The organism is Streptomyces sp. NPDC054757, assembly GCF_053612185.1.
Genome location: NZ_JBSHBW010000025.1, coordinates 57,672 through 110,863 on the forward strand (window position 1 = coordinate 57,672; position 53,192 = coordinate 110,863).

Below are 53,192 nucleotides of genomic sequence, written 5' to 3' on the forward strand. Positions count from 1 at the left end.
CTGCTGCGGCCGCGCCCGCGGCCACGACGGCAACCGCGGCGCCCCCCACCGCCCCCGTTCCGACGCCCACGACAGGCCACCCGTCTGCCACCCCACCGGCGCCCGCCACTCCACAGACGCCCGCTACGCACCGCTCGTCCGCCACCCCACAGACGCCCGCCACCCGCCGCTCGTCCGCCACCCCACCAACCACCGCCGACCTGCCCGCCACCACGCCAATGCCCACCACCACTCCCCTCCCCGCCACCACGGCCGCCGCCACCCCGATGTCCACCGCTTCCCTACCCGCGCCCACGGCCACCCCCGTGCAGATGCCCACCCACATGGCCACCTCCACCACGCGCGCCACCGATCCGGGTCCCATCTCCGCCTCGGCCTCCGCCGGAGAGACAACCGGGGAGGCAACCGCATGACGCACCCCTCATCGGCCCCCGTGCCCCAAGCCACACCCGCACCCGTACTGGCAGTCGGCCCTCCGCACGCAACGGGGCCGGGACCCACACCCCTACCGACACCGGCCCCGCCGCCCGCGTCCGCACCAGGGACCCCACCCGTACCGACGCAGGACCCGACGTCGCCACCCGTACCGACGCACAGCCCGCCGCCGCCATCCGTACCGGCGCACAGCCCGACATCGCCGCCCGTAGCGCCGGCCTCCGTGCCCATACGGGTGCTTCTCGCGGACGACGAGCACCTCATCCGGGGAGCGCTCGCGGCGTTGCTCGGGCTGGAGGACGATCTTGTGGTCGTGGCCGAAGCCGCTTCCGGCCCCGAAGCGCTCGCCATGGCACGGGCGCACCGGCCGGATGTGGCGGTGCTCGACCTGCAGATGCCCGGCACCGATGGTGTGAGCGTGGCCACATCCCTGCGGAGGGCACTCCCCGAGTGCCGCTGCATGATCGTCACCAGCCATGGGCGGCCCGGCCATCTCAAGAGGGCGCTCTCCGCCGGGGTGAAGGGGTTCGTTCCGAAGACCGTTTCCGCGCAGCGGCTGGCGGAGATCATCCGGACGGTGCGGGCCGGAGGGCGTTATGTGGACCCGGAGTTGGCCGCTGACGCGATCTCCGCGGGAGACTCACCCCTCACGGCCCGCGAGGTGGAGGTACTGGAACTGGCAGCGGACGGCGCACCGATCGCAGAGATCGCCGAGCGTGCCTCACTCTCGCAGGGAACGGTGCGCAACTATCTGTCGTCGGCGGCGTCCAAGCTGGGAGCGGAGAACCGTCATACCGCGGTGCGTCTCGCACGGGAGCGAGGTTGGGTATAGTGGTGCCAGCGCTACGGCGCATGCGGACGTAGCTCAGTTGGTAGAGCGCAACCTTGCCAAGGTTGAGGTCGCCAGTTCGAACCTGGTCGTCCGCTCAGCAGCAGGACAGAGAAGCCCCCGGTCGGAATTCCGACCGGGGGCTTCTTCATGCGCGGCCCTCCGCGCCGCCGCGCGGAGGGCCGCGATCCGAACGGGAACCCTTCCGGCTACGACCAGGGAGTGCCGGTCAGCAGTTCGTAGGCCTCCACATACTTCGCGCGGGTCGCGTCCACGATCTCCTGCGGGAGGGCGGGCGGCGGCAGTTCTCCCTTCCGGTCCCAGCCGGATGCGTCCGAGGTGAGCCAGTCGCGCACGAACTGCTTGTCGTACGAGGGCTGTGCGTGGCCCGGCTCCCAGTCGGCCGCGGGCCAGAAGCGGGACGAGTCCGGGGTCAGCACCTCGTCGGCGATGACGAGTTGGTCGCCGTCGTAACCGAACTCGAACTTCGTGTCGGCGAGGATGATGCCCCGCTCGCGCGCGATGCCCTGGGCCCGCTCGTACACATCGAGGGTCGCGCGCCGCAGATCGGCGGCGGTCTCCGCGCCGGTCCGGTGGGCGACTTCCTCGTAACTCACGTTCTCGTCGTGGTCACCGACGGCCGCCTTGGTGGCCGGCGTGAAGATCGGCGCGGGGAGTTCGGATCCGTCGGTCAGTCCCTCCGGAAGCGCGAGACCGCAGACCGTGCGGTGCGCCTGGTACTCCAGCAGCCCGGACCCGGTCAGATAGCCACGGGCCACACACTCCACCGGGACCATCCGCAGCGACTTGCAGACCAGGGTGCGGCCCTCCCAGCCGGCGGGGGCGCCGGCCGGCAGGTCGGTGGAGATGACATGGTGCGGCACGAGATCGGCGAGCTTGTCGAACCACCAGAGCGACAGCTGGGTGAGCACCCGGCCCTTGTCGGGGATCTCGGTGGGCAGCACCCAGTCGTACGCGGACAAACGGTCGCTGGCGACCATCACGAGGTCGCCCGCCTCGTTCTGGTACAGATCGCGCACCTTGCCGGTGTGCAGGTGTACCAGGCCCGGCACCTGAAGCGGCTCGGGCTTTTCTACGAATCCGGACACGGTTCCTCCCCGTGGTTCTGTCCAAGCGGTGGGGTCGGAGTCGATTCTCCCGTATGCGCCGCGTGCGGGCCCCTCCAGGGTCGGCCGGGGGTCGGCATGCCGCCCGGCACTGTTCGTGGCGGGCGGCACGGCGGGACCTCCACGGCGGATCGCGCGACGGATCAGTCGCGCTTGCAGATACGGTCGAGCAGGTTGGCTGTCGCCCGCTGGATGCGCGTATCGACATGGCCGGGGCGGTCCAGCGCGGGTGACCAGGCGAAGGTGCCCGAGGCGAAGACGAGCGCGCCGGACGGGGCCCGGTACAGGGACGTCTCCTGGTGCCGCACGATCCCCTCGCCGTCCTCGTACGGCGAGTGGGCGAGCAGGATCCGGCTCTCGTGCTGCGGAAGCGCGGTGCGCGGGAAATAGCGGTCGGCCTCGCCCGCGACCAGACCGTCGAGTTCATCGCCCTCGCCCGCACCGGTCGCGTCCCAGAGCCAGTGCTCGGCGTTGCGGACGACGAGCGGGCTCGGCTCGGGGACCCGCCCCGCGTACTGGATGCCGAGGAGCTGCTGTTCGGGCCGGTCGATCTCGCGCCACAGTGTGGGCTTCCCGGGTCCGCGGCGTTTGAGGCAGGTGAGGAGGCGGTCCGGGACACCGGAGGGGGACGGGCCGAGGTCGACCTGCCAGTACATGGTGTTGGCCGAGAGGAAGACGAGGGAGGTGCCGTGTTCACGGGCGGCCTCCGTCGTACGCCGCATGGGCACCGACCAGTACTCGTCATGGCCGGGGAAGACCAGTCCGCGGTAGCGGGTGGGGTCGATGCGCCCGGCGTGCAGATCGCGGGCGTCGGCATAGGCGAGGTCGTATCCGTAGCGCTCGGCCCAGCGGATGAAGTCGTAGGCGTGCCCGACGTGCAGGGGCAGGCCCGCGCCCGCGTAGGGCCGGTCAAAGGAGACCGTGGTGGCGGCGTCCTCCTCACCGAGGAGCCGGCCCATGCCGTCCCAGGCGTGGTACAGGCTGGCGCCGGTGTGTCCGTCCTCCGGGTAGAGGTTGTAGGCCTGCCAGGTCACGTCGGGGAGCAGGAGAAGCAGATCCGCGGGGTGGCTGTCCCGGACGGTGAAGGGGATGTGCGAGCGGTAGCCGTCGACGGTGGTCAGCACCGCGACATAGGCGCCGATCGACCAGTACGAAGGAATCTGCAGCCGCCAGGAGAGCCACCAGTGGTGGCAGGAGACCGTGCGGTCGGCGGTGAGCGGGGGCGGCTGGACGATCCCGGAGAGGCGCGGGCTGGTGGTGATCTTCGCCGCGCCGTCGCCGCCGTAGTGACCGATGCGGTAGATGTCGACGGAGAACTGCTGGGGCGGGTCGACCGTGACATGGAAGTCGATGGCCTCACCCGGGGCGGCCGCGCCGTTGGAGGCGAACCCCTTGATCTGCTTCTTCACGTCGTCGGCGGTACGCGGGCCGCCGGAGCGGTGATGGGGCGCGTCCGGCGCGTACCAAGGCACGACATGGCCGTTGTCGTCGACGTAGTGCTCGCTCGCGCGGAGCCAGGGCAGCGGGCCCTGCCCGAACGGGTCCGAGACGGCGTGCGCAAGGGCTCCCGACTCCCAGCGCCGGATCTGCTCCGCCCCCATGCGGCTCCCCTTCCCTCGGCCGCTCAGGCACAACAGTGATGCACCGACTGTCAGCGACCGGCACCAGCACATCACATATGGCACTCACTCCGTTACTGTTCGTCGCGAATTGGCGAGGACAGTACCGAATTCGTGGAATGATCCGGGAGGTTCTGGCTCCGGTTGCCCCATCACCGTTTTGGTTTCCCCGCAACGGGGCGCCCCGCCCTGCACCGCCGCCACCCGGCCCGGGAAGGCCGCGGCGTTCCCCGGACAGGGCCACCAGTCGGACACCGAGGCCACCCGCCGGGCTCTCCGCTCCCGGGGCAAGGCGGTCGCGCCACAGACCAGCCGTACCGGCTTCTCCGCTCAGACCAGCCGTACCGGCTTCTCCGCGCGTACCCCCACCGCTGTCAGCCACCCCCGCAGCGGCTCCCCGTCCCCGTCCTCCACCAGGCTCATCACATGCCCGCCCAGGTCCGCCCTGCGCTCGCCGCCCACCAGCAGTGCGGGGCCGTCCAGCCAGTCGAGGCCGGGGGCCGCTCCGGCCGTGTCCACCGCTGCGCAGCAGATCATCGCGGTGACGTGATCCGCGAGCAGATCGCGCCCGGTGCGGGGTGGCTGGAGCGGGAAGAGCGGGATCGCCCCGGTGTCCCAGAGCTCCTCGCCCTCCAGGCCGCCGCCCGGTACGGGGACCGGTGCCGCGGCCTCCTCGCGGGCGACCTCGGCGGTGACGGCGGCCGCCAGCGACTCCGTGTCGTCGGCCGCGATGTGGTCCAGGACGCGGGCCAGCGTCGGATCGCCCGGCTCGTCGGGGCCTGCCCCCGCTTCGGCCGTGCTGCGCACGCCCAGCCGGTCGAGGACGCGGTGCAGCCTGGCCGCTTCCGTACGCCATTTACGGTCGACGACCTCTTCCGGGTACTGCTGCCAGTCCACCGGGGACCAGTCGGGTCCGGTATCGGCCGGGCCGCCGTGGAAGAGCCTGGCGGCGAGGAGGGAGGTGGCGGCGTCGACCGCGCCCGGTTCCTCCAGGAGGTCGCAGGCGGGGCGCTCGCCCAGCCGGGAGGTGAAGCCCTCGGCCAGACGGTCCCTCCGCGACAGCTCGGTGAGTGCCGAGACCACCCCGGCGTCGAGCCTGGACGGCCAGCGGCCCATCCGCCAGGCGGGCAGCGCGACCCGGGTCAGCAGCCGGTCCCAGCCCGCGTAGGCCAGCCCCACCTGCTCCTGGGCGACGATCCGCAGCGCGTAATCCACAGCCTGTGCACGGTCCGACGCGGCGGCCGCGACCCCCCGCTCCATCTCGGCCACATGGCCACGGCAACTGCGCAGCAGCAGCCTGGCGGTCCAGCCGACGAAGCCGTACGCCATACGACGCACCGGGCCGAGCCCGGCCCGGGACGAGACGGCGACCGCCGCATCGAGGCCCCGTACGAACCGGCGCGACGCCGCGATGTCGGGATGTGCGGAGGGGCCCGTACCGGCGATGACCGGCGCGAGAAGGGCCCGCAGCTCGGCCACCCGCATCCACCACAGGAAGGGCGAGCCGATCACCAGCACGGGGGCGTCCGCCACGCGCGGGGAACGGGACCGTATTCTGCGGAACACGCTCAGCCGCCCGCCGGTTCCGGATCCGGATCCGGAACCGGAACCGGATATGGACCGGGTGGCGGGGTGCGAACGGTCCTCGAGCCAGCTGTCGCAGTCCGGGGTCAGCGCTATCGCCGACGGGACCGGCACTTCGAGCCGGTCCGCCAGATCCCGCACCATCCGGTGCAGGTCGGGCGCCGAGGTCTCGGTGAGCGCCACCGTCGGGCTGACGGCGGGCCCGGCCCCGGCGATCACGGCCCCCACGGCGGCGGCCATGCCCAGCACCACCAGCGCGAACCCCGTCACCACCCAGCGCGCCACATCCCAACTTCCGCCGCTGAGACGGCCCATGGCCCCACCGGCCAGCAGCACGACCGCGACAGCGGCCGGCAGCAACGCCACGGCCAAGGCCCTGCCCCGGACCGCCAGAACGGCCAGTGCATGGGCGCGCGCGCCCTGCGCACCCCGCTTGGTACGCGGATCAACCCGCGCATCGCTCGTACGGTTCTCGGACACGGCTGGACGTCACCCCCTCTGCCCCTGCGACGGCTTTGCTCACTCCCCCACTGTGGCACCCGCCACTGACATCGCAATGCCGGTGGGCCAAGTGCCGGAACGCCTGCGCCGCAGACTAGTTGGGGTCCCGGCGGGCGTCATCCGGATGGGCGAGCCGTCACTCGATGGAATGGCTTTGGGTAAAGGTGCTGACGGAAAACCGTCAGATGGCTGCGGCCTTCGCCGCGATGTCCGTACGATGCTGCGCCCCGTCGAGCCGCACCCTGTCCAGCGCGATGTACGCCCGTGCACGGGCCTCGCCCAGATCCGCGCCGGTCGCGGTCACCGAGAGCACCCGGCCGCCCGCGCTCACCACCGCGTCGCCGTCCTGCCTGGTCCCGGCGTGCAGAACGTACGCGTGGGGCGCATCCTGGGCCGCCACCTCGTCGAGGCCGCCGATGGGGTCACCGGTGCGGGGGGTGTCCGGGTAGTTGTGCGAGGCGATGACGACGGTCACGGCGGCCTCGTCGCGCCAGTTCAGCGGCGGGACCGTGTCGAGGGTGCCGTTGGCCGCGTTCAGCAGGACACCGGCCAGCGGGGTCTTCAGCCGGGCCAGCACCACCTGGGTCTCGGGGTCCCCGAACCGGGCGTTGAACTCGATGACCCGTACGCCGCGAGAGGTGATCGCGAGGCCCGCGTACAGCAGCCCCGCGAAGGGCGTGCCCCGGCGGCGCAGTTCGTCGACGGTCGGCTGGAGCACCGTCTGCATGACCTCGTCGACCAGCTTGGGATCGGCCCACGGGAGCGGGGAGTACGCGCCCATGCCACCGGTGTTGGGCCCCTCGTCGCCGTCGAGGGCGCGCTTGAAGTCCTGTGCCGGCTGGAGCGGGAGGACCGTCACCCCGTCCGAGATCGCGAAGAGCGAGACCTCCGGGCCGTCGAGGAACTCCTCGATGACCACCCGGCCGCACGCCAGCGCATGGGCGCGGGCCGCCGCGATGTCGTCGGTCACCACGACGCCCTTGCCCGCGGCGAGGCCGTCGTCCTTCACCACGTACGGGGCACCGAAGGCGTCGAGCGCGGCATCGATCTGCTCCGGGGTGGTGCAGACGTAGGCGCGGGCGGTGGGGACGTTCGCCCCCGCCATCACGTCCTTGGCGAAGGCCTTGGAACCCTCCAGCTGCGCCGCTTCCCGGCTCGGCCCGAAGCACGGGATGCCCGTCTCCCGTACCGCGTCGGCGACCCCGGCGACCAGCGGCGCCTCGGGGCCGACGACGACGAGCCCGGCACCGAGCCGGGTCGCGAGCCGGGCGACGTCGGCGCCGTCCAGCGCGTCCACGGCGTGCAGCTCGGCCACTTCCGCGATGCCCGCGTTACCGGGGGCGCAGTGCAGGGAGGTGACCTCGGGGTCGAGGGAAAGAGAGCGGCACAGGGCGTGTTCGCGGGCGCCGCCGCCGATGACAAGGACCTTCACGGTACGAAGCCTAGCCCGCGCACCGGTACCGACCCGGGCCGGGCCTTGTACGGGCGACCCAAAGCGGCGGGCGGGGTCTTCGTAGGTTCCTCCACCTACCCGGCCGGGTGTCGCTTTGGTGGCCCGGGTGGTGGGGGTGGTGCACGTGGTGTGCGGCCGGCTGCCCGCGCATGGCCGCCCGGTGCCGGCTCTCATCCGGATGATCCAGATGATCCGAACAGTCCGATGGCTCGGCTGATCCGGTTCGGCTGATCCGGTCCGGCTACTCGTTCGTGTACTCCTCCACCACGGTCGCCCCCAGTTCGCGCACGATCAGATCGTGGCCCGAGAGCGCCGAGTCGACCAGATCGGGGTCGTCGTCCTCCGGGGTGTCGTCCTCCAGCGAGACGGGTGGCGGTCCGTCCGGCACCGGCGGCGGCTCGGGCTCCCGGAAGGCTTGTGGCCGCTGGCGCTGCGGCGGCTCCGGAGCGGGCGGCTGCTGAACCGGTCCGGGCGCGCCCCCACCGCCTCCGCCCTGGGATGCCCCGCCCTGGGGCGCCGGCCGCTGAGGCGCCGGCGAGGACCCGCCGGGGCCGGGGTGACCGCTGCCGCCGGGGGGCTGCGTACCGCCGGAGGGGTCGACGATCGCGTCGACCCTCCACTGGACGTGGAACTGGTCCGCGAGGACCTGCTTCAGTACGTCCTCGCTGCCGCTGGAGGCGAAGTTGTCCCGGGCACCCGCATTGGGGAAGCCGAGCTGGAGGGTGGTCCCGTCGAAGCCGGCGACCTGGGCGTTCTGGCTGAGCAGGATCCAGGTGAAGCGGCGCCGGTTCTTGACGGCCTCAAGGATCTCGGGCCACATGTTCCGCACCTGGGCCGCGCCTTGGGCCATACCGGGCGCGGGCCCGGCGGGCGGCGCGGACGACGGGCCTCCGGGCGCGGCCGGAGGGGCCGCCTGCCCGGGCTGCCCCTGCCCCTGCCCCGGAGCGGCAGCGGACGGCCAGCTTCCGGCCGGGCGCTGCGGCTGGGGCTGGGCCGCGGCCGCACCCGGCCAGGCGCCGGGCTGCCGGGCGGCCGGGGCGGGGGCGGGCGGCTGCGCGGAAGCACCGGGCGGCGGAGCCGGTGCCGCCTGCGCGGCTGCGGCGGGAGGCCCAGCCGGAGCAGAAGCGCCTGCCGGACCGGCGGAACCGGCACCGGCGCCCTGTCCCGCACCGGCCCCCGTGTCCGTACCTGCGGCCTCCCCCCGAGCCGCAGCACGAGCAGCGGCCGGCCCCATGCCGGGCGCCACCGTCATACCGGGCCCGGCAGCCCCAGCGGCCCCACCCGGCCCGCCGGGCCCAGCAGGCCCGGCAGGTCCGCCGAACCCCGCAGGTCCAGCAGATCCACCAGGACCAGGAGGAGATCCAGCAGCCGGGCCGGGCGGGGCGGCCATCGTGGGATGTGCCTCGGCGCCCGGTACGTACCCCATGGCCGGCCCCTGCCCACCCGGCACGAAGGCGCCGCCGCGCTCCAGACGGTCCAGCCGGGCCTGCAGGGAGCGCTCGTCGTCGAAGGCGGCCGGGAGCAGCACCCGCGCACAGATCAGTTCGAGCTGGAGCCGCGGGGAAGTGGCGCCGCGCATCTCGGTGAGCCCGGTGTTGACCAGGTCCGCCGCGCGGCTCAGCTCCGCGGCGCCGAAGACGGAGGCCTGTGCCTGCATCCGCGCGACGACGTCCGCCGGGGCGTCGATCAGCCCCTTCTCCCCCGCGTCCGGCACGGCGGCCAGGATCACCAGGTCGCGCAGCCGCTCCAGGAGGTCGGCGACGAACCGGCGCGGGTCGTTGCCTCGCTCGATGACCTGGTCGACCAGCTCGAAGGCGGCGGCGCCGTCCGACGAGGCGAACGCGTCGATGACGGAGTCGAGGAGCGTGCCGTCCGTATAACCGAGCAGGGCGGTGGCCATGGCATACGTCACACCCTCTTCGCCCGCGCCCGCCAGCAGCTGGTCCATGACGGACATGGAGTCCCGGACGGACCCCGCCCCGGCCCGCACGACGAGGGGCAGCACGCCCTCCGCGACCTGGGCGCCCTCCTGCCCGCACACCTCGCCGAGGTAGTCGCGCAGGGTGCTGGGCGGCACCAGCCGGAAGGGGTAGTGGTGCGTACGCGACCGGATGGTGCCGATGACCTTCTCGGGTTCGGTAGTCGCGAAGATGAACTTGAGGTGCTCCGGGGGCTCTTCGACCACCTTCAGCAGGGCGTTGAACCCCGCCGACGTGACCATGTGCGCCTCGTCGATGATGTAGATCTTGTAACGACTGCTGGCCGGCCCGAAGAACGCCTTCTCGCGCAGATCACGGGCGTCGTCCACACCACCGTGCGAAGCGGCGTCGATCTCGATGACATCGATCGACCCCGGCCCGTTGCGCGCGAGGTCCCGGCAGGACTGGCACTCACCGCACGGTGTGGGTGTGGGCCCCTGCTCACAGTTCAGACAGCGGGCCAGGATCCGCGCGCTGGTGGTCTTCCCGCAGCCGCGCGGCCCGCTGAACAGATACGCGTGGTTGACCCGGTTGTTCCGCAGGGCCTGCTGCAACGGGGCAGTGACATGCTCCTGCCCGATGACCTCGGCGAACGATTCGGGACGGTAGCGGCGGTACAGCGCAAGGGACGACACATCTACGAGGTTATCGGGGCCCACCGACAACCCACGCCCCCGAACGCCCGGGGCATCCAGGGACCCAGGTCCCGGGAACACATCCCGGGAACACAAAGGGCCCCCCACGCACCCGCCAGAGCCAACCTACCCTTGCTGCCTTCCGGCCCTGGGGGAGTTCAGTCAGATAGCGCCACGTGAGGGGCTGACCCACACCCTAGCCGATCCCCCGGGTCGGAATCGAGTTCGCTAGCACTCCTCAACGTCTTGTATTGTTTGCCGCGGAGGATTCGCCTAGTGGCCTAGGGCGCACGCTTGGAAAGCGTGTTGGGGGCAACCCCTCACGAGTTCGAATCTCGTATCCTCCGCAGCTGGAAGGCCCGGACCGCGTATGCCGTCCGGGCCTTCTGCTTTGGCAGTCTCGTCCACAGTCTCAACGGGGCTCTTCGGGACCTTCCTCCGCCGCCCCGCCTTCGCTCTTCGCCCCGCTTCTCTCGGTGCAGTGTCAGCAGCCGAACGAGTTCGTCAGGGGCCCCGTTGACGCAGCGGCCGTCGCGCGACTTCGTGTTCGCCGTGTCCTCGTTCTTCCTGACGCGCTGCTTGCAGTAGCCGAGCTTGCGCCCGCACTCGCCCCCGCAGCCGTGCAGGTACTTGGGACGGAGCCGGTCCTCACGAACCCGCAGGACGCCCTCCGTGAGATCCTCGTCCGCCCGCCGCAGGAGACCCCTCTCCTGGAGAAAGTGCTTCAAAAGGCGGGATGACTCCGGGCTGCCCGAGGTGCCGTACCTGCGGGTCGCCAACGTCCAGCGCGCCCGCCTTGACCTATCCCGAGTCACGAAGATCCGTATCGCTGAACGAACCGGCCGAGCTCCGGCTCCAGGACGGAGACCTGCTCATGAACGAGGGCGGTGCCCGGGACAAGCTTGGGCGCGGCTGGATCTGGGCGAGCCGAATCAAGGACTGCATCCACCAGAACCACTTCTTTCGGGCCCGGATCCAGGAACACGCCACGCACCCCAAGCTCTACGGCTGGTACGTCAACTCGGCCGCCCGTTCCTGGTTCGAAGCCAGCGGCAAGCAGAGGGTGAACCTGGCCTCCATCAGCATCTCCAAGGCCAAGATGCTTCCAGTGCCCGTCCCGCCTGCAGACCCGGACGACCAGGAAGCTTTCGTCACCCTCGGACATCGTGTGTTGACGCGTTTCGCCAGCCTCGCCACTGCCTGCGAGCGTGACCTTGACATCGGCCCGATCGAGGCCGACGACAAGGACACGCTGGAAGCCAGGCCCCTGTCGGAGCTGATGCTCGCACTCTCGGCCGACTTTGGCGGAGCCCTGACCGAACTCGAACACCTGGCAGTGGACGTGGAGCTACCGCCCTTGCTCCGGGGCGAGGCGTAGAAAGATGCGGACCCGACCGGATGTGAATTCGGTCGGTTCCGCATCATTTTCACAGGGAAGCGTCAATCACGCCGCCACGTCCCCCTACTTTCTCGGGCCGTAGACAGCGAGGTCTGCAAGTCGGCCCCAGGGCCCCGCCCAAGTGAGCGTCGATACTGGTTCAGACCGTGCATAGGGCACTGGAGTCCACCTGCCCTGCCGCTCACGGTTGGGGGAGCCAGTGGCACAGTGAGCGCATGCAGCCGCCTGCCTGGGCGGGGAACGTGGATACTCCGCTGTCCGCGCCCGACGCCTTCGACGTCCCCGTGTTCCTCCGCCGTAGCTCCCCGCTGGCCCCCGCGCCGCGGCCCACTCCTGTGCAGGTGGGCTTGGCCCACCAACCCTGGCCCCAGGGCACCGGCATCCCTGCGGACGGCGCGTATCTCGTCGGCACCACGTGGCGTGCACTCCTGGATGCCACGATCGCGGTGGGGCGGGACATCGGCTCCTGGATCACCGCTACGCCCCGTCTCGCACGCCACGAGATCAGGGCACGCCGATACCCCCTCTCCGCTTATCTCGTGCGGGCCGGGCGCGAGATCGTGCCCAGCGTCGTCTACACCCATGGAACCGAGAGCTCGACTCGTACCGCATTCGGCTACCACGTCGGCATGACGATGGCCCAGTGGGCCTGCCAGACGATGGGGCTCGGCTCCACCACACACGCCGAGAGCGCGATCCCACCAGGCGCAGCGCCCGGCTGGGACATAGCGCCTAGTCTGCCGGACCTGTTCGGCACGCACCCGGCCACAACAGAACTCTGGCTAGTCGAGGCGAAGGGGAGCCGCCGGCTCGGCCTGGGGCCCAGGATCAAGGGAGCGCAGCAGCTGGACGTCGGCGCCCTCGTCCCTGTCACGCACCAGAAGGTGCTGTGCGGGACCAGTTTGGAGCGGCGCCTGTTCATGATGATCGACGTGGAGGGCGCCCCGCCGCCCGGGGACCCCGACAACATCTCCGACGAGGAAACGCTGCAGGACGACGAGGCTCTCCTGGAGCTCGCTCGGTCGCGCATGCTGACGTATCTTGCGCTGTCGTCGTTGCCCCGTGACGGATTGCGCGTCACGGCAGTCGGCAGGCACGAGGAGGGGGCAGCAACAACGCGAAGGGATCCGATCCGGCTATTGGAGAGCGACCGGCCCACGGCCGAACTACGCCGCCGCGTAGCCGCGGATTCCGAGGACGCGGATATCAGGGAGCAGAACGGCCTGGACATGCTGACGGGACGGGTTCCGGGCACGGATCTCATGCTCGGGATGTCCAGGCGTCTGTTCGGCGCGTGCCGCGAGCTGGCCTACGCGGAGCGTCGCGTCATCGCACGGGTCCGAGAAGAACGGCCCGTGTACATGATGGAGCTGCCCCGTGAGGTTCAGCGTCCGGAAGACACAATGGCGCGGCGGCGCGAACGAGAGATGAGCGATCGAGCGCGCGAGGAAAGGGCCGCTGCGGCGCAGGATTACGTGCGTAGGGTTCGAGCGGAACAGCGGGACGATCAGCTGCGCTCTGTTCGCGCTGGTTTCACGAGCGGGGACAGCGGCTCCTGGATGCACCTCGTCGATCTGACTCCGCGTCTCGCGCTCCCCAGCGAGGAGGGTTTTCTGGAGGCAGCGACGTCAGACACCTACCTCGCGGTCGAGGAGGAGACGCTCGACCTGGATATCGAGGTCGAATAGCAATGGCCGGCCAGGTCTGGTGGGCCGACCACCAGCAGCGGTCCGGGCGGATGCACAAGCCACTCGAACGACCACCTCAGCATGGAGATTGATGCGCCCAGATCAGGCGCGTTCATCTGGTTGCATTCACCGGCCTACACCCTCGTTCAGAGCCCCTGCCCGAACCCACCGAGCCGCTGGTCAGGACGCTACCGTACGCCTCGGAACCCCCGGACGAACCGTTGGAAAGCGTGTTGGGGGCAACCCCTCACGAGTTCGAATCTAGTATCCTCCGCACTGGCCCAGCAGGGCAACCGAAGGGCCCCACCGTTCGCGGTGGGGCCCTTCGGCGTACCAGGGGTGGGGCCGGGCTCAGGCCAGGGTGAACTTCTGGGCGGCCGAGCCGTTGCAGTCGTAGATCTGGAGGCGGGTGCCGTTGGCGGTGGCGCCGGACGGGGAGTCGATGCAGCGGCCTGTGGTCGGGTTGGAGATCGAACCGTCGGCGTTGGCGGTCCAGTTCTGGTAGCCGGCGCCGTTGCAGGTGGCCAGTTGGAGCTTGGTGCCGTTGGCGTTGACGCCGCCTGCGATGTCCAGGCACTTGCCGAGAGTCTGCAGCGTCTGGCCGCTCCAGGTCCACTTCTGGTCGAGCGAGGTCGCCTGCTGGCAGTCCCAGAGCTGGACCGCGGTGCCGTCGCCGCCGGTGTCGTCGCCCGCCACGTCCACGCACTTGCCGCCGGGACCGTAGACCGGGGTGCCGATGGCGAACTTCTGGGCGGCAGCGCCGTTGCAGTCCCAGATCTGGAGGCGGGTGCCGTTGGCCGTGGCGCCGGACGGGGAGTCGATGCAGCGGCCGCTGGCCGGGTTCTTCAGGGAGCCGTCGCTCTGGCGCACCCAGTTCTGGTAGCCGCCGCTGTTGCAGGTGGCCAGTTGGAGCTTGGTGCCGCCGGCGCTGTTGCCGCCGGCGATGTCCAGGCACTTGCCGAGGGTCTGCAGCGTCTGGCCGCTCCAGGTCCAGTGCTGGTCCTTCGCCGCCGCCTGGCAGTCCCAGAGCTGGACCGCGGTGCCGTCACCGCCGGTGTCGTCACCCGCCACGTCCACGCACTTGCCGCCAGGGCCGGTGATCGTCCGGCCGGTCACCGAACCGTCACCGCCCCCGGGCGCCTTGTTGTAGACCGCCACCGAGTCGATCACCAGCTTGCCGCCGGAGACCGTGGCGGCGTTCGGGCCGCCGCCGAACGCGGCCGGGAAGCCACCGCCGATCGCCAGGTCGTAGATGATGAAGAAGGGGTGATCGATCGCGTCGGCCCAGGTGGTCGCATCGACCTGGTTCGCCTTGACGGTGAAGAAGTTGGCCCCGTCGAGATAGAACCTGACCTGCTCCGGCGAGACCGAGCGGTCGATCTCCACCGCGTAGTCGTGGAAGCCGGTCTGGCAGCCCGCACAGGCGCGCTCGCCGGAGCCGATGCCCGTCGACTCGTTGCACGGGCCGCCCGGGTTCACGCCACAGTGGATGGTGCTGAAATCGGAGCTGCGGCCGTTGATGTCCTCCATGATGTCGACCTCACCGGACTTCGGCCAGGTCACGCCGGAGCGCAGCGTCGAGCCGAGCATCCAGAACGCCGGCCAGTAGCCCGCGCCGTTGGCGGTGGTGACGTTGGGCTGCTGGAGGACCGACTCCATGCGTACGACGCCGCCGGCCGGGGCGCCGAACGTCGCCGACTGGGTCTCCACGCGTCCGGACGTCCAGCCGCTCGCGGGGTCGGAACCGGCGTGCTGGGCCTGGAGCACCAGATGGCTCTGGCCGTCGTGGTAGACGTTGGACGTACTGCTGGTCATGGTCTCGATCTCACCGGTGCCGAAGGTGCTGCCCGGACCGGTGTCGTACTTCCACTGGCTCTGGTCGATGCCGGTGCCCGATGCACCGTTGAAGTCATCGCTCCAGGTGAGGGTGAATCCCGGCGGCGCCGGTGGCACCGCCGCCGCTGCATGCGGCGAACCGACGAGGGTGGCCGCCACCGTGACGGCGACCACCGGGAACAACTGGAGCGTTCTCTTCCAGCCGCCGCGCCACCGTCTTGCCCGACTCAAGCGCATTCGTCCGACCTCCAGGGGAGAGGGGAGGCGGTGGGCGCGCTTTCGCCCGCTTCGACACCGCCTCTGACGGGCATCACCGGGGCGCGGCGCCGGCGTGTACCGGCCCGCCCTGGCAGGGGCAGGCGTGACAGGGGCGGGCGCCCAGGGATGTCATGCCCACAGCGTGTCGAGGGGGCAGGTGTTCGGCAAGACGGCCGACGTCCATCTTTCGGTACGGCCGTGGGGGGCGCAGGGCGGTCCCTGCGGAGGGGGCGGCCGTCGCGGTACGAGGCTGGGGCGACGTCGTTACGGGGGTGGTGGCCTTCGGGCCGCTTGCCATGATCCGGCACCACCTATCCTCGCCGGGTGAGAACCACCAGTCGCAGCCGCACTCGTCAGCCCGGGAACCGGCTCGGGAACACGCTGCGCAGCTGGGCTCTGCTGCCCTCCGGCGACGGAGGTGCGGCGCAGGGCCTCGCGGCGCGGCCCGTACCGCGCTCGCCCCGTCTGTCCGCGCGCGCCATGGATCTGGTGCTGACGGCGGTCGCGCTGCTGTTCGCGGTGTGGATCAGCGCCCAGAACCCCTCCATGGGACCGGCCGCTCCCTGGGTGAATCTGCTGCTCGCCGCGGTGAGCGCGCTGCCGCTGCTCGTACGGCGCCGGGCGCCCGAACTGGTCGTCGCCGTCGGGCTGATCGCCAAGGTCCTCCAGGTCTCGGCCTTCACGACGCCGTTCGCCTACTACGCGGAGGGCGCCTGTCGCGGCCCGCACAGCCGCCGGGTCGTCTGGGCGTCGGCCGGTGTCGGGCTGGTGGCCCTCGCGCCCTGGCACGCGGCAGCGTGGTCCAGTGTCCAGACTCTGGTGACCTGGTTCGCGGTGAACTTCGTCTTCTCCTGCCTGGTGCCGCTGCTGCTGGGGCTCTACGTGGGGCAGAGGCGTGCCGTGGTCGCCGGTCTCGTCGAACGGGCGGAGCGCGCCGAGCGGGAACAGCGGCTCGTCGCCGAGGCCGCGCGGGAACAGGAGCGCCGGCGCATCGCCGGGGAGATGCACGACGTGGTCTCCCACCAGGTGAGCCTGATCGTCGTACACGCCAACGCGCTCAGCGCTGTCGCCCACGACCCGGAGGTGACGGGCGAGACCGCGCAGATCATCCAGACGGCCGGGCGGCGCGCGCTCACCGAACTCCGCGAAATGCTGGGGCTGCTCAGAAGCGGTACGGCCGACTCCCCGGCCACCGGAGCCGGGGAGCCGCCCGGATCCGCGGGAAGCGAAGCCGCGGAGGGTGAACCGAGGCCCGCGGCACACGACTTCGCCGCGTCGGCGGAGCGGCGGCCCGCCCCCGGCGCGGCCGTCGACAGGATCGCCGAGCTGGCCGAGGGCTCCCGGAGCGCCGGGCTGCCCGTCACCGTGCTCGTCGAGGGTGCGCCGCAGCCGCTGGCGGAGCCGGTCGAGCGTGCCGCGCACCGGGTCGTACAGGAGGCGCTGACCAATGTGCACAAGCACGCCCCGGGCGCCACGACGCGGATTCACCTGGCCTTCGACCCGCGGACCGTACGGGTACGGATCGTCAACGGCCCGCCCGAAAGGCACGCCGAGCCGGCTGCCGACGGTGAGCCACTGCTGCCCAGCGGGGGACACGGGCTGATCGGCCTGATGGAGCGGGTCCGGCTGGCCGGAGGCACCATGGGGTCCGGGCCCACCGGCGACGGCGGCTTCCGGCTCGACGCCGCGCTGCCCACCTCGGTGCCCGGAGCGTCCACAACCGGAGCATCCGCGGCCGGAACTTCCGCAACTGGAGCGTCCGCGGCGGGAGCTTCCGAAACTGGAGCGTCCGCGGCCGGAGCCTGACTCTGCTGGAAACCCGCTCCCCCGGAACTCCGCTCTGCCGGAATCCCGCTCCGCCGGAAACCCGGTCTCCTGAAACCCCGCTCTGCCGGGGCCTGATGCTGCCGCGGAGTCAGGCGTTCAGATCAGTCCGGCGTCGTGGGTGATGAGCGCCACCTGGGTGCGGTTGGCCGCGTCGAGCTTGGTCATGATCCGGCTGAGATGGACCTTGACCGTGGACTGGCTCACGGACAGGTCGGCGGCGATACGGGAGTTGCTGTGGCCCTGAGCGACGGCCACGGCGACCTCGTGCTCGCGGGGGGTCAGCTCCGCCATCCGCGATCGCGCTTGCGAGGCGCCCGCACCCGTGGCGAAGACAGCCAGCAGCCTGGTGGTGATGCGCGGTGAGAGCATCGCGTCGCCGCGTGCGAGGACCCGTACGGCGTCGGCCAGTTCGCGCGGCGAGATGTCCTTGAGCAGGAACCCCGCCGCGCCGTGCCGGAGTGCGGCGTAGACGTATTCGTCGACGTCGAAGGTGGTGAGCACCGCGACCGCCGGTGGACCGGGCAGTGCGTTGAGCTGCCGGGCGACCTCCAGGCCGCCGACACGGGGCATCTGGATGTCGGTGAGCACCACGTCCGGGCGGTGCGTGGTCACCAGGTCCACTGCCACCGAGCCGTCATCGCCCTCGGCGACCACCTCGATGTCCGGCTCGGCGTGGAGGATCATCCGGATGCCCTTGCGCACCAACTTCTCGTCGTCGAGGAGGACTACCTTGACGGTCACTCACGCCACCACCTCGTCCGCGTACGGTCAACATCGCCTGCCCGCCTGCCCGCCTGCACACGGTATCCGCCGTCGCCGGTACTCCCCGTACGCAGTGGTCTGGCTGCCTCCCCCACGGATCACGCGTACCCGTGTCCCCCGTCGGGCCGTTGCCGCCCCGCGGTCGTCCCGCAGCACGCCCCGGCGGGCGTGCCGTACGACTTTCGGGCAAGTCCACCCGGGCGGAGAGGGGGACGCGCCGAAGGCGCCGGCCGGGACAGGCTGGACGGAGTCGGTCCGGCCGGGTCCGACGCGGAGGTTCGGACCCTGAAGCCGGGCGGACCCCGAGAAGCACCCAAGAGGGCTTCCAAGAGGGCTTCAACGCGACGCAGGAGGACAGATGACCAAGCGCGGCAGGGCGGCACTGTGTGCGGTGGCGGGGGCGATCGCGCTCACCATGGCAGCGGCACCGTCGGCTTCAGCGATCATCGGGGGACACGATGCCACCTCGCCGTACCCGTTCATGGTGAGCATCCAGAAGGACGGCCATCACTACTGCGGAGCCTCCCTGATCAAACGGGACTGGATCGTAACCGCCGGGCACTGCACGGTGAACGTCAAGCCCCAGCAGCTCACCGTACGGGTCGGCGACCACGACCGGAGGAAGGGTGCCACGGCGAAGGTCGTCAAGGTCATCGCGCACCCGGAGTTCTCCTACGAGCCGTTCCGCAACGACGTGGCCGTCATGAAGCTGGACCACCCGGTGGACGCGAAGCCCATCAAGCTGGCCGCGAAGTCCGGTCCGGCGGGCACCAGGACCCGGATCCTCGGCTGGGGGATGACCTGCGAGGACGGCAGCGAGTGCCCGAACCCCCCGATCACGCTGCAGGAACTGGACACCGAGATCGTCCCCGGTGACCGGTGCAGCGAGAACTACAACACGGCCAACGAGCTGTGCACCGACAGCCCCACCAAGAACGCGCAGGCGTGCATCCTCGACTCCGGCGGGCCGCAGATCAAGGGCCGTCCCGGGCGGTGGGAACTGATCGGGGCGACCAGCCGCGACGGTGACGCCGATCCGGAGTGCGCCACCGGCCCCGGCATCTACACCGACCTGACGGCCCACCGCGCCTGGATCGAGCGGGCCACCGCGAAGTGACCGGCGGCAACCCGGTACGCGTGGAGGCTGGTTGCGTCGGCACCCGTCCCGCACCGTCCGCACCGCCCGCCGCACAGCCCGAGAGCGATTCCGCAGGCTGACGGCCCCGACCGGGGCGGTACGCAGAAGCCCCCCGCTCGACCCTGAGTTCCCGTGGGTTCTGACGGTCGTGGCGGGGGCCTTCTCCTGTGTGCGGGCGGTAGATGCTCAGCCGGTCCTGCCTGGTTCCGACTGCCCGTCAGTGCGCGGGGACGGGGGCCGCCCGTCAGTGCGCGGGGGCGAGGGCCGCCCGTCAGTGCGTGGGGACGGGGGCAGCCCGTCAGTGCGCGGGGGCGAGGGCCGGTGCGGGCCAGGCGTCGACCACGATCCGGTGCTGCTTCGGGCTCGCCGCGGCCGCGCTGCCCGCGTAGTTCCGGTCGACCTGTGCCGCCTCCGCCGCGTTCGGCTTGGCATTGGTGCACGACGTACCGGGGCCGTGGCCGGACATCAGCTCCGAGCACGGCCCGCTGTAGTCGTCCGGCAGCCCCAGGATGTGCCCGGTCTCGTGCGCCGCGATGCGGGTCATGTCGTACCCCTCGTCCACGGCTTCCTGGCCCAGTTGCACCTGGCCCTTCCTGCCGCCCGGGACGATCGGCCCGAGCGTCGTCTGGGGCCAGCCGCTGGTCGCCACGTAGACGAAGTTGGCCGAACCGGGCGAGGCCGCCGGCTGAAGGCGTACATGGTGTTCAGCCGCGTTCCAGTTCTGCGCGCCTTGCTTGATCGCGCCCGCCCACTGTCCCGCTCCACTGGCGTCGTAGGTGAGAGTGACCACCGCAGCGGTCGCCTTCGGCGCCGGGTGCGCCGAAGCGGCACCGGTTGTCACGCCCAGCATGGCCGGGATCAGTGCCGCCACGGCGGCCATTCGCTTGATCACGAGACTCGTTCCCCTCGCCGGCGTCTGTTGTCTGTGAGCCACCAGGGCACCACGTCATGGCTGAGTGCCACAAGTACGCGATTTATGAGGGGAGTTGGATGGGGAGATTTGCGCGGATCGGTTCAGCTCCCGGTCAGCTCCCGGACGCGGTGAACGGCAGGGACGCGTACCGCCGGACGTAGTTGCCGTCCGCGAAGGTGCCCGCTGCCGCGTCGGCCTCGAAGTCCGGGAAGCGGGCGAGGAGTTCCTCCAGTGCCGTACGCGAGACCAGACGGGCAGCAGAGGCCCCCAGGCAGTGGTGCGGGCCGTGGGTGAAGGCGAGGTGCTGGGGGCCTTCGCGGGTGAGGTCCGGGTGGGGAGCGGTGGGCCCGAAGGCGCGCGGGTCGCGGTTGGCTGCGGCGTAGAGGAGGAGGACCTTGCGGCCGGCGGGGACGGTGCGGCCGTGGAGGGTGGTGTCCTCGGTGACGGTGCGGGCGAGGCACTGGACCGGGGAGGTCAGCCGGAGGAACTCCTCGACGGCGGAGGGCAGCAGGGCCGGGGTGTCCAGGAGGGCGCGGCGCAGGCCCGGCTGGGCGGTGAGGAGTTCGGCGGCGCCGCCGAGCAGGCCGGTGGTGGTGTCGTTGCCGCCGGCGACCATGGTGAAGGCGAAGCCGAGGATACGTAACAGGGTGCTGTCGTCGTCGGAAGGCAGCAGGCCGACCAGGTCCGAGACGGTGTCGTCGGCGGGTTCGGTGCGGCGGCGTTCGATCAGCTCGGTGAAGTAGCCGAAGAGGCTGGTGACGGCTTCGGCGGCGGCGAGCGGGTCGCCCAGCGCGTTGGCCTCGACGATGGCGTGGGTCCAGCCGTCGAAGTGGGCGCGGTCGGCTTCGGGGACGCCGAGGTAGCGGCCGACGACGTAGCTGGGCAGCGGTTTGAAGAGTTCGGCGACGATGTCGCAGTTGCCGCCGAGATCGGCGATGCGGTCCAGTCGCGCCCGGACGAAGGCCCGGACGTGCGGTTCGATGGCGGCGACCCGGCGCGGGGTGTATCCGCGGGTGATCAGCCGGCGGAACGCGGTGTGCTCGGGCGGGTCCAGCATCACCATCGGGGCGGCGTCGGTGATGCCGAGGCGTTCGCGCTCGCCGTAGGTGAGGGTCAGGCCGTCGGCGGAGGAGTAGCGGTCGGTGTCGCGGGCGGCGGCGAGCACGTCCGCGTAGCGGGAGAGCACCCAGTAGTCCCCGTCGGCGACGTGGTGGAGGGGGTGCGCGTCGCGCAGCGCCGCGTACATCTCCCATGGGGCGCGCCAGCTCTCGCCCGTGCAGGGGGTGAACGGGGCGGACGGAGCGGACCGGGCGGACGGAGCGGACGAAGGCTGAGGGGATGCGGTCATGCCCGGGAGGGTGGGGGCGGGGCCCGCAGGAGTCAATGGAGCTTGCGGGGATGTGACTTGGGCGGCATGCCAGACCGGCGGCACGCCCGCCCCGGCCGTGCCGGACCCAGGCAGGCCAGGCCAGGTCCGGCAAAGCCCGGCCAGACCCAGACCCGGGCCCAGACCCGCCCAGGCCCGGCCAGGCCCGGCCAGGCCCGGACTGGCTTCGCCAGATCAGAACGTGGGGCGGACCGCCCCGACCGGCTCGCCGTGGCCGAGTACCGGCGCGGTGGCGAGTGACCGAAGCGTCTCGTCGGCGTCGACGTCCACGCCGAGGCGGCGCAGCGCGGCGACCATCACCACAGGCCGGGAGCGCTGGGAACCGTCGGCGATCTTGAGTGACACGGCGGACCCGTCGGGCAGGCCGAGCGCGTACACGCCCTCAGCGCCGTCCTTGACGACGGAGCCCGGCAGGGCGCCCATGAGCCGTGTCACGTCGCGTCCGGTGCCGCCGACATAGCGCGGGTGGGTGTTCATCGCACGGGCCACCCGGTGTTCAGGACTGCCCTCCGGCGCCGAGGCCAGGCGGCCGAACGCCCGCGCGAGACCCCGCAGGCTGATGGCGAAGAGCGGCGCGCCGCAGCCGTCGATCCCGGTGGCGGCGACCCGTTCGCCCGCCAGTTCCTCCAGCGTCTCGCGCAGCACCACCTGGAGGGGGTGCTGCGGGTCGAGGTACGAGGCGGTGTCCCAGCCGTTCACCACGCAGGTCGCCAGCATCGCGGCGTGCTTGCCCGAGCAGTTCATCGTCAGCGGCGAGGGCTGCCCGCCGCCCGCCAGGTACGCGCGCAGCGCGCCCTCGCCGATGGGCAGGGCGGCCGTGCAGCGCAGCGCGTCCGTACCGAGCCCGGCCGAAGCGAGTATCGCCCGCACGCCCTCCAGGTGTATGTGCTCGCCGGAGTGGCTGGCGCAGCCGAGGGCCAGGAGTTCGCCGTCGAGGCCGAGCCCGGCGCGGAGCATGCCGAGCGCCTGGAGGGGTTTGTTGGAAGAGCGCGGAAACATCGGGGCATCGACGTCCCCGATCCGCAGGACCTCCGAACCGTCAGGGCCGGTCACGAGGACCGTCCCATGGTGCACGGACTCCAGGAAATCCCCACGCCAGACCTCGGCCACCACGGTGTGCATCAGCTACGTCCGCCTCTCCGGTTCGAGTCAACAGTTCGAGTCAACTGTCGACAGTTATCACTTGGCGGCCAACCTGTCGAACCCTTCGAGCGGAGAAAAGGATTTCGCCGAGGACCCTTGACACCTGCGGAAATGTGGCTGTCAACTGGCAACTGTCAACACCTTGGCGGTCCAGAGGAGGCGTTCCCGTGGGTGAGACTCTGCAACGCGGCCTCGCCGTCCAGATCGCCGAGGTGCTGCGCGAACGGCTGCTCACCGGTCATCTGCGGCCCGGGACCCGGATCAACGAGGTGGTCCTCGCACGGGAGCTCGGCACCAGCCGGGGTCCCTTGCGCGAGGCGGTGCGGCAACTCGTGAGCGAGGGGCTGCTCGTACACAACCCCAACCGCGGGGCCACGGTGTTCACGGCCGGACCCGACGACGTACGGGCCCTGTTCGAACTCCGTACGGCGCTGGAGACGGCTTCCGCACGGCTCGCCGCGGAACGCCGCGACGAGAAGGACGTCGCGGCGCTGCGCTCGGCCTGCGCACGGGCACGGAAGACCATCCAGGGCGGCCGGCGCTTCGTGCACCGGCTGGACCTGGAGTTCCACCGGACACTGACGGACACCGCACGAAGTCCCCGCATCGCCGAGCAGTTGTGGCGGGTGCAGCAGCAGATCATCCTGCTGCGCAGTCCGCTGGACGTCCCGGCGGCCCACACGGCCGACTCCCTGGACGCCCATGAGGAGATCACCGCCGCCGTGGCGGACGGTGACGGTGAGCGCGCCGCGGCGCTCATGGATCTCCATATCGGCCGGGTGCGGTCCCACATGGCAAGCGCCCCGGCCGTCGACTGACCCCTGACGGGACAAGTCCCGTCGCGGTGCGGTGCGGTGCGACGCAGTGCCGTGCGTCGCAGTGCGTGCGTCGCAGTGCGTGCGTCGCAGTGCCGTGCGTCGCAGTGCTGTGCGGTCCATCGCCGCGCGGTCCATCGCCGCGCGGTCCGTCGCCGCGCGGTCCGCGCTCCGCGGTACGTCACCGTGCCGTGGGTCCGTGCCCTGGCTCGCCCCACCACGCCCCCGACGCCCTCGACGCCCCCGACGCCCCCGACGCCCTCAGGCAGCCGACCCCGTACCCCTCCTCCCACACCCATTCCCCCCTCCGAACCATCCGGCCCCGCCGGTCCACTGGAGTACCCGAAATGACCGAACCCTCTGCCGCGGTGGCGCCTCCGCGCGAGCGCCGTACCCCCGGACTGCTCGTCGCCGCACTGCCCGTGGTGCTGATGCTGGCCCTCATGATCGGTGGCACTCTCTGGCTGGACCTCGACCCCGTGGTCCTTCTCGTCGCTTCCTGCGCCGTCACCGGCGTCATCGCCCGGTGGCTCGGTGTCACCTGGGACGAGATGCTCACCGGCATACGGTCGAAGATCGACGCAGCGATGCCGGCGCTGCTGATCCTGATCTCCATCGGCATGCTCATCGGCACCTGGACCCTGAGCGGGACCATCCCCATGATCGTCGACTGGGGCCTGAAGGCCATCCAGCCGTCCTGGATCGTGGTGCTGGCGTTCCTGATCACGATGGTCGTCTCGACCGTGACCGGCACCTCCTGGGGCTCCGTCGGCACGGTCGGCGTCGCCCTGATCGGAGTGGCCGGCGGGCTCGGCGTGTCCCTGCCCATGACGGCGGGCGCCATCATCTCGGGCGCCTATTTCGGCGACAAGATGTCCCCGATGTCGGACACCACCAACCTGGCTCCCGCCGTGGCCGGTTCGACCCTCTTCGAGCACATCCGGCACCTCCTCTGGACGACCGGCCCGGCCGCGGTGCTCTCCTGCCTCCTGTACCTCGTCCTCGGCCGCACCCAGCACGCCGACGGCCATGCCGCCCAGCGCACCGAGGCCCTGCAGACCGTGCTGGAGCACGGGTTCCACTTCAACCTGCTGCTCCTGCTCCCGGCCGCGGTGATCCTGGTGGGCGCCATCATGAAGAAGCCGCCGCTGCCGACGATCATCATCTCCTCGGTCGTCGCGTGCGTCCTGGGCGCCGTCTTCCAGGGCTTCTCCGTCCAGCAGATCGGCTCCTCCGCCTCGACCGGCTTCACGGTGTCGATGCTGAGCGGCCACGGCGGCATCGACCCGCAGCACCTGTCAGCGGCGGCGGGCACCCTCCTCAACCGCGGCGGCATGTCGTCGATGGCGTCGACCATGCTCATCGGGCTCGCCGGGTTCGCCTTCGCGGGCATCCTGACGGAGACCGGCTGCCTGGACGTCCTGATGCACCGGCTGCTCGCCAAGGTGCGCAGGACGGGCGGGATCATCCTCGCCACCTCGCTGTCCTCGGTGGGCGCCGCGCTCGCGATGGGGGTCTCGTACCTGACCATCATCGTGCCGGGGCAGGCGTTCCGCGCCGTCTACCCCGAGCGCGGGCTCGCCCCCAAGAACCTGTCGCGCACCCTGGAGGACTCCGGCACGGTCCTCGTGCCGCTGGTGCCGTGGACCGAGGCCGCCACCTATATGTCCACGACCCTGGGCGTCGCGACCATGGCATACGCGCCCTATGCGTTCCTCAACTACTTCGGCGTGGTCATCGCCGTGATCTGCGGATACACCGGCATCGGCATCGCCCGCCAGGAACCGGTGCCCAGGGCGGCCGGGGAACCGGTGCCGGCCACCGTATGAGGGGGTGGCCGGTCCGGCGCCGGGGCAACGGTCCTGCTGTGGACCGCCGCTCCGGCGCCGGGTCGGTCCGGCTTCGCGTCGTCGGTCCGGCTTCGGGGCATCGGTCCGGCTTCGCGTCGGTCCGGCTTCGGGGCATCGCTGCGCAGGGCCCGTTACGGTGCGGCTGTGACCGGTTCTCCGCTGCGGCCCCTCCTCTTCCTGGACGTCGACGGACCACTCATCCCCTTCGGGGCGACGCGGGACGAGTACCCCGACGGCTACCCGACGTATCTGCGGCCCGACGCCGGCGCCAACCCGCTGCTGGCCAGGGTCGATCCCGCGCTCGGGGAGCGGCTGACGGCGCTGCCGTGCGAGCTGGTGTGGGCCACCACCTGGGAGAACGCGGCCAACGAATATCTCGCTCCACTCCTCGGTCTGCCACCACTCCCCGTGGTCTCCTGGCCGGAACCGGCCGCCGATGACTGGCGCCGCGGCCTCCACTGGAAGACCCGTGCCCTGGTCGACTGGTCCGGCGGCCGGCCCTTCGCCTGGCTCGACGACGAGATCACCGAGAACGACCGGGCCTGGGTGGAGGCACACCACCCGGCACGGACTCTCCTCCGCCACATCGACCCTCGCCACGGCCTCACGGACGCGGACTTCACCGCTCTCGACGCGTGGCTGCGGGCGGACGGGGCGGGCTAGGCCGTTTCGTTTGGATCACTGGTCGGCTCATGGCTGGGGAGACTTGACACGGGCTGGGAGCCGTGTACACCGTTCCCCGGCTCACCCGAACCCGCCAGGGCTAGGGGACCCAGCACCCGTTTTGACGTGAGGATATACATGAGTCATCTCGCCGATCGTGCCGCCATCCACGATCTCAACACTCGTTACGCGGTTGCTTTCGACGGCTTCCGGCTGGATGAGTCCTCCAACTGCTGGGCCGAGGATGGCGTCCTCGACGAACGTGAGACCGGCTTCGGCCGGTTCCAAGGGCGCGACGCGGTACGCGATTTCTTCCGCGATTCACTCTTCGCCCATGCCCGCCACGTCATCCACGTCATGTTCAACCACCTGGTGACGGACATCGAGGGAGACCGCGCGGCGGGGAGCGTCTCCTGTCTCGTGGAAGTGGTGAAGAACGACGGCGGCTATGTTCGCTCCCACGTCAGGTACGAGGACGAATACGTTCGCGTGGACGGGCAGTGGAAGTTTGGCAGCCGCGTCATCAAACCGTCCTTCCCGGGCGCCCCGTCATGAGCCCTACGCAGTTTCATCCGGATCACCTTGCGGACCAGAGGAAGATGCCTGCGACGTAGAGTCCGGCCAGATAGACGGCCGTGCCATCAGCGCGGTGAACACCCGCTCCCAGGTGCCATCGGCGGTCCACATCCGCAGTCGGTTGTAGACGCCTCGCCGGTTGCCGTACTTCTCCGGCAGATGCACCCACTGCGCGCCGGTCTGGAACTTCCAGGCGATCGCGTCAATCATCTGCCGGTGATCCCGCCACTGGCCGCCCCGCTTCGCCGTGCGGTCCGGCAACAGCGGCTCAATCCGGGCCCACTGGGCGTCAGTCAACGGCACAACCAGACCAACGGTCCGATGATCTAAACGAAACGGCCTAGTTCTCGTTGCCCGCTTCCGTACGCCTTGGAGCATGGGCCCGCGGGGCGTGGCCCCGTACACCGCGAGCCGTGGCCCGTACGCCGTGAGCCGTACCCCGTACGCTGATCCACCAGGGATTACGGGACAGCCCTTAGCATCGCCCGGCATGGACTGGCTTGAGCGCACCGCGAAGTTGAGGCTGTGGACCAGGAGCGGTGCCCGCGCTCCGCACAAGCCGCTGCTCTTCCTCTACGCGCTCGGCCATTTCCAGCAGGACGCCGAGGGCGAGCTGCGCTACAGCGCGGTCGAGGACGATCTCAAGGGGCTGCTGACCGAGTACGGGCCGCCCACCAGGACGTCTCCCGCCTATCCCTTCCACCACCTCGTGAGCGACGGGGTGTGGGAGGTACGGTCCGATCGCGGGTCGGGCAGTCCCGGCACCGGGGTGCGGGAGTTGCGGGCGGCGGGGGCCGCGGGGCGACTGGCACCGGAGCTGCGGGCCGCTCTGCGACGGGATCCGTCGCTGCTCGGACGCATGGCGCGGGTGCTGCTCGACCTCAACTTCCCGCCCTCGCTCCACACCGAACTCTGTGAAGCGGTCGGCCTGGAGCTGGAACCGGCGGAGATCGGGCAGCTCACCCCTGAACAACCCGCCACCACAGGGCTTTTGCCCGAAGACCTGCCGGCCGAAGACCTGCCGGCCGGACAGCCTCCGGCCGGACAGCTTCCGGCCGGGCCGCGACAGCGGGACCGACGCATGCGGGAGCTGGTACTCACGGCGTACGAGTACCAGTGCGCCTTCTGCGGTTACGACGGCAGGATCGGCACCGTGCCGGTAGGGCTTGAGGCCGCGCATGTGCGCTGGTGGGCGTTTGACGGCCCCGACGACGTCGACAACGGGCTGTGTCTCTGCTCGCTGCACCACAAGCTCTTCGACAAGGGCGTCCTCGGCATCGGCGACGACCACCGCATCCTGGTCTCACAGCGCTTCGTCGGCCGCAGCGAGACCGCTCGCCACCACGTCATCGCCCTCGCGGGCCGCCCGCTCACCGGACCGCAACCGGGCGCCCGGCCGGTGGCGGCGGCCCATCGCTCCTGGCACACCGCCCAGGTCTTCCACGGCAGTCCACGCCCGGCCGCCGCCGGTTGAAAGCCGGGCCGGATGACGGTGCCGGGCGCGGGGGACCGGACCCCCACCCCTCACGCCCCAGCACTCCCCGTATCCGTATCCACCGCGAACTCCTCCGGATCCACCGCGAACTCCTCCGGCCTGCCCTTCTTCGGCAGCAGCAACGTGATCGCCAGAAACGCCACCAGCAGGCACCCCTGGACCAGGAGGGCGTGGTGGAAACCGGTCGTGAAGTCGCCCGACGTGACCCGGGCGAAGAAGACCGAGCCGAACACGGCCACCCCGATCGAGCCCCCGATCGACTGCACCGCCGACAGCACACCGGACGCCGAACCGATCTCGTCGTCGTCGACCGCGGCGAGGATGAAGCTGAACAGCGCGGCGATGACCAGACCGGCGCCGATGCCGCAGACGACCACGCCTGGCGCGATGTCCCAGAGGGAGAACGTGCCGCCGATGCCGTCGAGTTCGTACCAGAGCAGCGCCGCGCCGCCCAGCTGTACGAGCGGGCCGATCTGCAGGACCGCACGGCCGATCCGGTCGGCGAGTACGGCTCCGCTGACCGCGCCGCCGATCGCCGTACCCAGCGCCAGCGGCAGGTTGCCGAGACCGGCCTCCCCGGCAGTGAAGCGCTGGCCGATCTGGAGGAAGAGGGTCAGCACCAGCTGCACCCCGATCAGTCCCCCGAAGAACAGCGCGATCCCGGCGAGGCCGACCGTGTAGGCGGGCTTGCGCAGCAGGGCCGGGGCGATGAGCGGCTCGCGTCCCTGCGCCGCCGTATGCCGCTGCTGTACGGCGAAGAGCGCGAAGCCGGCCACCGAAGCGGCCATGCACAGCCAGGTCCACAGGGGCCAGCCCGCGTCCTGGCCCTGGTTCAGGGGCAGGACGAGCAGAGCGCAGGAGAGGGCGACCAGAGCCGCGCCCGTACGGTCGACGAGCACGGCGGGGTCGCCCGGTTTCCTGGGGACGAACCTGGCGGCGACGGCCAGGGCGGCGAGGCCGATCGGCACGTTCACCAGGAACACCAGCCGCCAGCCGAGGCCGAAGAAGTCACCCTGGATGAGGCCACCGCCGAGCACCGGGCCGACGATGCCGCCGAGTCCGAGCACAGGGCCGAAGACGCCGAAGACCTTGGTGAGTTCGGACCCGGTGAAGTTCTCGCGCAGCAGGCCGAGCCCCTGGGGGAGCAGCATCGCCCCGGCCGCCCCCTGGATCAGCCGGAAGGTGATCAGGGTGCCGATGCCCGGCGCGGTCGCGCAGAGCAGTGAGGCGGCGGTGAACGAGCCCAGGCCGATCAGGAACATCCGGCGCCGCCCGTACCGGTCGCCGAGCCGGCCCCCGAGCACCAGCCCCGCCCCCAGCGTGAGCGCGTAGCCGCCGATCACCCACTGGAGGCCCACGGACGTGGCCCCGAGCGATCTCTCCAGGGCGGGTCCGGCCACGTTGACGATCGACGCGTCCAGCAGATCCATGATCTCCGCGATGAGCATCACCACCAGGATCAGCCACCGCCACCGGTAGGGAACCGGCGGCGGCCCGGGTGGTTGCGTCCCCACCGAAGCCGCCGGCGGGGACGACCGGGGCTTCAGGGACTGCTGGGACGACCGGGACTGCGGGTGCGATGGGGGCGACGATCGGTCCGCCGGACTGGCGCTCATTTTTACCTCATACTCTTGGTTACCAATTTTATTAGCAATATCAAGAGTATCCTGATCCCCATGGACGTCACATCGCCCGCCCCCACCGCCCCAGAAGCCGGGCAGCCCACCACCGGCTCAGCAGCCGGGGCCGGGGCCGGATCCGGGGGTGCCATCCGTGAACAGCTGCGGCTCCTGACGCTGAACCAGCAGCGCTTCGAGCGGCATCTGAGCCGACGGCTCCAGGTGGATCCGGCCGGACTCGCGGTGATGGACCACCTCGTCCACACCGGTCCGACCACCCCCACCGACCTCGCCCGTCGCCTGGAGGCGTCGACAGCCGCGACGACCCTCGTGATCGACCGACTCGCGGCCGGGGGGCATGTCACCCGGCAGCCCCACCCCACCGACCGCCGCAAGGTGATCATCACGCCCGCCGAACACTGGGAGGCGACGGCCTACGAGCACGTCGCCCCGCTCGTCCACGGCGTCACCGCCGCAGCCGAAGCGCTGGCCCCCGAGGAACAGGCCGTCGTGGCGGCCTTCCTGAGGCGGATCGTCGGTGTCTACGACGAGGCCATCACACCCTGATCGCCCCCTGGCCCACCGCACCCCGTACCCCACCGCGCTCGCACCCGCGCCCTCGTCCTCGCCCGGCGGAAGGAAGCGTCCGATGACCCCCTTCGAAGACTTTCGCGGCCTGCACCTCCCCAGCGCCGCAGGCCCACTTGTCCTGCCCAACGCCTGGGACCACGCTTCGGCGGCCGCCCTCGCGGAGGCCGGATTCCGTGCCATCGGTACGACGAGCCTCGGGGTCGCGGCAGCGGCGGGAAAGCCGGACGCGACCGGCGGCACACGCGCGGAGACCGTACAGCTCGCGCGCGGGCTCGTCCGGATGGATGCCCTGATCAGCGTGGACATCGAAGGCGGGTTCAGCAGCGATCCGGGCGAAGTGGCCCGGCTTGCGGCCGAGTTGGCGGACGCGGGCGTGGTGGGCGTCAACATCGAGGACGGGCGGAGCGACGGCAGCCTCGCCGATCTGGACCGACAGTGCGAGGTGATCCGTGCGGTGAAGGACGCCGTACCCGACCTCTTCCTGAACGCCCGCACCGACACCCACTGGCTCCCGGGGCACACGGAGCAGACCGCACGCCGGGCGGACGCCTACCAGCACGCGGGCGCCGACGGGCTGTTCGTCCCCGGGCTCCAGGACGGACCCGAGATCACCGCCCTGATCCGGGATCTCGCCGTCCCGCTCAACATCCTGGTGTCGCCGGCCGGGCCGTCCGTCGGGGAGCTCGCCGCGCTGGGAGTGCGCCGGATCAGCTGCGGCTCCCTGCTGTTCCGCGCCGCCCTGCACGCGGCGGTCAGCACAGCCAGAGCGGTGGCGGAAAGCTCGGCGCTCCCCGCGGGGGACTCCGGCATCCCCTCGTACGCGCAGGCGCAGTCGCTCTCCGACCGGTTCGGCACCACCGGCAGCTGAACCGCGACGCCTACGGCCCCACCCCGACGCGACACCTGCGGCCCCACCCCAACCGGCCCCACCGCAAGGGCAACCGACACCCGCTCCCGGCCGCCTCCTCCCCTCCCTCCCTTCAAAAGGGGGTGCTGGCACCACCCTCAGGAGGCCAGGCCACACCATGTCGCCGGGGACGCGGATCCGGAATCGTCAGGGTCATCAGGACGGCACGTCCTCACCGCGATGATCCGAGGCCCACGATGAGCAGCAGCACTCTCCCGCACCCGTCCCCGACCGTGACCCCGACCCCGACCCCGGCCATGTCCACGCCCCCGGCCCCGCCCGGCACCGGATTCTGGCGGGCGCCCTTCGCCGCCAGGACGTTCCGGGAGATCGGATACGTCTTCAGCTCGCTGCCGGTCGCCGTCGCCGGGTTCGTTTTCGTCGTCACGATGTTCTCGCTGAGCGCGGGCCTGGCAGTGACAGTCGTCGGACTTCCAGCGGCGGCGGCCCTGCTGGCCGGGGCACGTGCGCTCGGAACCGCCGAACGCGGGCGGGCACGGCGGCTGCTCGGTCTGGATGTCCCCGCGCCCGCACCCGTACCCGCGGCACGGAACTCCGGCCGGTGGCCCGCCCTGCTGGCCCGGCTGACCGATGCCGCCGGGTGGCGGGCGATGCTGTTCCAGCTGCTGATGTTCCCCTGGCGGGTGGCGAGTTTCGTACTCTCGCTGACCTTCCTGGTCACCGGCTGGGCCGTCGCGCTCTACCCGGCTTACCACTGGGTCTTCCCGCGCTACGTGGGCTGGCCCGGCTATCAGGTGTACGACTACACGTCGCACGGCGCTCACCATCAGTACTACCTCACATCGCCGCTCCAGATAGGCGCGTTCTCACTGCTCGGCCTGGTGATCGTCTTCCTCACCCCGAAGCTCGTGCACGCCCTGACGAACGTCGACCGCGGAGCGGTCCGCACCCTGCTCGGCTCATGACGGCCCCCGCCGGACGCACCACCCGGCCGCACACCGGGCGGGCCGCTGTCCGGTCAGGCATCCCCCGGGTACCAGCGCAGTTCCACCGTGTTCCCATCCGGATCGCGCACGTACACCGACTGGGCGCTTCCCCGCGCCCCGAAACGCTCACCGGGGCCGTCCACCACGGTGAATCCGTCCAACTCGCCCGAATCAATGGACTGTTGCCAGTCGAGTGGTTCGACGACCAGGCAGATGTGATCGACATTGGCACGGCCGGCCGTTCCCGCAGCGCTCTCCGGTGTACGGACGATATCGATGATCGTCCCAGCACTGACCCGTACCGAAGGAAATGGCGCATCGCCCGCCCGCCACTCCTCCACCCGGACCGGTTCGAGGCCGAGTGAACCGCAGTAGAAGCCCAACGAGCGCTCGATGTCGGCGACGTTGAGGACAAGGTGGTCAAAGCCGATCACTCGCACGGGAACTCCCTCTCGCGACATCTCATCGGATCTCATCGAATCTCACGGATCCTCAAGGAACCCCAGAGAATCCAACGGGATCTCACACACTCCAACTCACCCGGCACGCACCCCATTCCACGCAATATTCCACTCAATATAATGCGCACCAGCGCACCAGCCAGGTGGGCCGTCGATCGCGCCCACATGCGCCACCCACCCGCACGCCGCCCAGGAGGCCCTCAGTCCAGGCCCTGTTGAGCGGACACCCCCGCCCCCCACCCACCCCACCGCACGGTCCACCGCACGATGACTGGATATACTCCGCCCGGCACATATATGCAGGCAAGGTACGCGGTTCGGCCTCCATTCCCCCGAGCCCCCGAATCCCTGGCGTGCGGCGAGAAATCCGTAAATCCCAGGACACACGCACAGGAAGCCCCAACCGGCCATTCCGGATACGCCGGCCAGTCGGAATTACCTGCACCGACGTGATGGCAGCGGACACGACCGAATTAAAAGACCGCTGTTTCGATATCGAGAGAAGGCGGGCTCTTTCCCGCTCTCGTATGCTGACCGAGTCATGTCATCAGAGAGTTTTCTCCGGGCGCGCAGACCGGAGCAGAAGCAACAGCGGCGCGAGACCATTCTCGCGGCCGCTCGTCGTCTTGCACTGGAACACGGGGTACGGCGGGTAACGCTGGGCAGCGTCGCCGAGGCCGTGGGGCTCGCCAAATCCAATGTCATCCGGTACTTCGGCACCCGCGAAGAGATCTTCCTGGTGCTCGCGGCCGAGGACTGGCAGGAGTGGCGCGGCGAGGTCGCCGCACGGCTGGAAGCCGGCGAGGAGGCCATCGGCGCGCTCGCCGAGAGCCTCGCCGAACGGCCGCTCTTCTGCGATCTGCTCAGCCAGACCGCGACGATCCTGGAGCACAACATCTCGCTCGAAGCGGCCCGCGCCTACAAGCACACCGTGCTCGCCGCCGTCTCCTCGCTCAGCGCCCTGGTCGCGCGGGCCCGCCCCGGGCTGACCGAGCGCGAGTGCACCGACCTGGTCTCGACCGCCGGGGTGCTCGCCGGCACGCTCTACCCGATGGCCACCCCGCCGCCCGTACTGGCCGAGCTGTACGCCATGGAGCCCCAGCTCGCAGCCGTCCGGCCCACACTGCTCCCGACACTGCGGCGCACCCTGTCCGCCCTGGCCGCCGGCCTGCCCGCAGTGCGCTGAGGCCATCGACCGGTCCGCCCTCGGCGCGCCGGGAGGGTGGCATCCGCCGGTCCGCCCGCTGCACCCGAACGCCACACGGGTGTTCGCCGGGCGCGGTCGCGCGGGAAGGATCCCGGGTGACCACGACAGACGACAGCACCGGACCCCGGAGCACTGGCACCAGGGCGGCCAGAGCCCTGACGACATCGACGGCGGCGGCCGTACTCGCCGCCACTCTGGGCCTCGCCTCCACGGCGGCGCCCGCCTCGGCGGCCCCGCAGTCGATGCGCCCGGATCCGGTGGGCCCGAATCCGGTGCGCCCGCAAGCAGCGCACCCACACCTGATGCGCCCGCAGGCAGTGCGCCCGGATCCGGCCCAGCAGGCCGAACAGCTCTCCCGGGAGCTCGTACGGGCGTCGACCGCGCGGGGCGCCTACCGCCAGCTGCGGAAGTTCCAGGCGATCGCCGACGCACACCACTCCACCCGGGCCGCCGGAACGCCCGGCCACGAGGCATCGGCCCGCTACGTCCACGACACCCTGGAGCGAGCCGGCTACCGGGTCTCGTACGAGCCCTTCCCCATCACCTACATCGAGACCCGGGCCGAGCGGCTGGCCGTCGTCACACCCACCCCGCGCGATCTGGCGGTCTCGGCGCTCTCGTACACCAAGTCCACGCCGGTGGGCGGAATCACGGCCGAACTCGCCGTCGTACCGGTGGACGCCACCACGGGGTGCGAGCCTGCCGACTACGCGGCGGGAGCCTTCACCGGGAAGATTGCCCTGATCCGCCGCGGCGGCTGCACATTCGCCCAGAAACAGCGCACGGCGGCCGGGGCGGGCGCGGTGGCCGCGCTCATCTCCAACAACACCGGGGGCGCTCTGGCAGGCACCCTGGATTCCCCCGCGGGCGTGAAGATCCCCACCGGCGGGATCTCGCAGGCGGACGGCACGGCGCTGGCCGCGGAAACGGCCCGAGCCGGCGCCAAGGCCCCCGCCACCAGCCCCGTCGCCGCCCCCAGCCCCAAAGGCATGACCGTCTCGCTGGAGATCCGGCAGCTACAGGAGCGGCGCACCACCCGTAACGTCATCGCCGAGACCAGGGGCGGCGACCCGGCGCACACCGTCATGCTCGGCGCCCACCTGGACTCCGTAGCGGCGGGACCGGGCATCAACGACGACGGTTCGGGCTCGGCCGGCCTCATCGAGGTCGCCCAGCGACTCGCCCGGCTCCCCCAACAGCCCGCGAACAGAGTCCGGTTCGCCTGGTGGTCGGCGGAGGAGCTGGGGCTGCGCGGCTCCGATGCGTACGTCAAGCACCTCACCGCCCCACAGCGGAAGCAGCTGGCCCTCTATCTGAACTTCGACATGATCGCCTCACCCAACTACGCCGAGCTGGTCTACGACGGCGACAATTCCGACACCAAGTCAGAGACCGAGCCAGAGACCGAGCCAGACCCCGAAGGCACCGCCCCCGGCGTCGCACCCGGACCCGGCCCCGGCCCCGGTCCCGCAGGTTCCACCCCGACGGGCTCCGCCGCGGCAGGCTCCGCCCGGCTGGAGAAGGGAATCACCGACTTCCTGGACCGCCGCCATGTGCCGCACGAGGGGACGGTCTTCGACGGCCGCTCCGACTACGGCCCGTTCATCGCCGCGGGCATCCCGTCGGGCGGCACCTTCACCGGAGCGGAGGAGATCAAGACCGCCGCGCAGGCGAAGAAGTTCGGCGGGAGGGCGGGGGTCGCGCTCGACGCCTGCTATCACCTGGCGTGCGACACCCTGAAGAACATCGACATGAAGGCGTTCAGCGTCAACATCGCGGTCATGGCCGACGCCGTCGGGCGATACGCCTCCGACGTACGCCCTCTCAAAGCGGGCACCGGCAGCCAAGCCCCCTGAAGGGATGCCGGATCGGCGCCCCTGTCCGAATTTCTGGCCACAGGGTCACCGGAGGGAGTGGTTCCGATTCTGGTTCACTCCCGGTTCACTGCCGATTTGTCAGGGCATAGGCCCTTTGATGCACTCCGTATCCGCCGTTCCGTGGCTGCGCCCAGTGGCGCATCCCCGGTAGGCTTTCCGTGTGATCTTCAAGCGCATCGGAAGCGGACGCCCGTACCCCGACCACGGCAGGGAATCCACCCGCCAGTGGGCGGATGTAGCGCCGCGCCCGGTCCGGCTGGACCAGCTCGTGACCACCAAGGGCCAGCTGGACCTCGAAACGCTGCTCGCGGAGGACTCCACGTTCTACGGGGACCTCTTCGCCCACGTCGTGAAGTGGCAGGGCGACCTTTATCTGGAGGACGGACTGCACCGGGCCGTGCGTGCCGCGCTCCAGCAGCGGCAGGTCCTGCACGCCCGCGTCCTCGACATGGGCTGACAGCTCACCCTCATCGGCCGACAGCTCACCGCCCCGGCCCGACCCGGGGTGACCTTGATCCGGCACAGCCGTGATCCGGGACGGTTGATCCGAGACGGGGCTTGGTCCGGCACGGCCTTGATCCGGCACGGGCTTGTCCGGAACCACCGGTATCCACCCTGGCCAAAGCCGCTCGCTGGTCCTTTCGGGGCCATTTTGCCTCATCCGGCGGTCATCAGATGATCGTTAAGTTCGCATAGCTGCCAGGCCGCACTACGCTGCGTTCATGAGCATGCTCACACCCCCCGGCATGGGCGGAAAGTACCGCATCACGGGCGACAAGTACCCCCGGATGCACCGCCCCCGGCGCCGTGGCCGACTCGTCCTGGGGATCGTCGCCGCTGTCGTCGCCCTCGGCTTGGTCGGCTGGGGATCGCTGCAGCTCATTCATCTCTTCACGGGCGATTCCCAGAAGTCGTCGGCCGCCGGGCAGCAGCACGACTGCAAAGCCAGGGCCGCGGCCTCGCCCGCCTCGTCCCGGCAGGCGAAGGCGCTGCCGGAGCCCGCGAAGATCAAGGTCAACGTCTACAACGCGACCCCGCGCAGCGGACTCGCCAAGTCCACCGCCGACGAGCTGAAGAAGCGCGGCTTCACCATCGGCAAGGTGGGCAACGCCCCCGCGGCCTTCGACAAGAAGGTCCCGGGCACCGCACTTCTGCTGGGCTCGGCCAGGACCCCGGTCGCCTCGTTCTCCGTACTCGGTACGCAGGTCAAGGGCGCCACCCAGAAGACGGACACCCGGAAGACCGGCGACGTCGACCTGATCATCGGCTCCGGCTTCAAGGCCCTGGACACGAAACAGGACGCCGCCAAGGCGCTGGCCACCCTGGCCCACCCCAAGGCGACGCCCGGCGGAAAGTGCTGACGCCCCGGAACAGAGTGCCGACTTTCCGGGAGACAGACGACTGACGCCCCGGAACGACCTCCCCGAACAGGTCGGGGCCAGTCAGGGCGGGGCCAGTCAGGGCGGGGCTACTCCGCCGATCCGTACATCCGGTCGCCCGCGTCGCCGAGCCCCGGCACGATGTAGCCCTGCTCGTTGAGCCGGTCGTCGACCGCCGCCGTGACCACCGTGACCGGCGTGCCCGCCAGCTCACGCTCCATGACCTCGACACCCTCGGGCGCGGCGAGCAGCACCACGGCCGTGACATCGTCGGCGCCGCGCTCGATCAGCTCGCGGATCGCGGCGACCAGCGTGCCGCCGGTGGCCAGCATGGGGTCCAGGACGTACACCTGACGCCCCGAGAGGTCGTCCGGCATCCGCGAGGCGTAGGTGGACGCCTTCAGCGTCTCCTCGTTGCGGACCATGCCCAGGAAGCCCACTTCGGCGGACGGCAGCAGCCGCACCATCCCTTCGAGCATGCCGAGCCCCGCGCGCAGGATCGGCACGACCAGGGGGCGCGGATACGACAGCTTCACGCCGGTGGTCGCCGTCACCGGGGTGTCGATGTCGACCTGCTCGGTGCGCACGTCGCGCGTGGCCTCGTACGCGAGCAGGGTGACGAGCTCGTCGGCGAGGCGCCGGAAGGTGGCGGAGTCGGTGCGCTTGTCGCGCAACGTGGTGAGTTTGTGCGCCACCAGCGGGTGGTCGACGACATGGATACGCATACGACAACCGTAACCGGGCCCCCGGGCCTGCCCGCGCTGGCATCAACCCGCCGGTCGGCGGGAAGGCGGACGGGTACGGAGGTGGTGCGGTCCATGCCCGAGTCCGAGCCAGCGAACCCGGCCCGCGACAAGGCCGGCGAGAACGAACGGCAGAACGCGCGGGAGAACGAGCGACAGAGCGCGCAGGGGACGGCGCACGCGCCCGCGTACAAGCCCCCGTACGAGCCGGGAGACGGAAGCGGGCCCGGCGGAGCGGGTGCGGCCGACGCACCGGAGAGCGCCGCCGACCGCCGGCGGCGCCGGGCGCAGTTTCTCCGTGAGCTGAACGAGGCGAAGGAGCTGCGCGACCGTGTGCAGCCCAGGCGCGCCAAGGTCGCCAGGCTCCGACAGGCCATGCGTATGCGTACGTTCCGCTGGTAGCGGCGTACCAAGGTTTTACCGGCCGCCGGAAGCAACACGCAGACCTGAGCCCGAAGACCTCTCGCGAACGCCATGTTTCTGCCACGATTCCCACTGGGCGGCGGACAGCCCGCCTTTTCGACAGACACCCCTAAGACCAGTGGGAGAGTCACGGTGTACTTCGCCGCACTGCTCGCGCGCACCGAAGACGGGTGGGAAGCGAGCGACACGGAGCTGGACGATGTGGAAACCCTCAGCGATCTGACCGATCTCGCCCGGGATGCCTCCGGGGACGAGGACACCGTCCTCGTCTTCATCGAACAGGAGGGCGCCTGGTTCGGCGTCGTCCGGGTCGACGGCGAGGACGATCCACGGATCTACGTCTCCGACGCCGCAGCCGCAAGCCGTTCCTCGTACGGGGAGATCCTCCTCACCGACGAGCTGATGGGCCGGGACCCGCAGGACCCGGACGCCCTGGAAGAACTTGTCGACCTCGACGGTACGGAGGACGGTGAGCTGGAGGAGGACGGGGACGACCCGGACGACGAGAGCGAAGCCGTACCGCCGGGACCGCTCGGGGACATCTTGATCCTCGCCGACCTCGGCATGACGGAGAAGGAGCTCCTGACACTCGGCACCGACGCACTGGCCGACATCGCCGACGCACTGGGCGCCGCCGAAGTCCTGGAAACCGTCCGCTGACCCACCCCTACCTCGCCGGCCCACCCTCGCTTACCTACCGCAGGTGCCCGACGGCCGGACAGACGGCTGAGCAGCCGGCCGGACACAGGACAGGACAGCCGGCCGGACAGACCACGGCCGTCACACCGTCATCGGGCACACCATCGAACAGACGAGCAGATGACCGATCCCCTCCGCGATCCCTGGGCCGCGCCGATGCGGCAGGCCCTGGCCGAGGCCGCACAGGCGGCGAAGGCCGGCGATGTGCCGGTCGGCGCCGTCGTGCTGGCCCCGGACGGCACACCACTCGCAGCGGGCCACAACGAACGCGAGGCCGGCGGCGACCCGACGGCACACGCCGAGATCCTGGCGGTCCGCCGGGCCGCGGCGTCGCTCGGCACCTGGCGCCTGACCGGCTGCACGCTGGTCGTCACGCTGGAGCCATGCACGATGTGCGCGGGCGCGATCGTCCAGTCGCGGGTGGACCGGGTCGTCTTCGGCGCACTCGACGAGAAGGCGGGAGCGGCGGGCTCGCTGTGGGACGTCGTACGCGACCGCCGCCTCAACCACCGCCCCGAAGTGCTGATCGGGGTGCTCGCGGACGAGTGCGCGGACCAGCTGACGTCCTTCTTCCGGGACCGCTGACGGCCCCTCGGGCCCTCTTCCCGAAGGCCGATTTCTGACCACGGCCGACCTTGGGCTAAGCTCTCTCTCGGTAGCGTGTCCGAGCGGCCGAAGGAGCTCGCCTCGAAAGCGAGTGTGGGGAAACTCACCGTGGGTTCAAATCCCACCGCTACCGCCACAGGAACCGCCCTTGCTCTGCAGAAGCAGACCAAGGGCGGTTTTTTTGGCCTCCCTTGGCGGCGGGTGAGGGGTGCGAGGACATGGATGTGTACGAGGCGGTGGACAGCCGCCGGGCTGTGCGGGCGTTCAGCGACGAGCCGGTCTCCCGGGAACTGCTCGAACGGGTCCTGGCCGCGGCGGCCCGTGCTCCGTCGAGCGGGAACCTCCAGCCGTGGCAGCTGTATGTCGTGACGGGCGAGCCCCTGGCCGAGCTCAAGAGGCTGGTGACGGCGCGGGCACGGGCGGGAGATCCGGGTGACGAGCGGGAGTATCCGATGTACCCGGCCAAGCTGGCCCCGCCGTATCTGGACCGTTTCTCCGCCGCGGCCGCCCAGCGGTACGAGGCGTTGGGGATCGAGCGCGACGACCCCGACCGGCCCAGGAAGATCGCTGTCCTGAACTCGGAGGGGTTCGGGGCGCCGGTTGTGCTGTTCTGCTGTCTCGACCGGTCGATGGGGCCCGGACAGTGGGCCGACGCGGGGATGTATCTGCAGACGGTCATGCTGTTGTTGCGGACCGAAGGGGTGCACAGCTGCCCCCAGGTGATGTGGACCATGTACCGCAGGACAGTCGGCCGGGCGATCGGAGCCGACGACCGGCTCGTGCTGCTCTGCGGTGTCTCGGTGGGGTACGAGAAGGAAGGGGTGCCGCCGCTGCGTACGGGGAGGGCGGACCTGACGGAAACGGTGAGCTTCATCGGGGGGTGACCGGAGGAGGGCCGGGCCCTTCCGCCCAACGAGACCCACTCGCACACCATCGCCCAGGGCAGCAGCATCCCGGCCGGTCAGTCGGCGACGGTCGTCTCCGTGGACCCGGTCGGCTCGGGAAAGTAACCCCGGTCGGCCCGGCCCGTCGCCCATGCGCCACCACCCGGCCGAACGGCGCCGACGCAGACCCCCGCCCCCGGCAGCACGCCAGGGCCTGCGGGTGCCCGGTGGCCGCCGCGGTGGCCAACGCCGCTCCGCCTTCCAGCCCTTGATCCCCCGGCGCTCCCTCCGGTTAGACTCTCGCGACTGCTCAGGGACCTCAGGGGAAGCAGGGCCGAACGGTGCCAGTGAAGAAGATCATTCTCTACATAGCAGTCGTCTTTGTGCTGTACACGATCATCACGTCACCGGCCAGATCGGCCGACCTCGTACAGGTAGGGTTCGAAGGAGTCTCCAACGCCGCGAAAAGCGTCGGTCAGTTCATGACCGAACTGGTGAGCTGAGCCCGTACATCCGTTCCGTAGGGAGTGCCCCTTGATCCGCCACCTGGTCCTCTTCAAGCTCAACGAGGGCGTCTCGCGCGACGAGCCCCGGGTCGCGGCCGGCGCGAAGGCGTTCGCGGAGCTCGGCGGGCAGATCCCGGAGACGGAGTTCTGGGAGTGCGCCTGGAACATCAGCGACCGGCCCATCGCCTACGACTTCGCCATCAACTCGGCCGTCCAGGACGCGGACGCGCTGAAGCGGTACATCGAGCACCCGGCCCACCAGGCGGCCGTCGGGCAGTGGAGCGAATTCGCCACCTGGGTGATCGCCGACTACCCCTTCTGAGGCGGCCCCCGGCCCACCCCTGCCGCCTGCCTCGCCCGCGCCCCCCATCCCCATTCCTGCCGGACCCCCGCCCGAGCTCAACGGACGCACAGCCCCCCTCATCGCAGCGGGGGTTTTTTTATGTTTACGGCTGTTTGAAACCACTTTCATAGCCAACACGTCGCTATGGGGTACTTGCACACAGTGCACATGTCTTGTGATGCTATGACCGCTTTTGACTGATGAGTTGACCAAAAAGTCGTCCAAAAAGGGGTGGCGTGACCGTGCCGGCCAGTACTGCGCCTGAAGTACCGCCCCAGACCGCCCTGCCCCAGAACAACCAGACCCCGGCCTCCCGGCCGCCGGGCGGCCGGGAGGCCGACCAGACCGCCGGCCAGGACGACGCGAACGGTCCGGAGCTGGACACCGCCGGCCGGAGCGGTCCGCCCCCGGTCGAGGAGACCCCGCCGCCCAAGTCCCGGGGCGCGGACACCCGCGCTCTGACCCAGGTGCTGTTCGCGCAGCTCAAAGAGGTCCAGCCGGGCAGCGCCGAGCACACCAGGGTGCGTTCGGCGCTGATCGAGGCCAATCTGCCGCTGGTCAGATACGCCGCTGCCCGCTTCCGCAGCCGCAACGAGCCGATGGAGGACGTGGTCCAGGTCGGCACCATCGGCCTGATCAACGCCATCGACCGGTTCGACCCGGAGCGCGGGGTGCAGTTCCCGACCTTCGCGATGCCGACCGTGGTCGGCGAGATCAAACGTTACTTCCGAGACAACGTACGGACCGTCCACGTCCCCCGGCGGCTCCATGAACTCTGGGTCCAGGTCACCGGGGCCACCGAGGACCTCACGACGATGCACGGCCGGTCCCCCACGACGGCGGAGATCGCCGAGCGGCTGCGCATCAGCGAGGACGACGTCCTGGCCTGCATCGAGGCGGGCCGCTCCTACCACGCGCAGTCGCTGGAGGCCGCCCAGGAGGGCGACGGGCTGCCGGGGCTGCTCGACCGGCTCGGTTACGAGGACCCGGCACTGGCCGGCGTCGAACACCGCGATCTGGTCCGGCATCTGCTCGTCCAGCTGCCCGAGCGGGAGCAGCGGATCCTGATGCTGCGCTACTACAGCAATCTGACGCAGTCGCAGATCAGCCAGGAGCTGGGCGTCTCCCAGATGCATGTCTCACGGCTGCTGGCCAGAAGCTTCGCGCGGCTGCGATCCGCAAACCGGATCGAGGCGTAACCGGTACGGGTGATCCGTATCCGCAGCAGAAATGCCCCACACCCCCTCTTTCCAGCGCACATTTGTCGACTTGGCGCTACAGCGTGTTGCCGACATGTGACATTCTGCTGGAACCGCGTTTGCCGCAGTCCACCCTCCGGTATTCAGGTGGAGGCTGCGTTCCTCCGACGGGAGCGTCCGCCGCGACCGTCCGCGACCTCAAGGGGGTGGCATGTCCGCAGAACAGGGCAGCTCGAAGGTGCTCACGAAAGACGCACCGGAGACACTCAGCAGCTCCGCATTGCCGAGCTCTGGCGCCATCGACACCCGCACTCTGTCCCGCTCCCTCTTCCTGCGGCTCGCCGTGCTGGCCTCCCAGGAACCGGACAGCCCGGAGCGCACCTACGTACGGGACACACTGATCGAGCTCAACCTGCCGCTGGTGCGTTACGCGGCGGCCAGGTTCCGCAGCCGGAACGAGCCGATGGAGGACATCATCCAGGTCGGCACCATCGGCCTGATCAAGGCGATCGACCGGTTCGACTGCGAACGGGGCGTGGAATTCCCGACGTTCGCGATGCCGACCATCGTCGGCGAGATCAAGCGCTTCTTCCGCGACACCTCCTGGTCGGTGCGGGTGCCGCGCCGCCTCCAGGAGCTGAGGCTCGCCCTGACCAAGGCCAGTGACGAGCTGGCCCAGCGGCTCGACCGGTCCCCGACCGTCCCCGAACTCGCCCTGGCACTGGGCGTTTCGGAGGAGGACGTGGTCGACGGACTCGCGGTGGGCAACGCGTACACCGCGTCCTCGCTCGACTCGCCCTCCCCCGAGGACGACGGCGGCGAGGGGTCCCTCGCGGACCGTCTCGGCTACGACGACACGGCGCTCGAAGGCGTCGAGTACCGGGAGTCCCTCAAGCCGCTGCTGGCCAAACTGCCGCCGCGTGAGCGGCAGATCATCATGCTGAGGTTCTTCGCGAACATGACGCAGTCACAGATCGGCGAGGAGGTCGGCATCTCCCAGATGCATGTGTCCCGGCTGCTGACGCGGACGCTGGCCCAGCTGCGGGAGGGGCTGATCGGGGAGTAGCCGGAAGCCGGCGGGAACAGGCAGGACCATGACCGCCCCCGGGCGCCTCCGGTTCTTCCCCGCCCCGCCGGGTTCCTAATTGACGACCCGTCAGACACACTGGCGCGATGCGACGCCAGCACGCGGCCATCGCCGCCACCACAACGGCCCTCTGCCTGGGCGGCCTGGTGGCCGCTTTCGCGGGCGGCACCGCACACCATGGCTACGCCGCGGTCGGCGCCGCGGGCGCCGGGCAGGCGCCCACCACACCCGTACCCCCCTCGGGAAAGGTCACCCTGACGCCCCTGGACGGCTCCGGGGCGACTTCGGGGCATGATGAGGGCGGGTCACCTGACGCCGCGTCCCAGGAGGGCGCACAGAGCCCCTCGGCGCCCGGCGGGGCCAACTCCGTACATCAGTCGCCGCATACGGCCGGTACGGACACCCAGGGCGGCACAGGAGCGTCCGGCGGCAGCGGGCCGTCGGGCGGCGCGCGGACCCCGGGCGGCTCCGCCCCTTCCGGCACCACCGGCGGCAGCACCTCCACCCCGCCCGAGTCCGGCGGCGGCGCTTCGCACACACCCGGCGGAACCGGTGGCGGTGGAAACAGCGGCGGAACCGGCAGCACCTCGCCCGCCCCTCCGGCAGGGCCCGCGGTACTCAAGGTCGGCGCCCCTGACCGGGCCACGACGGACAAGCGCTGGTGCGAGAAAGTGACCGTGCGCTTCAGCAACACCGGTGGCTCACCGGTCGCTTCGGGCACGGTCACTTTCTCGACGCACATCATCGGCGGGCTCGGAGTGGACTGGGCGACCCGGACCTCGGCCCAGCCGCTGCCGGGGCCGATCGCCGCCGGTGCGGCCAGGTCGAAGACGTACACCGTGTGCGTGGACGACTGGCGGGTGCCGCTGGGGATGCACATAGAGACCCGGAAGGTCTCCGTCAGCTGGAAGTGACCGCGGGCGGCACGGAGTCCGTACGCGCCCGGGCCGGCGGAAAACGCGGAAACCGCGCAGAAAGCAGAAAACGCAGAAAAAGGGGAGCGGGACGGCGGGCCGGGACGGTCAGCCCAGCGCGAGGAACGCGACGGCGGCCAGCACCACGATCACGACGATGACCCCGACGATCACGCCGACCCTCGGGCCCGACTGCTGCTGCGGAACGGCCGCGGGGCGGGACGCGCCCTGCGGTGCGCCCTCGTCGACGAAGGCGCGGAACATCTGGGTGCTGCCCGCGGGGTCGTTGGTGCCCTCGGGGCCTTGGGGCGCTTGGGGGTTGTGTGCCATGAGGCAGGACCCTAGCGAACCCTGCGGTCCCGCCCAACCCCCGGGCGGAGGGCGACACCTTTCGAACACCCTTCCGTCACCGCATTGACCTTACACATGCAAACATTTTGGCTTCCCTTTACCCTTCCTTGCTCCATTTAATTTGCCTGCAGCAACCAACGGCTTTAAAGTTGCCTGAAGCAACAACATAGAGTGCTCACAGACAGCCCACAGGGAGGTGCCCGTGGCAGCGCAGAGTCAGTACGAAGAACTGGCCAGGCAGCTGACCGCCTTCGGCGCCGTCAAACGCGGTCTCTCCCGCATCCTCCCGCCGGAGTGCCCGACCGGATCAGCCGCCGTGCTGTCCCTTCTGGACCGGCACGGCGAGATGCGGATGAGCAGACTCGCCGAACTGCTCGCCGTGGACATGTCGGTCACCAGCCGGCATGTGGCCCACGTCGCGGAGCGTGGCTGGATCGAGCGGTCCCCGGACCCCGCCGACAAGCGCTCCCGCATCCTGCGGCTCACCCCCGCAGGCGACGACATGCTCGGCGTGCTCGCCGAGCGCCACATCGAATCGCTCGCTCGCACGCTCAGCGACTGGTCCGACGACGAAGTCGGACAGCTCAACTCGCTGCTGGAACGGCTGCGTGCCAGCTTCGGCGACTGCCGGGTCTGGACCGGACAGCACTCGGGACACCACTCCGAGCAGCACGCGGAGCAGCTCGCCGGACAGCGGTCCGGGGAGCCCTCCGGGGAGCGCGAGCAGACCCGTACATCCGCATAGACCCGCACCACCGCATCACCGCATCAACCCGCAGAGATCAGCACAGACCGCGTGGATCCGCGCAGACCCGCGTATCGACCGCGTCAGTAGAGACAAGGAATTCCATGGCTACGACCACACCGGCCGGTGTGCGGGGCGGCCACGCCAAGCACGGGGGCCATCCCGCCCCCGACAGCGGCGCCCCGATGACACACCGGCAGATCATGGAGGCCCTCTCGGGCCTGCTGCTCGGTATGTTCGTCGCGATCCTTTCGTCGACGATCGTCACCAACGCGCTGCCGAAGATCGTCTCCGATCTGCACGGCAGCCAGTCCTCGTACACCTGGGTCGTCACCGCGTCCCTGCTGGCCATGACGGCGACCACCCCGCTCTGGGGCAAGCTCTCCGACCTGTTCAGCAAGAAACTGCTCGTCCAGATAGCCCTGGTCATCTACGTCCTGGGCTCGGCCGCCGCCGGTCTCTCGCAGAACTCGTCGACGCTGATCATCTTCCGGGTCGTCCAGGGCATCGGCGTCGGCGGTCTCTCCGCCCTCGCGCAGATCGTGATGGCCGCGATGATCTCCCCGCGCGAGCGGGGCCGGTACAGCGGCTACCTCGGTGCGACCTTCGCAGTCGCGACCGTCGCGGGACCGCTGCTCGGCGGTGTCATCACGGACACCAGCTGGCTCGGCTGGCGCTGGTGCTTCTACGTCGGGGTGCCCTTCGCGATCATCGCGCTGATCGTTCTGCAGAAGACCCTGAAGCTCCCGGTCATCAAGCGCGAGGTCAAGGTCGACTGGAGCGGCGCGTTCTTCATCGCCGCCGCCGTCTCCCTGCTGATGGTCTGGATCACCTTCGCCGGTGACAAGTACGACTGGATGTCCTGGCAGACGGGCGCCATGGTCGGCGGTTCCGTCGTCCTGGGGCTGCTCTTCGTCCTCGTCGAGTCCAAGGCGAGCGAGCCGATCATCCCGCTGCGGCTCTTCCGCAACCCGACGATCACCCTCGCCTCCATCGGCTCGCTGTTCGTCGGTGTCGCGATGTTCTCCGGCACCGTCTTCTTCAGCCAGTACTTCCAGCTGGCGCGCGGCAAGTCGCCGACGATGTCCGGTGTGATGACGATCCCGATGATCGGTGGTCTGTTCATCTCGTCGACCATCTCGGGACAGTTCATCACCCGGACAGGCAAGTGGAAGATCTGGCTGGTCAGCGGTGGTGTGCTGGTGACCGCCGGGCTCGGCCTGCTCTCCACCATCCGGTACGACACGACGTACTGGCACGTGGCGATCTTCATGGCCCTGATGGGTCTCGGCATCGGCATGATGATGCAGAACCTGGTGCTCTGCACCCAGAACCAGGTCTCCCAGAAGGACCTCGGCTCGGCCTCGTCCACCGTCTCGTTCTTCCGCTCCCTCGGTGGTGCGGTCGGCGTCTCGGCGCTGGGCGCGGTGCTCGCCAACCGGGTCACGCACTTCGTCACCGACGGTCTGCACGACCTCGGCCCGAAGGGCGCCGCACTGGCCGGAAAGGGCATGGGCGACGGATCGGTTCCCAACATCAGTGCCCTGCCGCAGCCGCTGCGCTCCATCATGGAGAGCGCGTACGGACACGGCGTCGCGAACGTCTTCCTGTACGCGGCCGCGTGTGCGCTGCTCGCCTTCCTGGTGACGCTCTTCATCAAGGAGGTCCCGCTGCGGACCCGTGCCGTGGGTGCGCCCGAGCAGGAAGCACCCGCCGACGCCGTACCGGCGGCGATGGCGGAGACTGTTGATACCAACGCCGTTCCGGCCGGCCACGTGCCGGACCACGCCACTCCCCCCACGAGTGTCCCGACCACTGAGGAGACGATGCCGATGCAGTCCGTTCCCACCCCAGGTATCACGATCCACGGTGTCGTCAGGGGCGCCGAGGGCGCACCCGTCGGCCAGGCGGCCGTCACGCTGATCTCGCTGGCCGGGCGCCAGCTGGGCCGCGCGGTGGCACAGGGCGACGGCGGTTACGCCGTGGACGCGCCGAGCTCCGGCTCGTACGTCCTGATCGCGTCGGCCGACGGCTTCCAGCCGCAGGCCTCCACCGTGACCGTCGGGGACGAGGCACTGTCGTACGACATCCTCCTCTCCGGTACGAGCGGACTCGTCGGTTCCGTGAAGTCCGCGGACGGCGGCAAGGCCGTCGAGGGCGCGATGGTCGTCGTCACCGATGTGCGCGGCGATGTGCTGGCCACCGGCAAGTCCGGTGCGCAGGGCGACTTCACCTTCGGCGAGATGATCCCCGGCTCGGTGACCGTCGCGGTGAACGCGGCCGGCTTCCGGCCGATGGCCCTGCCGGTGGACGTCGGCGGCCAGGGCGTGACCCGTATCGAGGTCGCGCTGGAGTCCGGTTCGCTGGTCCAGGGTGTCGTACGCGGTGGATCCGACCGGCGCCCGCTGCCCGACGCCCGGGTGACGCTCGTGGACGCCGCGGGCAACGTGGTGGCCACGGCGACCACCGGGACCGACGGCGCCTACGGATTCGCCGACCTCAACTCGGGCGAGTACACGGTCATCGCGACGGGTTACCCGCCGGTCGCGGGCTCGTTGACGGTCGCGGGCAACGGCATCGACGGACACGACATCGAACTGGCCCACCCGGGCGAGTAGTCACCAGGCTGCCCCAGCGGATGCGGGGCGCGAAGGGGCCGGGCCAGGCCGGGCCCCTTCAAGCCCCGGACGCGGTGGTGGTGGGCAGGGGACGGCCCGCCACCACCGCCCGGGGCCCACTTTTTTGAAGGAGAGAGAACGGGATGGGACTTCGCGCACAGGTACGGACGCGCGACGGCTGGGCGGTTCAGCACGCCGTGGTGACCGTGACCGACATGACCGGTGCCCAGGTACTGCGGGCGCAGGTGGGCGAGGACGGCACGGTGAGCGCCGACGCGGCCCTGACCCCCGGCCCGCACACCGTGATCGTGACGGCCGTCGGTTACGCGCCCGCCGCGTCCACGGCCTTCGTCACGGCGAGCGGCCGTGCCGATGTCGGCACGGTCGTACTGGCCAGGCAGGGCGGTGTGGAACTCCCGCCGCCCGGCACCTGGACGCTGGACCCGGCGCACTCGTCGGTGGGGGCGGTCGCCCAGCACCTGGGGATCTCCAGCGTGCACGGCCGGTTCACGGAGTTCGTGGGCCGCATCGAGATCGCCGAGGACGTAGAGAAGTCGCGGGTCGAGGCGGTCATCGCGACGGCCTCGATCGACACGGGCAACGGGATGCGGGACGGCCATCTGAAGTCCGCGGACTTCCTGGACGTCGAGAGCTACCCGCAGATCACCTACAGCAGCACCGGGATCACCCCCGCGGGCCCGGACCGCTGGACGGTCCACGGTCAGCTGTCGCTGCACGGCGTCGCCCGCGAGGTCGACCTGAACCTGAGCTACCTGGGCACGGGCCCCGACCCGTGGGGCGGGGTACGCGCGGCCTTCCACGCGACGGCCGAACTGCGCCGCGAGGACTTCGCGATGAACTACAACCAGGTCGTCCAGGCGGGCATCTCGGCCATCGGCACGACGCTCAAGGTCGAGCTGGACATCCAGGCCGTGCAGGGGGACTCGCTGCCTGCGGTGTGACCGGCAGGCGGGTCCGCGGCGCAGCCGTGGTACCGCAGCACAGCCCAGGGCCCGGCCCCGCAGCGCTTCACCCCTCGCGCTGCGGGGCCGGGCTCTCCGCTGCCCGCGCCTGCCGTACGGTCCGCGCGGTAGCCGCTGCCCGCGTCCGCCCGGCCGGTCCTGACGGTGCGACGTATCGTGCAGCCATGGCACCCAACATCGCGACCAACACCACCGTGGAACTGCCCGCACTGCTCGACTTCGTACGCCCCAGGCACCGGGCGATCCTGCTCACCACCCGCTCCGACGGCCGCCCCCAGGGCTCCCCGCTGACCTGCGGGGTGGACGACTCGGGGCGGATCGTCCTCTCGACATACCCCGAGCGCGCCAAGACCCGCAACGTACGGCGCGACGCCCGGGTGAGCGTCATCGTGCTGTCGGACGAGTGGAACGGCCCCTGGGTCCAGATCGACGGAACGGGCGAGGTCATCGACTCGCCTGACTCGGTGGAACCGCTGGTGGAGTACTTCCGGAACATCTCCGGCGAGCACCCGGACTGGGACGAGTACCGCGCGGCCATGGTCGAGCAGGGCAAGTCGATCATCCGGATCACCCCGGAACGGTGGAGCCCGATCGCGACCGGCGGCTTCCCTGCCCGGCTCGCCGAGGACAGCTGAGACCCGCGCCACGGGGCCGCCGCCGTACTCCGGTCACAGCGCGGCGGCCCGCCCGCGGCGGCCGGTGGGGCTCATGTCCCGGGAAGCCCCGGGTCCTCGCCCCGTTTGGCCTCGATGCCCGCGATCAGCAGGTCGAGGGCGAAGTCGAAGTCGCGCTCCCGCATCTCCTCGACCGTGTCACCGCCGCGCGCCGCGATCACGTCCTGGGCCTGCTCGAACGTCCGCCGCAGGGAGGGCTGTTCGCTGATGGTGCCCATGGCGTGCTGGTGGTACTCGTCCTGGGTCATCCCGGCCCTGGCACAGCGGTCCCTGAAGTGGCCCTCGACGGTGCCGAATCCGTAGACGAACTGGAAGACAGCGGCGAGGCCCCCGGTCTGGCCGCGCAGCGGCAGATCGGCGCTGCGCATCACGTCCTGGGCGGCCGACGAGAACTCCACCGCGTGCGGGCCGATGTTGAGGAACACCCCGACCAGCGGGGAGACCCAGGGGTGGCGGACCAGGACGCTCCGGTATCCGGCGGCGAGGCGGCGCAGCTGAAGCCGCCAGTCGGCTTCGGGCTCGTTCCCGACCCCGGCGGCTTCGGGCTCGGCTCCGGCCTTGTCCCCGCCCTCCTCCCCGTCCGCCTGCCCGGGCAGCGTCAGTTCGCCCATCACCGCGTCCAGGGCCAGTTCGAGGAGGTCGTCCTTGGTGTCCACGTACCAGTAGACCGACATCGCCGTGACGCCCAGTTCGGCGGCGAGCCGGCGCATGGAGAACTTCGCGAGGCCCTCCGAGTCCAGCAGCCGGACCGTCGCCGCGGTGATCTTGTCCAGGTCGAGCCCGTCCGGCTGATCCGTTCTGCGGGTGCGCGTCACCTTTTCGCCCAGCCAGACACTGGTCCGCGCGGGACCCTTCGCGCGGTCGGCCGCAGTCACCATGGCGCGCCTCCTCCGGAACGTGTGGATCCACCGGTACCGGTGTCGATGTTAGGCCGCTGTTACCGGTGAGTCTGCCCGCTCGGCCCTGCGGAGCAGCACCGCGGCGAGCAGGCCGCCCGCAAGTACCGCTGCGGCGCCCACCAGTTGACTCGTCTGCAAACCGGAGGCAAAAGCGTCCGCCACCCTGCCGCGCTCGCCCGGCCCGTCGGCGGCGGCGAGAGCGGCGGGCAGCGAGGAGGCCCCCAGCGCCGCCGGCAGGAGAGCGGCGAAGCGGGAGTTGAGTACGGCGCCGAGCACGGCGACGCCCAGGCCGTTGCCGAATTCGGCCAGGGTGCCGTTGACACCCGCTCCGACCCCGGCCTTCTCCGGCGGGATCGCGCTCATGATCGCGTTGGCCATCGCGGGCATGGCACACGCGATGCCCGCGCCCATCACCACAAGCCCCAGCAGCATCCCCGGGTAGCTGTCCCCGCCGAGCAGCGCGATGGCCACCAGACCGGCGGCGAGCGCGGTCATCCCGACGGCGATGGTGCCGGGCGTACCGAGCCGGGGCAGCAGCCTGGCCGAGACCCCGGTGAGGTTCAGCGCCACGATGGTCAGCGCCAGGGGCGCCGTCCGCAGCCCCGCGTCCAGCGGCCCGTAGCCGAGCACGAACTGCAGATGCTGGGTGAGCAGGAAGAGCGAACCGCCCATACCGAAGGCGACCAGGATCGCCCCGGCGACGGCGCCGACGAAGCGCTGGTCGCGGAAGAAGTGCATGTCCAGCATGGGGAACGGAATGTGCAGTTCCCAGGCGGTGAACCCGGCCAGGAAGACGATGCCGATGGCAGCCGAGAGGAGGACATGGGCCGAGGTCCAGCCGTGGGCGGGGCCCGAGATGATCGCGTACACGACCGCGGTCATCCCGACGGTGGAGAGCAGCGCACCGAGCAGATCGGGACGCTCTCCGGACGGGTTCTTCGACTCCGGTACGAGGGAGACGACCGCGGCCAGCGCGACGACGGCCACCGGGATGTTGACCAGGAAGATCGCGCCCCACCAGAAGTGGTCGAGCATCGCACCGCCGATGAGCGGCCCGGCGGCGAAACCGAGTGAATTGACCGTGGACCAGAGGCCGATGGCTTTGACCCGCTCGGTGTTGTCGAAGATCTGGACGACGACGGCCAGGGTGGTGGTCATCAGCAGCGCGCCGCCGACGCCCATGCCCGCGCGGGCGGCGATCAGCTGTCCGGTGGAGTGGGCGAGCCCCGCGACGAGCGACCCGGCGCCGAACAGCGTGAGGCCCGCGATCAGCATCTTCTTGCGGCCGTAGCGGTCGGCGGAGCTGCCCGCGGTGAGCAGCAGGCCCGACTGCACGAGTGAGTACGCGTTGATCATCCACTGGATGTCCGCGGTGGACGCGCGCAGATCGCGGGTGAGCGACGGGATCGCGACGTTGAGGACGGTGTTGTCGAGCAGCACGGTGAGCTGGGCCAGACAGATCACGCCGAGGATCACCCAGCGCTGGGGGTGCCGGGCGGCGGTGCTCTCGTGCTCGGCTGCGGTGGCCGTCATGCCGACTCCTGGGTGTGGAGGGGTGGGGCGGGAGCGGAGCTGATGTGGTCTGCCGGGTCCCGTACGGCCGGGCCGACCGTGGAGTCGTACACCGTAAGGGAAATCCTTCTACGGTGTACATTCGTTTTGCGCCGATCCGCTTGCGGGTAGTGACGTCCGATGAAGCTGACTGGTCGTGTTGCTGAAGTGCTTCTGGTCTCCGGCCTCCTGGCGGCGCTGGCCGTGCCCCCGGCTCAGGCGCAGGCCCACGCGCAGGGGCAAAAGCAGGGGCAGACGGGTGTACGGGCGCAGGAGCACCCCGAGCGCGCCCGCAGCCGTGATGTTCCGCTGCGGATCGCCTCGTACAACATCCACGCGGGCGCCGGGATGGACAACGTCTTCGACCTGGACCGGCAGGCGTCCGCCCTGCGTGCGCTGCACGCGGACGTGATCGGCCTGGAGGAGGTCGACGTCCACTGGGCCGCGCGCAGCGAGTGGCGGGATGTGGCGGGTGAGCTGGCGGAACGGCTCGGGATGCGGGTGTACTTCGCGCCGATATACCGCGTCGGCGGGCGGGAGTTCGGCGTGGCGGTGCTCTCCAGGTACCGCATCCTGAAGGCCGTGAACCACGAGATCACCCGCCTCTCCACCCAGGACCCGGACCCGGTCCCGGCGCCCGCGCCCGGCTTCGGTGAGGTCGATCTGCGGGTGAAGGGCGTACCGCTCCATGTGTATGTGACGCATCTGGACTACCGCGCCGACCCCTCCGTACGGGTGAGCCAGGTCGCCGAGACCCGCCGCATCATGGGGCGGGACCACCACCGCAAGATCCTCCTGGGCGACTTCAACGCCACCCCGGACGCACCCGAACTGGCGCCGCTCTGGCGTGAACTGACGGATGTGGACCCGGGGGCGCCGACGTTTCCCGCGCTGAATCCGGTGCAGCGGATCGACTATGTGGCGGTGTCGCGGGGGGTGGGGGTGCGCGGCGCCGAGGTACCCGACACGCTCGCGTCCGACCATCGGCCCATCGTGGCGGATGTGTCGCTGGAGCGGTAGGCGGGGAGCGCGGAGAAGGGGCGGGCCGGGGAGTCTCTCCCCGGCCC

At 70.6% G+C, this 53,192-nt stretch carries 49 protein-coding genes, 3 tRNA genes and 1 other RNA gene (1 of these 53 only partly in view); 35 read left to right on the forward strand and 18 right to left on the reverse strand.

What is annotated here, in order from left to right; translation table 11 throughout:
• The 3 genes from ACWGKJ_RS26210 to ACWGKJ_RS26220 form a co-directional block, all read left to right on the forward strand.
• Nucleotides 1-413 carry the end of a sensor histidine kinase gene (locus tag ACWGKJ_RS26210; RefSeq protein ID WP_385024141.1) on the forward strand. The gene continues 1,309 nt to the left of window position 1, outside the view, so 413 of the gene's 1,722 nt are visible here — the last part of the coding sequence; its start codon lies off the left edge, out of view; its stop codon occupies nucleotides 411-413.
• Nucleotides 414-658: 245 nt separating this feature from the next.
• Complete coding sequence (locus ACWGKJ_RS26215) at nucleotides 659-1,267, forward strand: response regulator (RefSeq protein WP_385024139.1); 609 nt, start codon at nucleotides 659-661, stop codon at nucleotides 1,265-1,267.
• Nucleotides 1,268-1,289: 22 nt separating this feature from the next.
• Nucleotides 1,290-1,362, forward strand: a tRNA-Gly gene (locus tag ACWGKJ_RS26220).
• Between the two features lie 111 nt (nucleotides 1,363-1,473).
• On the opposite strand, the gene ACWGKJ_RS26225 is transcribed toward ACWGKJ_RS26220, so the two are convergent.
• The 6 genes from ACWGKJ_RS26225 to ffs form a co-directional block, all read right to left on the reverse strand.
• Nucleotides 1,474-2,373 (reverse strand): phosphoribosylaminoimidazolesuccinocarboxamide synthase, encoded by a 900-nt coding sequence (locus ACWGKJ_RS26225; protein WP_385026948.1) that lies wholly within the window; start codon nucleotides 2,371-2,373, stop codon nucleotides 1,474-1,476.
• Between the two features lie 161 nt (nucleotides 2,374-2,534).
• Nucleotides 2,535-3,992 (reverse strand): N,N-dimethylformamidase beta subunit family domain-containing protein, encoded by a 1,458-nt coding sequence (locus tag ACWGKJ_RS26230; RefSeq protein ID WP_385026951.1) that lies wholly within the window; start codon nucleotides 3,990-3,992, stop codon nucleotides 2,535-2,537.
• A 348-nt stretch (nucleotides 3,993-4,340) separates the two neighbouring features.
• Entirely contained in the window at nucleotides 4,341-6,074 is a 1,734-nt protein-coding gene (locus ACWGKJ_RS26235; RefSeq protein WP_453315825.1) for a hypothetical protein, read from the reverse strand.
• Nucleotides 6,075-6,276: 202 nt separating this feature from the next.
• Complete coding sequence (gene purD, locus ACWGKJ_RS26240) at nucleotides 6,277-7,527, reverse strand: phosphoribosylamine--glycine ligase (RefSeq protein WP_385026957.1); 1,251 nt, start codon at nucleotides 7,525-7,527, stop codon at nucleotides 6,277-6,279.
• Nucleotides 7,528-7,789: 262 nt separating this feature from the next.
• A complete protein-coding gene (locus tag ACWGKJ_RS26245) occupies nucleotides 7,790-10,162 on the reverse strand; it encodes a DNA polymerase III subunit gamma and tau (protein ID WP_385026960.1) in 2,373 nt (790 codons plus the stop codon).
• A gap of 92 nt (nucleotides 10,163-10,254) precedes the next feature.
• Nucleotides 10,255-10,351, reverse strand: an RNA gene (gene ffs / locus ACWGKJ_RS26250) — signal recognition particle sRNA small type.
• Between the two features lie 73 nt (nucleotides 10,352-10,424).
• On the opposite strand from ffs, the gene ACWGKJ_RS26255 reads away from it, so the two are divergent.
• The 3 genes from ACWGKJ_RS26255 (at nucleotide 10,425) to ACWGKJ_RS26265 (ending at nucleotide 13,249) form a co-directional block, all read left to right on the forward strand.
• A tRNA-Ser gene (locus ACWGKJ_RS26255) sits at nucleotides 10,425-10,509 on the forward strand.
• A gap of 527 nt (nucleotides 10,510-11,036) precedes the next feature.
• Complete coding sequence (locus ACWGKJ_RS26260) at nucleotides 11,037-11,540, forward strand: restriction endonuclease subunit S domain-containing protein (RefSeq protein ID WP_385026963.1); 504 nt, start codon at nucleotides 11,037-11,039, stop codon at nucleotides 11,538-11,540.
• A 236-nt stretch (nucleotides 11,541-11,776) separates the two neighbouring features.
• A complete protein-coding gene (locus ACWGKJ_RS26265; protein WP_385026966.1) occupies nucleotides 11,777-13,249 on the forward strand; it encodes a hypothetical protein in 1,473 nt (490 codons plus the stop codon).
• 351 nt (nucleotides 13,250-13,600) lie between these two features.
• Here the strand turns inward: ACWGKJ_RS26265 and ACWGKJ_RS26270 are convergent, their stop codons facing one another.
• Complete coding sequence (locus tag ACWGKJ_RS26270; RefSeq protein WP_453315826.1) at nucleotides 13,601-15,259, reverse strand: ricin-type beta-trefoil lectin domain protein; 1,659 nt, start codon at nucleotides 15,257-15,259, stop codon at nucleotides 13,601-13,603.
• 408 nt (nucleotides 15,260-15,667) lie between these two features.
• On the opposite strand from ACWGKJ_RS26270, the gene ACWGKJ_RS26275 reads away from it, so the two are divergent.
• Nucleotides 15,668-17,149, forward strand: coding sequence for a sensor histidine kinase (locus ACWGKJ_RS26275; RefSeq protein ID WP_453315827.1), 1,482 nt, complete (start codon nucleotides 15,668-15,670; stop codon nucleotides 17,147-17,149).
• Between the two features lie 117 nt (nucleotides 17,150-17,266).
• Here the strand turns inward: ACWGKJ_RS26275 and ACWGKJ_RS26280 are convergent, their stop codons facing one another.
• Nucleotides 17,267-17,911, reverse strand: coding sequence for a response regulator (locus ACWGKJ_RS26280; protein WP_385026975.1), 645 nt, complete (start codon nucleotides 17,909-17,911; stop codon nucleotides 17,267-17,269).
• 379 nt (nucleotides 17,912-18,290) lie between these two features.
• On the opposite strand from ACWGKJ_RS26280, the gene ACWGKJ_RS26285 reads away from it, so the two are divergent.
• On the forward strand, nucleotides 18,291-19,049 hold the full coding sequence (locus ACWGKJ_RS26285; protein ID WP_385026978.1) for a S1 family peptidase: 759 nt from the start codon (nucleotides 18,291-18,293) through the stop codon (nucleotides 19,047-19,049).
• Between the two features lie 319 nt (nucleotides 19,050-19,368).
• Here ACWGKJ_RS26285 and ACWGKJ_RS26290 read toward each other — a convergent pair whose 3' ends face one another.
• From ACWGKJ_RS26290 to ACWGKJ_RS26300, 3 genes are all read right to left on the reverse strand, one after another.
• Nucleotides 19,369-19,962 carry a snapalysin family zinc-dependent metalloprotease gene (locus ACWGKJ_RS26290; protein WP_385026981.1) on the reverse strand — a complete coding sequence of 198 codons (594 nt, stop codon included), beginning with the start codon at nucleotides 19,960-19,962 and terminating at the stop codon, nucleotides 19,369-19,371.
• A 133-nt stretch (nucleotides 19,963-20,095) separates the two neighbouring features.
• Nucleotides 20,096-21,331 carry a cytochrome P450 gene (locus ACWGKJ_RS26295; protein WP_385026984.1) on the reverse strand — a complete coding sequence of 412 codons (1,236 nt, stop codon included), beginning with the start codon at nucleotides 21,329-21,331 and terminating at the stop codon, nucleotides 20,096-20,098.
• Nucleotides 21,332-21,544: 213 nt separating this feature from the next.
• Entirely contained in the window at nucleotides 21,545-22,492 is a 948-nt protein-coding gene (locus ACWGKJ_RS26300; protein WP_385026987.1) for an asparaginase, read from the reverse strand.
• Nucleotides 22,493-22,680: 188 nt separating this feature from the next.
• On the opposite strand from ACWGKJ_RS26300, the gene ACWGKJ_RS26305 reads away from it, so the two are divergent.
• From ACWGKJ_RS26305 to ACWGKJ_RS26320, 4 genes are all read left to right on the forward strand, one after another.
• Complete coding sequence (locus ACWGKJ_RS26305) at nucleotides 22,681-23,331, forward strand: GntR family transcriptional regulator (protein WP_385026990.1); 651 nt, start codon at nucleotides 22,681-22,683, stop codon at nucleotides 23,329-23,331.
• Between the two features lie 344 nt (nucleotides 23,332-23,675).
• Nucleotides 23,676-25,157 carry a Na+/H+ antiporter NhaC gene (gene nhaC, locus ACWGKJ_RS26310; RefSeq protein ID WP_385026993.1) on the forward strand — a complete coding sequence of 494 codons (1,482 nt, stop codon included), beginning with the start codon at nucleotides 23,676-23,678 and terminating at the stop codon, nucleotides 25,155-25,157.
• Nucleotides 25,158-25,322: 165 nt separating this feature from the next.
• Nucleotides 25,323-25,841, forward strand: coding sequence for an HAD domain-containing protein (locus ACWGKJ_RS26315; RefSeq protein WP_385026996.1), 519 nt, complete (start codon nucleotides 25,323-25,325; stop codon nucleotides 25,839-25,841).
• 138 nt (nucleotides 25,842-25,979) lie between these two features.
• Nucleotides 25,980-26,396, forward strand: coding sequence for a nuclear transport factor 2 family protein (locus ACWGKJ_RS26320; RefSeq protein ID WP_385026999.1), 417 nt, complete (start codon nucleotides 25,980-25,982; stop codon nucleotides 26,394-26,396).
• 3 nt (nucleotides 26,397-26,399) lie between these two features.
• On the opposite strand, the gene ACWGKJ_RS26325 is transcribed toward ACWGKJ_RS26320, so the two are convergent.
• On the reverse strand, nucleotides 26,400-26,714 hold the full coding sequence (locus tag ACWGKJ_RS26325) for a transposase (RefSeq protein WP_385027002.1): 315 nt from the start codon (nucleotides 26,712-26,714) through the stop codon (nucleotides 26,400-26,402).
• A gap of 193 nt (nucleotides 26,715-26,907) precedes the next feature.
• Between ACWGKJ_RS26325 and ACWGKJ_RS26330 the strand changes: the two genes are divergently transcribed.
• Nucleotides 26,908-27,891, forward strand: coding sequence for a phosphorothioated DNA-binding restriction endonuclease (locus ACWGKJ_RS26330; RefSeq protein WP_385027005.1), 984 nt, complete (start codon nucleotides 26,908-26,910; stop codon nucleotides 27,889-27,891).
• A gap of 50 nt (nucleotides 27,892-27,941) precedes the next feature.
• On the opposite strand, the gene ACWGKJ_RS26335 is transcribed toward ACWGKJ_RS26330, so the two are convergent.
• Entirely contained in the window at nucleotides 27,942-29,360 is a 1,419-nt protein-coding gene (locus ACWGKJ_RS26335; protein WP_385027008.1) for an MFS transporter, read from the reverse strand.
• Between the two features lie 228 nt (nucleotides 29,361-29,588).
• On the opposite strand from ACWGKJ_RS26335, the gene ACWGKJ_RS26340 reads away from it, so the two are divergent.
• From ACWGKJ_RS26340 to ACWGKJ_RS26350, 3 genes are all read left to right on the forward strand, one after another.
• Nucleotides 29,589-30,098 carry a MarR family winged helix-turn-helix transcriptional regulator gene (locus ACWGKJ_RS26340; protein WP_385027011.1) on the forward strand — a complete coding sequence of 170 codons (510 nt, stop codon included), beginning with the start codon at nucleotides 29,589-29,591 and terminating at the stop codon, nucleotides 30,096-30,098.
• Nucleotides 30,099-30,180: 82 nt separating this feature from the next.
• The gene (locus ACWGKJ_RS26345; protein WP_385027014.1) at nucleotides 30,181-30,990 is read left to right on the forward strand and encodes an isocitrate lyase/PEP mutase family protein; all 810 of its coding nucleotides are present in this window, start codon (nucleotides 30,181-30,183) and stop codon (nucleotides 30,988-30,990) included.
• Between the two features lie 236 nt (nucleotides 30,991-31,226).
• Complete coding sequence (locus tag ACWGKJ_RS26350; RefSeq protein ID WP_385027017.1) at nucleotides 31,227-31,955, forward strand: sensor domain-containing protein; 729 nt, start codon at nucleotides 31,227-31,229, stop codon at nucleotides 31,953-31,955.
• Between the two features lie 53 nt (nucleotides 31,956-32,008).
• On the opposite strand, the gene ACWGKJ_RS26355 is transcribed toward ACWGKJ_RS26350, so the two are convergent.
• Nucleotides 32,009-32,416: a VOC family protein gene (locus tag ACWGKJ_RS26355; RefSeq protein ID WP_385027020.1), complete on the reverse strand. Its 408-nt coding sequence runs from the start codon at nucleotides 32,414-32,416 to the stop codon at nucleotides 32,009-32,011.
• Between the two features lie 562 nt (nucleotides 32,417-32,978).
• On the opposite strand from ACWGKJ_RS26355, the gene ACWGKJ_RS26360 reads away from it, so the two are divergent.
• The 4 genes from ACWGKJ_RS26360 (at nucleotide 32,979) to ACWGKJ_RS26375 (ending at nucleotide 36,882) form a co-directional block, all read left to right on the forward strand.
• Complete coding sequence (locus tag ACWGKJ_RS26360) at nucleotides 32,979-33,623, forward strand: TetR/AcrR family transcriptional regulator (protein ID WP_385027023.1); 645 nt, start codon at nucleotides 32,979-32,981, stop codon at nucleotides 33,621-33,623.
• 263 nt (nucleotides 33,624-33,886) lie between these two features.
• Nucleotides 33,887-35,500, forward strand: a complete 1,614-nt coding sequence (locus tag ACWGKJ_RS26365; RefSeq protein ID WP_385027062.1) for a M20/M25/M40 family metallo-hydrolase — start codon at nucleotides 33,887-33,889, stop codon at nucleotides 35,498-35,500.
• Nucleotides 35,501-35,681: 181 nt separating this feature from the next.
• Nucleotides 35,682-35,978, forward strand: coding sequence for a type II toxin-antitoxin system VapB family antitoxin (locus ACWGKJ_RS26370; protein ID WP_164262735.1), 297 nt, complete (start codon nucleotides 35,682-35,684; stop codon nucleotides 35,976-35,978).
• 265 nt (nucleotides 35,979-36,243) lie between these two features.
• Nucleotides 36,244-36,882, forward strand: coding sequence for a LytR C-terminal domain-containing protein (locus tag ACWGKJ_RS26375; RefSeq protein ID WP_385027026.1), 639 nt, complete (start codon nucleotides 36,244-36,246; stop codon nucleotides 36,880-36,882).
• Nucleotides 36,883-36,989: 107 nt separating this feature from the next.
• Here the strand turns inward: ACWGKJ_RS26375 and upp are convergent, their stop codons facing one another.
• The gene (upp, locus tag ACWGKJ_RS26380; protein WP_453315828.1) at nucleotides 36,990-37,625 is read right to left on the reverse strand and encodes a uracil phosphoribosyltransferase; all 636 of its coding nucleotides are present in this window, start codon (nucleotides 37,623-37,625) and stop codon (nucleotides 36,990-36,992) included.
• Nucleotides 37,626-37,718: 93 nt separating this feature from the next.
• On the opposite strand from upp, the gene ACWGKJ_RS26385 reads away from it, so the two are divergent.
• The 10 genes from ACWGKJ_RS26385 to ACWGKJ_RS26430 all read left to right on the forward strand — a co-directional run bounded on the left by ACWGKJ_RS26385 (nucleotide 37,719) and on the right by ACWGKJ_RS26430 (nucleotide 44,304).
• On the forward strand, nucleotides 37,719-38,045 hold the full coding sequence (locus ACWGKJ_RS26385; protein ID WP_385027032.1) for a hypothetical protein: 327 nt from the start codon (nucleotides 37,719-37,721) through the stop codon (nucleotides 38,043-38,045).
• Nucleotides 38,046-38,198: 153 nt separating this feature from the next.
• Complete coding sequence (locus tag ACWGKJ_RS26390) at nucleotides 38,199-38,726, forward strand: tRNA adenosine deaminase-associated protein (protein ID WP_385027035.1); 528 nt, start codon at nucleotides 38,199-38,201, stop codon at nucleotides 38,724-38,726.
• A 159-nt stretch (nucleotides 38,727-38,885) separates the two neighbouring features.
• Nucleotides 38,886-39,350: a tRNA adenosine(34) deaminase TadA gene (tadA, locus tag ACWGKJ_RS26395; protein WP_385027038.1), complete on the forward strand. Its 465-nt coding sequence runs from the start codon at nucleotides 38,886-38,888 to the stop codon at nucleotides 39,348-39,350.
• Nucleotides 39,351-39,419: 69 nt separating this feature from the next.
• A tRNA-Ser gene (locus ACWGKJ_RS26400) sits at nucleotides 39,420-39,507 on the forward strand.
• Nucleotides 39,508-39,589: 82 nt separating this feature from the next.
• Nucleotides 39,590-40,255 carry a nitroreductase gene (locus ACWGKJ_RS26405; protein WP_385027041.1) on the forward strand — a complete coding sequence of 222 codons (666 nt, stop codon included), beginning with the start codon at nucleotides 39,590-39,592 and terminating at the stop codon, nucleotides 40,253-40,255.
• Between the two features lie 347 nt (nucleotides 40,256-40,602).
• Nucleotides 40,603-40,758, forward strand: a complete 156-nt coding sequence (locus ACWGKJ_RS26410; protein ID WP_385027068.1) for a hypothetical protein — start codon at nucleotides 40,603-40,605, stop codon at nucleotides 40,756-40,758.
• A 31-nt stretch (nucleotides 40,759-40,789) separates the two neighbouring features.
• Nucleotides 40,790-41,083, forward strand: a complete 294-nt coding sequence (locus tag ACWGKJ_RS26415; protein WP_385027044.1) for a Dabb family protein — start codon at nucleotides 40,790-40,792, stop codon at nucleotides 41,081-41,083.
• 398 nt (nucleotides 41,084-41,481) lie between these two features.
• Nucleotides 41,482-42,303 (forward strand): RNA polymerase sigma factor SigF, encoded by an 822-nt coding sequence (locus ACWGKJ_RS26420; RefSeq protein ID WP_385027065.1) that lies wholly within the window; start codon nucleotides 41,482-41,484, stop codon nucleotides 42,301-42,303.
• A 211-nt stretch (nucleotides 42,304-42,514) separates the two neighbouring features.
• On the forward strand, nucleotides 42,515-43,369 hold the full coding sequence (locus tag ACWGKJ_RS26425; RefSeq protein ID WP_385027047.1) for an RNA polymerase sigma factor SigF: 855 nt from the start codon (nucleotides 42,515-42,517) through the stop codon (nucleotides 43,367-43,369).
• 107 nt (nucleotides 43,370-43,476) lie between these two features.
• The gene (locus ACWGKJ_RS26430; RefSeq protein ID WP_385027050.1) at nucleotides 43,477-44,304 is read left to right on the forward strand and encodes a hypothetical protein; all 828 of its coding nucleotides are present in this window, start codon (nucleotides 43,477-43,479) and stop codon (nucleotides 44,302-44,304) included.
• Nucleotides 44,305-44,412: 108 nt separating this feature from the next.
• Here ACWGKJ_RS26430 and ACWGKJ_RS26435 read toward each other — a convergent pair whose 3' ends face one another.
• Nucleotides 44,413-44,634, reverse strand: coding sequence for a hypothetical protein (locus ACWGKJ_RS26435; RefSeq protein ID WP_385027053.1), 222 nt, complete (start codon nucleotides 44,632-44,634; stop codon nucleotides 44,413-44,415).
• A 223-nt stretch (nucleotides 44,635-44,857) separates the two neighbouring features.
• Here ACWGKJ_RS26435 and ACWGKJ_RS26440 point away from each other — a divergent pair, with 223 nt between their 5' ends.
• The 4 genes from ACWGKJ_RS26440 (at nucleotide 44,858) to ACWGKJ_RS26455 (ending at nucleotide 49,636) form a co-directional block, all read left to right on the forward strand.
• Complete coding sequence (locus ACWGKJ_RS26440; RefSeq protein ID WP_385027056.1) at nucleotides 44,858-45,400, forward strand: MarR family winged helix-turn-helix transcriptional regulator; 543 nt, start codon at nucleotides 44,858-44,860, stop codon at nucleotides 45,398-45,400.
• Nucleotides 45,401-45,504: 104 nt separating this feature from the next.
• The gene (locus tag ACWGKJ_RS26445; protein WP_385027059.1) at nucleotides 45,505-48,018 is read left to right on the forward strand and encodes an MFS transporter; all 2,514 of its coding nucleotides are present in this window, start codon (nucleotides 45,505-45,507) and stop codon (nucleotides 48,016-48,018) included.
• 143 nt (nucleotides 48,019-48,161) lie between these two features.
• Complete coding sequence (locus ACWGKJ_RS26450) at nucleotides 48,162-48,980, forward strand: YceI family protein (RefSeq protein ID WP_385033954.1); 819 nt, start codon at nucleotides 48,162-48,164, stop codon at nucleotides 48,978-48,980.
• A 185-nt stretch (nucleotides 48,981-49,165) separates the two neighbouring features.
• Entirely contained in the window at nucleotides 49,166-49,636 is a 471-nt protein-coding gene (locus ACWGKJ_RS26455; protein ID WP_385033956.1) for a PPOX class F420-dependent oxidoreductase, read from the forward strand.
• 71 nt (nucleotides 49,637-49,707) lie between these two features.
• Here ACWGKJ_RS26455 and ACWGKJ_RS26460 read toward each other — a convergent pair whose 3' ends face one another.
• Both ACWGKJ_RS26460 and ACWGKJ_RS26465 read right to left on the reverse strand, forming a co-directional pair.
• A complete protein-coding gene (locus ACWGKJ_RS26460) occupies nucleotides 49,708-50,553 on the reverse strand; it encodes a TetR/AcrR family transcriptional regulator (protein ID WP_385033959.1) in 846 nt (281 codons plus the stop codon).
• Nucleotides 50,554-50,601: 48 nt separating this feature from the next.
• Nucleotides 50,602-52,107, reverse strand: coding sequence for an MFS transporter (locus tag ACWGKJ_RS26465; RefSeq protein ID WP_385033962.1), 1,506 nt, complete (start codon nucleotides 52,105-52,107; stop codon nucleotides 50,602-50,604).
• Between the two features lie 159 nt (nucleotides 52,108-52,266).
• On the opposite strand from ACWGKJ_RS26465, the gene ACWGKJ_RS26470 reads away from it, so the two are divergent.
• Nucleotides 52,267-53,145 (forward strand): endonuclease/exonuclease/phosphatase family protein, encoded by an 879-nt coding sequence (locus ACWGKJ_RS26470; protein WP_385033964.1) that lies wholly within the window; start codon nucleotides 52,267-52,269, stop codon nucleotides 53,143-53,145.
• Nucleotides 53,146-53,192 lie beyond the last annotated feature (47 nt).

Coding starts and splice junctions, on each gene's coding strand:
- ACWGKJ_RS26230 (WP_385026951.1), bottom strand. CDS start 3,992: ATGGGGGCGGAGCAGATCCGGCGCTGGGAGTCGGGAGCCCTTGCGCAC.
- ACWGKJ_RS26260 (WP_385026963.1), top strand. CDS start 11,037: ATGAACGAGGGCGGTGCCCGGGACAAGCTTGGGCGCGGCTGGATCTGG.
- ACWGKJ_RS26265 (WP_385026966.1), top strand. CDS start 11,777: ATGCAGCCGCCTGCCTGGGCGGGGAACGTGGATACTCCGCTGTCCGCG.
- ACWGKJ_RS26285 (WP_385026978.1), top strand. CDS start 18,291: ATGACCAAGCGCGGCAGGGCGGCACTGTGTGCGGTGGCGGGGGCGATC.
- ACWGKJ_RS26295 (WP_385026984.1), bottom strand. CDS start 21,331: ATGACCGCATCCCCTCAGCCTTCGTCCGCTCCGTCCGCCCGGTCCGCT.
- ACWGKJ_RS26300 (WP_385026987.1), bottom strand. CDS start 22,492: ATGCACACCGTGGTGGCCGAGGTCTGGCGTGGGGATTTCCTGGAGTCC.
- nhaC (WP_385026993.1), top strand. CDS start 23,676: ATGACCGAACCCTCTGCCGCGGTGGCGCCTCCGCGCGAGCGCCGTACC.
- ACWGKJ_RS26320 (WP_385026999.1), top strand. CDS start 25,980: ATGAGTCATCTCGCCGATCGTGCCGCCATCCACGATCTCAACACTCGT.
- ACWGKJ_RS26330 (WP_385027005.1), top strand. CDS start 26,908: ATGGACTGGCTTGAGCGCACCGCGAAGTTGAGGCTGTGGACCAGGAGC.
- ACWGKJ_RS26335 (WP_385027008.1), bottom strand. CDS start 29,360: ATGCTCATCGCGGAGATCATGGATCTGCTGGACGCGTCGATCGTCAAC.
- ACWGKJ_RS26340 (WP_385027011.1), top strand. CDS start 29,589: ATGGACGTCACATCGCCCGCCCCCACCGCCCCAGAAGCCGGGCAGCCC.
- ACWGKJ_RS26345 (WP_385027014.1), top strand. CDS start 30,181: ATGACCCCCTTCGAAGACTTTCGCGGCCTGCACCTCCCCAGCGCCGCA.
- ACWGKJ_RS26350 (WP_385027017.1), top strand. CDS start 31,227: ATGAGCAGCAGCACTCTCCCGCACCCGTCCCCGACCGTGACCCCGACC.
- ACWGKJ_RS26360 (WP_385027023.1), top strand. CDS start 32,979: ATGTCATCAGAGAGTTTTCTCCGGGCGCGCAGACCGGAGCAGAAGCAA.
- ACWGKJ_RS26365 (WP_385027062.1), top strand. CDS start 33,887: ATGCGCCCGGATCCGGTGGGCCCGAATCCGGTGCGCCCGCAAGCAGCG.
- ACWGKJ_RS26375 (WP_385027026.1), top strand. CDS start 36,244: ATGAGCATGCTCACACCCCCCGGCATGGGCGGAAAGTACCGCATCACG.
- upp (WP_453315828.1), bottom strand. CDS start 37,625: ATGCGTATCCATGTCGTCGACCACCCGCTGGTGGCGCACAAACTCACC.
- ACWGKJ_RS26385 (WP_385027032.1), top strand. CDS start 37,719: ATGCCCGAGTCCGAGCCAGCGAACCCGGCCCGCGACAAGGCCGGCGAG.
- tadA (WP_385027038.1), top strand. CDS start 38,886: ATGACCGATCCCCTCCGCGATCCCTGGGCCGCGCCGATGCGGCAGGCC.
- ACWGKJ_RS26405 (WP_385027041.1), top strand. CDS start 39,590: ATGGATGTGTACGAGGCGGTGGACAGCCGCCGGGCTGTGCGGGCGTTC.
- ACWGKJ_RS26425 (WP_385027047.1), top strand. CDS start 42,515: ATGTCCGCAGAACAGGGCAGCTCGAAGGTGCTCACGAAAGACGCACCG.
- ACWGKJ_RS26430 (WP_385027050.1), top strand. CDS start 43,477: ATGCGACGCCAGCACGCGGCCATCGCCGCCACCACAACGGCCCTCTGC.
- ACWGKJ_RS26435 (WP_385027053.1), bottom strand. CDS start 44,634: ATGGCACACAACCCCCAAGCGCCCCAAGGCCCCGAGGGCACCAACGAC.
- ACWGKJ_RS26445 (WP_385027059.1), top strand. CDS start 45,505: ATGGCTACGACCACACCGGCCGGTGTGCGGGGCGGCCACGCCAAGCAC.
- ACWGKJ_RS26450 (WP_385033954.1), top strand. CDS start 48,162: ATGGGACTTCGCGCACAGGTACGGACGCGCGACGGCTGGGCGGTTCAG.
- ACWGKJ_RS26455 (WP_385033956.1), top strand. CDS start 49,166: ATGGCACCCAACATCGCGACCAACACCACCGTGGAACTGCCCGCACTG.
- ACWGKJ_RS26460 (WP_385033959.1), bottom strand. CDS start 50,553: ATGGTGACTGCGGCCGACCGCGCGAAGGGTCCCGCGCGGACCAGTGTC.
- ACWGKJ_RS26465 (WP_385033962.1), bottom strand. CDS start 52,107: ATGACGGCCACCGCAGCCGAGCACGAGAGCACCGCCGCCCGGCACCCC.
- ACWGKJ_RS26470 (WP_385033964.1), top strand. CDS start 52,267: ATGAAGCTGACTGGTCGTGTTGCTGAAGTGCTTCTGGTCTCCGGCCTC.